The organism is Streptomyces sp. NPDC001406, assembly GCF_042895285.1.
Lineage (GTDB): Bacteria > Actinomycetota > Actinomycetes > Streptomycetales > Streptomycetaceae > Streptomyces.
In genome coordinates this window covers 222829-279947 of sequence record NZ_JBIAWG010000013.1, presented here as the reverse complement: position 1 = coordinate 279947, position 57119 = coordinate 222829, and the positions used below count along the sequence as shown (strand labels likewise).

Sequence of the window (57119 nt, the reverse complement as noted above, 5' to 3'; positions counted from 1 at the left end):
GGATATCCAGAGCTTCAACGAGATCTACGGCACCACTAACAATCCGTGGGATCACGATCGCACGCCGGGCGGATCCTCCGGCGGATCAGCGGCGGCCCTGGCGTCCGGATTCGGCGCGCTGTCCATCGGCTCCGACCTCGCCGGTTCGCTGCGCACCCCCGCGCATTTCTGCGGCATCTATGCGCACAAGCCGACACTCGGACTGGCGGCAACCCGCGGCATGGTCGCGCCGCCCGCACCGCCCTTGCCGGTCGACCTCGACCTCGCCGTCGTCGGTCCGATGGCGCGCACTGCCCGCGACCTCACGCTCCTGCTCGACGTCATGGCCGGACCGGACCCGCTGACGCTCGGTGTCGCGCACGATGTGACGCTGCCGCCCGCGCGCCACGAGCGGCTCGGCGACTTCCGGGTCTTGGTCGTCGACGAGCATCCGCTCATTGCGACCGGGTCCGCTGTGCGTGCGGGCGTGGACCGGGTGGCCGACGCGCTTATCGACGGCGGCGCCCGCGTCGAGCGGGACAGTCCGCTGCTGCCCGATCTGACCGAAGCCGCGGTGCTCTACACGCAGTTCCTGTTTTCGGGCTCCGTTGCACGTTTTCCCGTCGAAGCGTACGAGCAGCTGCAGGCCCGCGCCGCCGGACTGAGCGCAGACGACCAGAGTCTCGATGCGGCGCGCCTGCGCGGGATGGTGTTCAGCCACCGCGACTGGATCGAGGCGAACAGCTTTCGCGAGCTCCACCGTCACGGCTGGCGGCAGTTCTTCGCCGAGTTCGATGCCGTGGTGTGTCCGATCACGCCGACTCCCGCGTTCCCGCACGACCACAACCCCAATCCGCTGGAACGCCGGATCGACATCGACGGCGTCGAGTATCCGTACTTCGACCAGCTCGTCTGGGCCGGTCTGGCCACCATGCCCGGTCTGCCCGCCACCGCCGTACCAGCGGGCCGGTCGCCCGAGGGGCTGCCGGTGGGAGTGCAGCTCATAGGTCCTATGTTCGAGGACCGCACCCCGCTGCGGCTGGCCGAACTGCTCGAGCAGAAGATCGGCGGCTTCCCGGCACCGAAGTAGGGCGCACTACTACGAGTCGCCGACCGGCTTCGGCTTCCACGTCGCTGTCATCGACGCGGACGTGCCTGGACCTCACCGGAGCCGCCGGCGCCGGCGCCCCAGCAGTCCTGCCGCGGTCGTCGCATCCTGGCAGGCCACGGCCCCGGCAAGGTGCGCACCGCTCCGCCGGCCACTGCATTCCCCACTGTCCGCGTTCACCGCGTGATCCGCCGATGTGGGCGAAGCGACTCCCGATGTTATTCAATGAGGTGTGCCCGTCAGGGAGAGAGCCGCATGGACTCCACACCCTCCCCTTCGTCCTCTTCGCCGTTCGAGCTGGTCAGCAGCGCTCTGGGGCGCTACATCCCGAGCGGCGGAGCGGCAGCGGCCGCGCGTCCTGCCGACGCGCAGGGCGACCGCACCACCAGCCGACGCGTACCCGACGACGTGGCAGCCAGCCGTCAGGAGCAGATTCTCGGCGCGGTGAACCTGGACAGGGACCTGAGAATCACCCGCTGCAATCTGGACGCCCCCGTATTCGCGGGCCTGGACGCCGTGGTCGGGAGCTCTTTCGTCGATCTCCTGCCTCCCGGGGACATACCGACAGTCACAAGGCGGTTGCGGCAGGTCCTGGAAACCGGTGAGGCGCACGTCGCCCGGATCCAGCGCCTGCGGCGTGGCGACGGGTCGGAGCTGGTGGTCTCGCTGAGCATCCTGCCCGCCGCCGTGCCCCAGGAAGGCCTGACCGTCTCCGTGATCGCCATGGCCAGGCGGCTGCACCTGTACGCCGCCGAGACCGCGATCGGCACCTCGCTGGACATCGGCGAGACCGCGCAGTCGCTGGCGGAGTCCCTGCTGGCCTGGGGAGACGTGGCCGCCGTCGACCTCGACTTCGCCGTGTGGACGGGCGAGGGAGTCACTGAGCGGGCGCAGGGGCGCATCCGGCTACGGCGGGCGGCCCTGGTGCCCGACCGGGCATGGCCCGAGGGCTATGTGACTCCGGGCGACGATCTTCCCAGCGACGCGAGTCGCCTGCTGGCGCAGGCGGTCCAGCGGGACGATGCCCCGCAGGCCATCGTCATACCCGACCGGGAGGCGGTCGAGCGGGTACTCGGCAGTCCGCGAGTGATGCGTGCCCTGGTGCCCGGTGACCGCTCGGCGGGTGTGGCATGCATACCGCTGGTCCTGGACGGCCCGCCGCCCGTCGTACTGGGCGTGGCGGAGGTCTGGCGGCGGGCGGACTCTCCCTTCCGCGACAGCGAGCTGTTCGACCTGCAGGAACTGGTGGCCAGGACCGTCCATCACGTCGACCTGGCCCGTCAGCACCAGCGCGAGCACACACAGGTGCTGGCGTTGCAGCGCCGGCTGCTGCCCCGGGCGGGCGGCGACACCATCGAGATCGCCAGCGTCTACCAGCCCGCCACCCCCGACAGCGCGGGCGTCGGCGGCGACTGGGTGAACAGCTTTCCGCTGCCGGACGGCCGTACCGCGCTGGTGGTCGGTGACGTCGTCGGGCACGGCCTGGGAGCCGCGGCAACCATGGGCCAGCTGAGCATGGAGGCCCGCGCGCTGCTGTCCGCGGGACTGGCGCCCGACGAGGTGCTGCAGCACCTGGACGAGACCGTGACGCTGCTGGACGACTCGGAGTCCGGGCTGGCGGCCGGCTACAGCGCCCTCGGGTCGACCTGCTGCATCGCCCTCTACGACCCGGTCAGCCACGACGTGGCGCTGTCCAGCGCCGGCCATCTCCCCCCGGTCCTGGTGTCCCCGGACGGGCACGCGGGCCCGCTCGCGGTCCGCCCTCATCCCGGGCTGGGCGCCGAGTTCGCGCTGCGGGAGCCGTTCGACGTACACACGTTCGGTGCACCCCCGGGCTCCCTGCTCGCCCTCTACACCGATGGCCTGGTGGAGGATCCGGCCCTGTCGATCGACGAGGGCATCGGCAGGCTGGCGGACGCCGTGTCCGCGGTGCACCCGTGGGACACCCTGCAGCAGGCCGCACGGCGTGTCGTCGCCACGCTGGCGCCCGTGCGTCAACGCGACGACGTGACCCTGCTTCTCGCGCGCATGATCGGCTACCGCAAGGGGGACACCGCGACCTGGCGGCTGCCCGCCCGCTACGACGCACCCGCCCGTGCCCGCGCACAGGTATCCGCGCTGCTGCGGCAATGGCGCACCAAGGACGACACCCTGGACAACGTGCTGCTACTGATCAGCGAGCTGGTCACGAACGCGGTGCGCTTCGCCACCGGTCCGATCACCGTACGGCTGATCAGGGCCGGTCACGGCCTGCTGTGCGAGGTGGGCGACACCGGCAACGGCAGTCCGCGTCTGAACCGGGGCGGCCTCCTCGACGACGGCGGTCGTGGCCTGTACATCGTGCACAGGCTCACCACCCGGTGGGGGGTGCGGTGGACGGACACCGGCAAGGTGGTCTGGGCGGAAGTCGCCAGGTGACGCGGCCGCAGGGCGGGGCGCGGCCGGCGTATGGCACCTGAGGCGCGGCGAGGGTACGGGCGGCGTGCGCGTCCGCCGGAGCCACCGACGGTACGCACGGCGCCCTCAGCTGTACAAGTGTCGTGACCTGTGATGCGGGCGACCGTTTTGCTGGTACGGGCCGCGCGGGCTCGGGCTACATCCACTCCCCCTCCAGGGCCGTGGCGGTAAGGCCCGGTGCCGCCGCGTACAGGACGGCGCGGCTGCCCGACTTCTGCCCGGCGTCGTGCGCCCGCCGCATGATGTCGAACACGGCGGCGCCTCCGCGGTTGCCGCTGGTGTAGCTGTCCCGGCTGTAGTCCAGCAGCCCCGACGGCCATGTGTCGGGCATCGTCTGCTCCATGTACTCCAGCACCCGGGTCCCGCCGGGGTGCGCGAGCAGCACGTCGGGGTGCCAGGAGTCGGGGTTGTCCTGGTAACGGACGCGCAGCCACTCCCACATCGCGGTGACCGTCTCCTGTACGGCGCGCGGCCCACGCCGGTCCATCACGAAGTGGGTGCCGTCCGACCGCGTCTCCAGGCGGTGCAGGTCGTGGGTGCCGGGCAGGGTGTGGTGCCAGGCGGCGTCCAGCCGCAGCATCGACTCGCGCCTCGGGCGGCCCGTGACCACCGCGGCGACCGCGGTGTCCGCGAACAGCAACCGGACGATCAGGGACTCGAGGGTGTCGTCCGCGGGCTGGTAGGTCGTGCTCAGCGCCTCCGCGATCACGACGAGGACCACCCGGTCGGGGTCCGCGGCCACGAGTTCCGCCGCCAGCGCCAGGGAGCGGGTCCCCGCGATACAGGCCCACTGCGAGGCGGGCAGCAGCATCACATCGTTGCGAAGCTGAAGCTTGTTGGCCAGGGAGATGTCCAGACCCGGCAGCGCCGGGGTGGTGGAGTGACTGGTGATCAGGCAGTCGATGTCCGCGGCGTCCAGCCCGGCGATCTGCAGGGCACCGCGCGCCGCATGCTCCCCGTAGGACTGCACGGCCTCCCAGGCCGGCGCGGTGCGCTCCTGGACGGTCTGCGGCGCGGGTATCGCCTCAAGGGCGGCGATCACGCGGTCCACGTCCTGCTGGCTGAACCCGTCGCGTGCCAGCGCTTCTTGGGCCGGCCCGATGCCGACAGCCTGCAGGCCGTTGCCCTTGCCCGGCGCGACGGCGGTCTCCAGCGGCAGCATCCACCCGCGGGTCTCGATGCCCGTACTGGCCGCGATGCCGTCGATCCGCGGCGCCCACGCCGCGTGCGGGTGCCGGTCGCGCACCTCCGCCACGATCTGGCTGGTCTTCACGGCGTGCTTGCCGTGTATTACGGCAGGAGGACAGAGGTAAGCGGCCATAATGGGGCACCTTTCCGGGGGAACAAGCAGGAATGTCACGAGTGCTGTGTCATGGGTCACTTTGAGACTTCGCGCCCAAGAGGTTGCCGATGGGCTCCACTTCGGGAGTCGGTAGCCGTTTCGAGCATGGACGCTAAATGGACATTTCCGCTGTGATGCATGCAACTTGGGCAGCCTTGGAATGCGTGACACGGCACACACCGCCGCAATAGGGACCCTCGGTCCAGTTCCACAGGTGACTTCCCGTCAGCCAGGAAGAGTGCCTTGTCATTGCCGCCGTAGCCGGGCCACACGCCGACGCCCCTCACCTTCACGGCCGGCTGCCTTCGACGCGAGCATCACTAATCGCACGCTTGCTCTTCCCTCGGCTTGCACCGATGCCACAGCCGCCGGAGCCGGGCGAGCCGATGAGCACAGACTCACGGACCCGGTCGGCAGCACGAGGTGTGCGGTCCGGCTTCCATCGGGCCCATCCGGCCGATCTCATGCGCTCCGATACGACCGTGAACCGGGCCTCCGCACGTGGGCCAGTGACCTGACGGGTCGCCATCGCCCGTAACCGCGGCCCCCACTCACTCCGCACGCAGAACCCGGGCGACGGTCTGCCGTGCCGCCGCGCACGCCGGGATCACCGCGCCCGTGCGGCGATCGCCCCCCCCCCGGCCAGCACCAGCAGCGTCATCGACCCGGGGTGCCACACGTCCGGCATCAGGGTCGGGACGGCGAGTTGGGCGCCAGGCTCGGTCATCGGGATCGCCACGGTGACCCGGCATGGCGTCATGCCGATCGACGTCAGCGCTGCCGTGGGACGCGGATGACGCTCCGAAACGGCCGCCCAGAGCCCACCACAGCGATCACGACCGGTTCCCGGCCCTGGCGCCGAGCCTCGGGTTGCCCCGTTGGCAAATACCCCGTGGGGTATTTGACGCTCCTCGCCGGATGGTCGTACTCTCGCCGAATAGATACCCCCGGGGGTAATTGAGGAGGCAACCAATTGGCTCGTGAAGTGACACCCGAGGCATGCGCCGCGGCCTGGGCCGACGGTGCGCTCGTGGTCGACGTACGGGAGGCGGAGGAGTACGCGGCCGGGCACGTTCCCGGCGCGCGGCTGATGCCGCTCCGCACCGTGCCGGCCCGGTGCGACGAGCTGCCCGCCGACCGGCCGGTGTACGTGATCTGCGCCCGTGGCAACCGCAGCAGGACCGCCGCCGACCTGATGACCTTCCGCGGCATCGACGCCTACTCCGTGTCGGGCGGCACCGACGCCTGGGCCCGCGGCGGGCGCCCCCTCGCGGCCGGTTCGCACGAGCACGCCGCCTGACCCCCGTCCGACACCCGCACACCCGCACACCCGCACACCCGCACACCCGCCAGCTGGAAAGGAGAGCCGCCTTGGCCGCCACCCCCTCCCCCGCCGACGCACCGATCTCCGGCCGCCACCGCGTCGCCGTCATCGGCGGCGGCAGCGCCGGCATCAGCGTCGCCGCCCGCCTGCGCCGCGCAGGCGTCAACGACATCACCCTGATCGAACCGTCCGACACCCACTGGTACCAGCCGCTGTGGACCCTGGTCGGCGGCGGCCAGGCGACCCTGGGCACCTCCCGGCGCCCCGAGGGGTCGGTGATACCGGACGGCGTGCGCTGGATCCGCCGCCGCGCCCTGGCCGTCGACCCGGAGGCCCGCACGGTGACCCTGTCCGGTGGCGCCGAACTCGCCTACGAATACCTGGTGATGGCACCGGGACTCCAGCTCGACTGGGGTGGCGTCCCCGGCCTCGGCGAGGCCGTGGGCCACGACCGGGTGAGCAGCAACTACGCACCCGAGTACGCCCCGCGCACCTGGGAGCTGATCAAGCAGATGCGCTCGGGCACGGCAGTGTTCACCCATCCGGCAACCCCGCTGAAGTGCGGCGGCGCTCCGCAGAAGATCGCCTACCTGGCCGCCGATCACTGGCGCAGGCGGAAGGTCCTCGACGACATCCGGATCGTCCTCGTCATCCCCGATCCGGCCATGTTCAAGGTGCCCGCGTGGTCACAGGTACTGGAGAAGGTGGCCGACCGGTACGGCATCGAGGTGCGGCTGCGCTCCGAGATGACCGCCGTCGACGGTGACGCCCGCGAGCTCACCGTCACCGACCACACCGGCGGCACGAAGGAAATCCTCGGCTACGACTTCCTGCACGCCGTGCCGCCGCAGAGCGCGCCCGACTGGGTCAAGGCGAGTCCGCTCACCGATCCGGCCAGCCCCCAGGGCTTCGTCGCCGCGGACAAGCACACGCTCCAGCACCCGTCGTACGACAACGTCTTCGCGCTCGGCGACGTGGCGAACCTGCCCACCTCCAAGACCGGCGCGGCCGTACGCAAGCAGGCCCCGGTGGTCGCCGCGAATCTGCTGGACGTGATGCACGGACGCTCCCTGTCGCGCCGGTACGACGGCTACACGTCGTGCCCGCTGGTGACGGCCCGCGACCGGATGCTGCTCGCCGAGTTCGACTACGACCTGAACCCCACGCCCTCGTTCCCGCTGATCAACACGTTCAAGGAGCGGCGCGACATGTGGGTGTTCAAGCGGTATGTGCTGCCGCCGGTGTACTGGCACGGCATGCTCACCGGCCGCCTCTGACCGGTCGGCCCGGGCATCCCCCGACCCGGGCCGGCCATCGCCCCGTCCTCCGACAAGGGCGGACCAGACCCTTCTATATACCCCCCGGGGTAATTAGCCCATCCGCTATGGAGGTCACCCGACCATGTTCTTCGCCCAGTACTACCTCGACTGCCTCTCCCAGGCCTCGTACATGATCGCCGACGAGACCACGGGCAAGGCCGTCGTCGTCGACCCGCGCCGCGACGTCTCCGAGTACCTCACCGACGCCGCCGCCCACGGTTTCACCATCGAGGCGGTCGTCAACACCCACTTCCACGCCGACTTCCTCGCCGGCCACCTGGAGCTCGCCGACCGCACCGGTGCCTGGATCGGCTACGGGCAGCGCGCCGAGGCCGAGTACCCCATACACAAGCTGACCGACGGCGAACGCATCAGCCTCGGCGACGTCCAGCTCCAGATCCTCGAAACCCCGGGTCACACGCCGGAGTCGATCAGCGTCCTGGTGTACGAGCACGCGGACGACACGCTCCCCTACGGTGTACTGACGGGTGACGCGCTGTTCATCGGCGACGTCGGCCGCCCCGACCTGCTGGCCTCGATCGGGGTGACCGCCGAGGAACTCGGCAAGATGCTCTACGACACCGTCCAGCACAAGCTGATGGCCCTCCCGGATGCCGTGCGGGTCTTCCCCGCCCACGGCGCCGGCTCCGCCTGCGGCAAGAACCTCTCCACCCAGCGCCAGTCCACCATCGGCCAGCAGCGTGCCACCAACTACGCCTGCCGGCCGATGAGCGAGGAGCGGTTCGTGGAGCTGGTGACGGCGGGACAGCCGTCCGCGCCCGCCTACTTCGTCTACGACGCCATCCTCAACCGCAAGGAGCACGGCCTGTTCGACGCGGCCGCCGCGCCCCGGCCGCTGTCGGTGGAGGAGTTCATGGAGCGGCGCGCGGCGGGAGCCGTCGTGATCGACACCCGCTCGCCGCAGGACTTCGCGCCCGGGTATCTGCGGGGCTCCGTCAACGTGCCCGCGGACGGCCGCTTCGCCGAGCAGGCGGGCATGGTCGTCGCCCCCGAGCAGGAGGTCGTCGTGGTCGCGCCGCAGGATCGCGAGGAGGAGGTCGTCACCCGGCTCGCCCGGATCGGCTTCGACAAGGTCGGCGGGTATCTGCGCGAGCCCGAGGGCGCCTTCCCGGCCCTGGCCGACGAGATGGAGCAGGCCAGCCGCCTGACCACCGACGAACTGCGTCCGCTGCTGGACGGCGACGAAGCACCTCTGGTTCTGGACGTGCGCAACACCTCCGAGCGCGAAGAGGGTTTCATCGAGGGCTCGTTGCACATCCCGCTGGCCGAACTGGCCCGCCGTATCGACGAGATCCCGGCCGACCGGCCTCTGGTCGTGCACTGCGCAGGCGGCCACCGCTCCTCCATCGCCGCCAGCCTGCTGCGCCACAAGGGCCGCACCGACGTCTCCGACCTGCTCGGCGGCTACGGCGCGTGGCTCGCCCTGCCCGCGTCGGCCGACGTCTGATCCACCCGCGAACCGGGCGGCGACCGGGGCACCGGCCGCCGCCCGCCCCCATCGAAAAAACGCTTCACAGACAAAAAGAACGCTTCACGGACAACAGGGAACCCCCGATGACCCTCCATGCCGACACATCACGTCTCGATCCCGCCGCTCTGCGCGAGCTGACCCAGTCGGGCCAGGGCCCGCGTCTGCTGGACGTGCGTACGCCCGGCGAGTTCCACACCGCCCACATCCCCGGCTCCTACAACGTCCCCCTCGACACCCTGCGCGAGCACCGCGCCGAACTGCTCCACCACCTCGACGAGGACGTCGTCCTCATCTGCCGCTCCGGCGCCCGCGCCGCCCAGGCCGAACAGGCCCTCGCCGAGGCCGGGCTGCCCAACCTGCGCGTCCTGGACGGCGGCGTCATGGCATGGGAGTCCGCCGGCGGCCCGCTCAACCGAGGGCCTGAGCGCTGGGACCTGGAGCGCCAGGTCCGGCTCGTCGCCGGAAGCCTGGTGCTGGTGACGGGCGTCGCGGGCCTGTTCGTGCCCGGACTGCACCTGATCGGCACGGCCGTCGGTGCCGGACTGGCAATCGCCGCGCTCACCAACACCTGCGCGATGGGCATGCTGTTGTCGAAGCTGCCCTACAACCGTGGCCCGCGCACCGGCCTCGACACGGTCGTCGCCGCCCTGCGGGGTGCGTCATGATCGCCGTCATCATCGCCGCTTCCCTGCTCATCGGCGTCAGCCTCGGCATCCTGGGCGGCGGCGGATCCATCCTGACCGTGCCGATTCTGGTCTACCTGGCCGGCATGGAGACCAAGGAGGCCATCGCCACCTCCCTGTTCGTGGTCGGCGTCACGAGTGCCGCCGGGGTCGTCTCGCACGCCCGTGCCGGACGCGTCCGCTGGCGTACGGGGCTGCTGTTCGGTCTGGCGGGCATGACCGGCGCCTACGCGGGCGGACGTCTGGCCGAGTTCATCCCCGGCACGGTCCTGCTCATCGCGTTCGCCCTCATGATGATCGCCACCGCGGTCGCCATGATCCGCGGGCGGAGGCAGGCGCCGAAGAAGGTCCACCACGAACTCCCCGTCCTCCACGTCCTGTTGGACGGCATCGTCGTCGGCCTGGTCACCGGACTGGTCGGCGCCGGCGGAGGCTTCCTCGTCGTGCCCGCCCTCGCGCTGCTCGGCGGCCTGCCGATGACCGTCGCGGTCGGCACCTCACTGCTGGTCATCGCCATGAAGTCCTTCGCGGGCCTGGCCGGTTACCTCGCCAGCGTCCACATCGACTGGGGCTTCGCCGCACTCGTCACGGCGACCGCCGTGGTCGGCAGCGTGCTCGGCGGTCTGGTCGCCGGACGTATCCCGCAGGACGCGCTGCGCAAGTCCTTCGGCTGGTTCGTCGCCGTCATGGGTGTGTTCGTCCTCAGCCAGCAGATCAGCACCGACCTCCGCCACACCCTGCTGACCAGCCCCTGGACATGGGCCTCCGTGGCCGCGGCCGCGGGGATCGCCTTCAGCTGGTACATGCTCAGGCGCTCCGGACGAACGCCGGAGCAGACGAGCGACGCCCCGGCGATGCCGGACAACGGAAGCCCGGATCGCCTCGCCACCCGCCCGTGAACGGGAAACGCGCACCCCGCGCCGGGGAACAATGCGGCCCCGCGTGACGCTGTCGCTTATACCCCTCTGGGTATTCAGATCACAGACGACAGCCGAGGGGGACCGTCAGCAACCCGGCGGAGGAGCGTGAGGACCATGACGACGGCAGGACGTGACCGGCCCCCGACGAGCGAGGACAACTGCGTCGTGACCACCTGCGGGCGCAGGATCACCGTGCAGTATCTGCAGCTGGCGCCCGCGGACCGGCCCATCGGCCGGGTCACCCTGGACGTAGGCCGCGACCAGGGCGGCGAACCGGGCGTATGGGCGGCGCTCACCGCCGACGAGGCACGCGACCTGGCCCGCCTGCTCCTTCTGCAGGCAGGCCAGGCCGAGCGCGGCGCCCAGCCCGTCGTACCGACCCGCGAGGACCCCGGTCAGCTCAGGTGTAGATGATCTGGCTGCCGGCCGCACGCTCGTAGAACTCCCCGACCGTGATGATCCCCTGGACCTGCTCGACCAGGTCGTCCTTGTCGAGTTCGAAGAGATCGACGGACGCCTTGCAGGCATAGATGCCCGCGCCGGTGTCGGCGATCATCTCGATGAACTCGGGGATCGGCGGGATGTCGAGCTTGTCCATCTTGCGTTCCATGTACCGGGTGACCAGGTCCGGCACGCCCGGCATGCCACCCAGCAGGGTCGGCAGGTGCAGGCCCGGATTGCCCACGGTGGCCAGCTTGATGTGCTCCCACCGCTTCTTCGTGATCGCGTCCAGGCCGAAGAAGGTGAAGAACAGGTCGGCCTCGATGCCCTCGGCGCGCGCGCCGTTGGCCATGATCAGGGCCGGGTAGATCCCTTCCAGGGATCCCTTGGAGACGATGATCGAGACCTTCTCGATCGTTGCGGTGTCGGCCATGACGGGCACCCTCCTCAGATGCAGCCGCGGGGCTTGGGAATCCCGGCGATCTTCGCGGCGATCTTCGCCGGGCCCTTCGGGAAGAGCTGGTAGAGCTCCTTGACGCTCACGCCGGAGGTCTTGCCGAGCACCCGCACGGTGGGACCGGTGCCCTTGGCCGTGTACTGCTCGCGCATGAAGCGGATGACCGTCCAGTGCCGGTCGGTCAGTTCGTCGATCCCCTGCTCGCGGGCGATCTGCTCGGCCATCGACTCGGTCCACTGCGCGGGGTCGGTGAAGAAGCCTTCGTCGTCGACGGGGACGGCGGTGTCGGCGTAGGTGGCGGTGGGCATGACGGTGTGCTCCTCTCGGTCAGGCGGACACGTGGTTCTTGCCGCGCTCGGGCATGGCCGAGCCGATGCCGGGCACTTCTCGGCCGGGCAGCAGGCTGTGCCAGTACAGCCACTCGAAGGCGAGCTTGCCGAGGTGGCTCGCGTGCGACTCCTTCAGCAGCGGCAGGCCGACGGGGCCGGGGAAGTGGCCGGGCAGCGGCTCGGTGTCGTAGTTGAAGTCGATGAGCAGGGCCTTGTGGAAGCCGGTCTCCACGAAGCAGTTCGTGTGCCCGTCGAAGGCGGCGTCCAGCGGCTGTCCGGCGAGGTAGCGCGCGATGTTGTGCACCAGCACCTCGCCCTCGAAGTGGGCCACCGAGCCCGCCTTCGACGCCGACAGACCGGCCGCGTCGCCGATGGCGAACACCTCGGGGCGGTCCGGGTGTTGGAGGCTGTGCGGGTCGACGGGGATGAAGCCCAACTCGTCGCCCAGCCCCTCGGAGCGGCCCACGTACTCCGCGCCGGCGTGCAGCGGCACGACCACTGCCAGATCGAAGGGCACTTCGCGCTCGTCGTACGACACCAGCCGGCCCCCGGCACCGTCGACCTCGCCGAGCGTGAACTCGGTGACCAGCTCAACTCCCTTCTCCTTGAGCAGCCCACCCAGCGTCTTGGCCGCGACCGGCTTGGTGAAGGCCGCGTCCAGCGGGGTGACGTACGTCAGCTCGACCCGGTCCCGGATGCCTCGCCGCTGGAAGTACCAGTCGGCAAGGAACGCGAACTCCAGTGGCGCGACGGGGCACTTGACCGGCAGGTCCGCCACGTCGATCACCACGCGGCCGCCGTCGAAGCGTTCCAGCGCGTCGTGCAGGCCGGTCGCGCCGGGCAGGTCGTAGAAGGTGAAGACCTTCTCGCCCCAGCCGGGACCGGTCAGGCCCTCGGTCTCCTCCGGCAGCAGCGTCGCTCCGGTGGCGACCACGAGGATGTCGTACGACAGCCGGATGCCCTCGGCGAGGTGCACCGTGCGGCCGTCCAGGTCGACCCGCTCGATCCGCGCCTGCTTGTAGTCGACGGCCGCGTCCAGCTGCCGGGGACGCGACCGCACGAGGTGGCGCGGCTGGGCGAGCCCGAACGGCACGAACAACAGGCCGGGCTGGTAGAGGTGGTCGTCGTCCTGGTCGACGACCGTGATCCGGCACTCGCGCCGGTCGTATGTGCGACACAGGCGGTTCGCCGTCATGGTGCCGGCGGTTCCGCCGCCGAGAATCACGATGTGTTTGCCCATGCCTTCACTGTCGTACGGGAGATGCCGGCCGGGCATGGGCCTCTAGTCCCCACTCGGGTACCCACCCGGGTATGTCTTCGGCCGGGACCACCGACCCTGGGGGTCCGCCCATCCACCGCGAACCCCCTGGAAAAATACCCCGCAGGGTATACCGGCGCGAGAACGGGTGCGAGGGCCGAACGGTCCTCGGCAGACCCCGTCGGCCCCTCGCCCCGCACCCGCACTCAGTGGTCGACTGGATTCCGGAGCAGCCGACACCAGCGAGAAGGGCTCGGCCATGACCGGCAGCACACCTCACACCCTCAGCACGAACCGCCCGCAGTCCACGGCCGTGCACCGTCTTGAGGTCACCCACGTCGAGCAGGATGCCTACACGGTGGACGTCCGAGGACACCGCCTCCGGGTCGACCAGCCGCCGGAGGCGGGCGGTACGGACACCGCACCCACCCCGACGGAGCTGTTCGCGGCGTCGCTGGCCACCTGCGTCGCGTTCTACGCGGGCCGCTACCTCCACCGGCACGGACTCCCCCGCGCCGGCCTGCGCGTCCGCACGGAGTTCACCATGGCCACCGACCGCCCGGCCCGGGTCGCCTCCCTGCAGGTCGTGGTCGTCCCACCGCCGGAGCTGCCCGAAGAGCGCCGCGCGGCGCTGCTGGCCGTGGCCTCGCACTGCACGGTCCACAACACTCTCCACCAGCCGCCCGAGATCGACATCGCGCTGGAGCCCTGAGGCCGATCCCTTCAGCCACCACTGGTCTTGGTCTGCATGGAACAAACCCGACCCAGCACCGGTTGAACCCAGCAGATACCCCACCGGGTATATATGCCAGGAGGAGAGGGAGCCCCATGTCGACCGTCGAACTGACCAAGGACAACTTCGAGGAGACCGTCACCGGCTCCGACATCGTGCTGATCGACTTCTGGGCCGCCTGGTGCGGACCGTGCAGGATGTTCGGCCCCGTCTACGAGAAGGCGGCCGAACGCCACCCGGACATCGTGTTCGGCAAGGTCGACACCGAGGCACAGCCCGAACTCGCCGCGACCTTCCAGATCTCGTCCATCCCCACGCTCATGGCGGTCCGCGACCGGACCGTGCTGTACGCCCGGCCGGGCGCCCTGCCGCCGCAGGCGCTGGAGGAGCTCATCGGCAAGATCCGGGCCGTCGACATGGAGGACGTACGCCGGCAGGCCGCCGCGGGTCCGGTGGGCGGGAACTGACGGCACAGGGCACCCACGGCGGCTGCGTGGGTGCCCTGGACCGCAAGGGTTCAGCGGTTGCGGAGAGCGGCGAGCGTGGCATCCAGGTCGGCCGCGCGCGGGCGGTTGTGCGGCAGCTTGGCGAGCATGACCGCCATGCCGCAGGTGTTCGTCAGGGCGGAGAAGACCAGGCCGCCCGCGATACCGGCCGAGATCAGCAGGAGGGCGGGGTGCACGAGCAGGCCCAGGGCGAGGCCGAGGAGAACCGCGGTGCCGGCGGTGAAGCGCACCTGGCGTTCCATGCTCCAGCCGGCACGGGTGTCGCAGGCCGCCGGTGTGTGCAGGTCGTGCCCCTCGGCGGCCCAGGCGCCGGTGCCGCCGGCGAGGGTCGCCGTGGCGATGCCGTGCGCGGCCAGGAGCCGGCAGGCGTTCTCGGAACGGGCTCCGGAGGCGCACACGACGAGGACGTCACCGCGCTCGGCCGCGTCCCGGATCTCCGGCAGCGCCCGCCGGATGTGGTCCACGGGGATGTTCAGCGCGCCGGGCAGGTGGCCCGAGGCGTACTCGGCGGGCGTGCGCACATCGATGACGGTGAACTCGTGCAACCGGGTGCGGGCCTGGTCCGTGCCGAGTGTGACGGGAGCGGGGGAGTTGGTCATGGCAGCTGTGATCCTTAATGGTCGACGTCGTCCCGAACCGGGACGTACAGTACCCCTAGGGGTATCTTTCGAGGAGTGATCGTGGAACTGGAGCTTGAGGGTGCGGGCCTGAAGGCCGTGCTGAACCGGCTGCGCCGGGCACAGGGACAGATCTCCGGTGTGATCCGGATGATCGAGGAGGGGCGCGACTGCGAGGACGTCGTCACGCAGCTCGCCGCCGCCTCGCGCGCGCTGGACCGCGCCGGTTTCGCGATCATCGCGACGGGCCTGCAGCAGTGCGTGACGGACATGGAGTCCGGCCGCAAGAACGGCGAGGACCCGGAGGCGATGCGCGCCCGCCTGGAGAAGCTGTTCCTGTCTTTGGCGTGATCATGTTTTGAGGCGGCCTCACGCGACCGCGTCGATCAGCATGAAGCCGGCCACGGCCAGCAGCGCCAGGGCGAAGATCCGCTGAAGCGTGTGCCCGGAGACCTTGGCGGACAGCCGCCTGCCGTCCCAGGCGCCGAGGATCGCGGCCCCGATGAAGGGGCCCACGACCGCCCAGTCCAGCCCCTCGACCGTACCGGCCCGGGTCGCCAGCGCTGCCAGTGAGTTGACGGTGATGACCAGCAGGCTGGTGCCCACCGCGTTGCGCATCCGCATGCCGAGCACACCCACCAGCGCCGGTACGGCGAGGAAGCCACCGCCGACACCGAGGATGCCGGTGACCGCGCCGAGCCCGGCACCGGCCGCCGCGGCGCGCCCCGGCCGCACCGTCACGGTGCCCTCGGCGGCCGGCCCGGAACGCAGCATGCGGATGGCGGCCGCTCCCGCGACCACGGCGAACGCCGCCGTCAGTGCGGCCTCCGGGACGCGGGCGGCGAGCGCGCCGCCCAGCATGGCCGGACCGATCCCGGCAGCCGCGAACAGCAGCCCCGTACGCCACCGCACATTCCCGTCGCGGGCATGCGCGACCAGCGCGGTGACCGAGGTGAGCGTGACGATGACCAGACTCGCGGTCGTCGCCCCGACCGGACTGAAGCCGAGCAGGTAGATCAGCGCGGGGACGGCCAGGACGCTGCCGCCGCCCCCGAGCGCGCCGAGCGCCAGGCCGATGACGGCTCCGGCGGCCAGGGCGAGTATGACCGCGCTCACGCGACGGTGCCGTTACGGCCGTGCTCGTCCACCACCGGCAGACCCGCTTCGGCCCAGTCCCGCATCCCGCCGATCACGTCCACGGCCTGGGAGCCGCGGGCGGCGAGCAGTTCGGCCGCCTGTCGGGAGCGGTTGCCGGAGCGGCAGATCACGACCAGGGGCCGTGCCTGCGCGTGAGCGGGCAGCCCCGCCCCGGCGGCCAGTGCGGACAGCGACAGGTGCACGGCTCGCGGCGCGTGTCCCGCCTGCCATTCGTACGGTTCGCGCACGTCCAGCAGCACGGCGTCACCGCCGTCGTCGGCGGCGCCGTGCCCGGTGCGCACGGCAGCCTCTTGAACGCTCACGCGCCCCGGGCCGCGCCGGCCTCGTCGGAAGATGCTCATCTCGGTTTCTGGCTCCTGTGTCCCATGTCGGTACGGAATTTCGGCCTCTGCGCCCTGCGCCGTCAGGAGGTCCGGACGGTGAGTCCCGCCTTCTCGGCCGCGTCGAACGAGTCGTCCACGGCGACGACGTCCCGGCCCGCGGCGTCCAGCAGGGAGGCGGCGATCGCGGCGCGCATTCCGCCCGCGCAGTGCACCCACACCTCGCCCTCGGGAACCTCGTCCAGGCGGCGGTGGAGGGTGTGGATCGGCACGTGGACCGAGCCCTCGACGAACCCACTGGCCCGCTCCGACGCCCGGCGCACATCCAGGACGACGACGTCCTCGGACCGCCCGGCGAGGTCGGCGAAGGTTCCCCTCGGGAAGGAGGCCGGCGCCTCGCCCTCGCGCATCCAGTCGGCAGGCCCACCCGTGGCCGCGGCGGCCGGCCGGTCGATACCCACCCGCACCAGCTCACGCTGGGCGACAGCGAGCTGCTCGGGCGACTCGGCGAGCAGGGTGACCGGCTTGCCCCAGGGGATCAGCCAGGCCAGATACGTGGCGAGTTGCCCCTCCGCCTCGAAGTTGAACGAGCCCGCGACATGCCCATGGGCGAAGGCGACCCGATTGCGCAGGTCCACCACCCACTCCCCCGCGCCCAGCCGGGCGGCTATCTCCTCGGCGTCGGCAACGGCGGGCGGGGTCAGATCGACGGGCGCAGGTCCGGCGGCGTTGGCCGGGCCCATGTGCGCGTAGTAGGCGGGGACGTCGTCCAGGCCGGCCAGCAGGTCGGCGACGAAGGTGTCGACGTCCCGGGTGAGGGCCTCGTTGGACGCCTTCTCCTTGCCGATGGTCGTGGCAGTGCCCTCGGCCTGGGAGGACGAGCAGAAGCTGCCGAACCCGTGGGTGGGCAGCACGGCCGTCTCCTCGGGCAGCTCGGCGGCCAGCCGGTGCGCGGAGGCGTACTGGGCGCGGGCCAGCCCGTCGGTCAGCCGGGGCTCGACCAGATCGGGGCGGCCGACGGTGCCGATCAGCAGCGAGCCACCGGTGAACACCGCGGCCGCCGTGCCGTTCTCCTCCAGCACATAGGAGGTGTGGTGGGGGGTGTGCCCGGGCGTGGACAGCGCACGCAGGGTCAGGCCCGCCTCGGGGTCGACATCCGTACGGTCACCGTCGTGCACCGGTACGCGGTCGAAGGCGACGCGGGCTCCGGCGGGCACGAGGTAGTCGGCGCCCGTGACCCGGGCGAGCTCCAGTCCGCCGGTGAGGTAGTCGTTGTGCACGTGCGTCTCGACGACGTGCGAGATCCGCACCCCGCGCCGAGCGGCCGCCGCGATCACCTGGTCGAGGTCGCGCGGCGGGTCGACGGCCACGGCTGTGCGCTCACCGCCCGCGAGATAGCTGCGGTTGCCGAGTCCCGACACCTCGATCGTGTCGATGAAGAACACGAGGTACTCCCTTCCAGTGATGGATTACCCCAGGGGGTATACATAGGAAGGTAACATGATTACCCCAGGGGGTATTTTCAAGGGCCGAAAGGCCCGGGGAAACACCTCATGAGCACGTCGCACGCGGCCGGACACCCGCCCCGCGCCACGCAAGCCGATCAGAAGGGCAGACCACCGCCATGCGCTACGACCGCACCGTCCACCTCGACACCGACTTCGCCACCGCCGTCGCCCGCACCCGCGACGCCCTCGCCGCCCAGGGCTTCGGCATCCTCACCGAGATAGACGTCACCGCCACACTCAAGGCCAAGCTCGACCACGACATGGAGGACTACGTCATCCTCGGCGCCTGCAACCCTCCCCTCGCCCACCGCGCCCTGGAGACCGACCGCTCCATCGGTCTGCTGCTGCCCTGCAACGTGGTGGTCCGCCGCGACGGCGACCGCACCGCCGTACAGGTCCTCGACCCGAACACGATGGTCGCCCTCACCGAACTCGACGCCCTCCGCCCGGTCGCCGAGGAGGCCACCCGCCGCCTCGACGCCGCCCTCACGGCCCTGGCCTCGACGGACACGACCGGCTGACGGCGCTCCCCGCGAGCGCGGGTGTCCGGTACCCGTCTCCTCCCCCGCCGTCCCGGGCGGGCCGCTGTGTCACCGCACCGTCCACGTCAGTGAGGTGGTCGTCTGTGCCCGGACCGCTGGATCCCGTATTGCCGTCGTATGGTCGGTCACGGTGGCCGTGACTTTGTGGCCGCGGCCTCGGACGCCGAGTTCACGTGGTGTCACCGAAAGCTCGCCCGTCGCCCACCTCACCTGCCTGCCGTCGGCGTACCAGGTCAGTTCGAGGCCGGCGAGGCCGGTCAGCGGTACGAGGCGTACCGTGATCCGGCGCCCTGGCCCGATCGGCCGGGATCGAGGAAGGGAGGAGGTCAGCGCGTCCGCGTCGGCGTAGAAGCCGGCGATCATCGCCTCGCGGCCGACGACGTTGAACTCGGTCGAGGCCAGGGAGCGCATGAGGGACGTCTCGGTCGGACGGTAGACGCCCGCCTCGTAGTACCCCCCGCCTTCGTACGTGCCCACAACCGAACCGGACGGGTCCCACTCCCCGAGCCAGCGGTACCACTTCGTCGCTCCCGGATCGCGGTGGAGGGTGAGGTTGGCGGCGGCCGGCTCCTCGGCGGAGGGGTACGTGCCGTAGCCCGTGTACTGGTACTCGTCGGCCAAGTGACCTATGGAGTGGCCCAGTTCGTGGGCGCCTATGAGGTACGACCTGTCGTTGTCGGAGGACATCGTCGCCACCCCGTGGAAGGTCGAGCCCGACGGCAGGTCGGCAGCGGAGTAGCCCGCGCCGCCGTATTTGGTGGAGTTGGCGACGACGAAGACGATGTCGGCGTCCGGGGCCAACTCGGCGTACCGCGCGACCTCATCGGTGTCGACGCACAGCAGTCGCTCGATGCCGTCGCAGAAGAAGGAGGCGTCCAGCGCGGTGTCCTTGACGACGTCGGTCCCCGGGTCACCGGAGACGCCGGACTCGTTGGAGACGGTGTTGACCAACCAGATGTTGAACAGGCCGCGGTAGCTCCGGTACGGCTCGATACCGAAGATAGCGTCCAGCTTCTCCTCGGCGTCGACGGCGAACTCGCCCTGCTCGTCGGCCGTGTAGCCGTCGCCCATCACCACCAGGTCTAACCGCCCGGACACCGGACCGGTGCGCTGGAGTGCCTTCACCGCCGAAGTGGCGCCCGCCGGTGTCGGCGTGCGGCGGGCGATCCGGCCGGGGGTGCCCGCCGGGACGGTCACCTGGCGGGGCTCGGACAAAGGTCCCGGGAAGTACTCGACGTGCTGAGTGCGGACCGGAGGCACGGCCGCCTCCGCCCGCCCTGGATTCACTCCGCCGACCAGCGCCGTCATGGTGGCCAGGACAGCCCCGGCAGCGGCGACCCAACGCATACGCGGTCTTGCGCGGTACGGCACGGCGACCTCGCTTAAGCATTCAGTTAAGTGGATTTAATGCCGCGCTTAATGTAGGAGACCGGGCCGCAACTGGCAAGGCTGACACCACAGTTGACCGACGACTGAGAGCCGCTACTGCGTGACAGCGTGACTGCTGCGGCAGATCGAGGTACCGGTGACGGTGGACCCCGGGGACGTGCGGGTGAGCACGGAGGGCGGCCGGGTACCGGCGGCCACCGCCGACGGCCCGCCGGCCGGCATGAAGGTAAATGCCGGGCGATAATTTTGTCCGTATTTTGGAATCGGCATTTCCGTGTGTGACCAGACTCGGGATGCACTGCCGGTCTCCGGCTATTTCACTTACCGATCTATTACGTCGTAGTTACCTATGTACTTTCGCTTGGATGCCTCATCCGAGTCGGCGGACTAGCGTGGTTATTGCACGAAGCGCCCCGTACAATCATGGTCTTTGACGGGTCGTCCTTCTCTTCGACGGAGGCCGCCATGTACGTGCATGCACGGTCATTCGCTGCGGGAGCGATGTCGGCCGCGCTACTCGCCGTCGGCGCAGGTGGAGCCATGGCTGCTACGAGCCGTCGCATCCCGCCTCGATCACGGTCAAGGCAAGCCCCACGACCGTGAAGGCCGGGCACACGGTCCACTTCGCCGGGCACACTTCCGGCGTTCGGGCCGGGGCATCGGTGATGCTGCAGATGGACAAGAACGGCAAGTGGGTTCCACTTCACATCAACTCCAAGATCAAGAAGGGCAACGCGTACGCCCTCGCGACCCGAGTGAACATGAAAGGCACACAGCAATTCCGTGTCGCCTCGGGCAAGACCCACTCCCCCACTGTCAACGTGACAGTGCAATAGGCCATTTCCCCACCGAGGGACGGAGCACCCTCGGTGTACGGCCGCTCCGCGTCTGACAGTGAGCCTTTTCAGGCTGGCCACCGGTCGGGTGACGTCAGAGGCCGCGTCGAAGCCGGAAGAACGTCCGAGGCCCTTGGGGTGTTGAGAGAGGTGCTCTACGCCTCAACTCGTCACCCGAAGGGCCTCGTTGGTCGTCTATCCTGCCGCACTTGACCTCCCGCATGCGCTGGTCGAGTGGGTCACCATGCTCATCGTCACTCGCGAGGGTGACCGGCGCTGCAAGCTCCGCCCCTCCCAGCGCGCCCTGGTCGCGCTGGTGTACCTGCGCAAGCACGACACCCTGGCTCAGATCGCGGCTGGCTTCGGGATCAGCGTGGGCACCGCCCACGCCTACGTCCACCAGGTCACCGACCTACTCGCCGGCAAGGCGCCAGGACTGACCCGCGCCCTGCGGGAGGCGAAGGAGGAATACGTACTGATCGACGGCACCCTCGCCGAGTGCGACCGGGTCGGCGACGGACGAGCCGACTACAGCGGCAAGCACCGCCGCCACGGGGTGAACCTGCAGGTCATCACCGGTTCCGGCGGCAAGCTCGTGTGGATCTCCCGCTCACTGCCCGGCCGCACCCATGACCTCACCGCAGCCCGCAGACACCGCATCCTCGCCACCTGTGCCCGCCTGAAGATCCCCGCGCTGGCGGACCTGGCATATACCGGGGCCGGCCCCGGCGTCGCCGTCCCGGTCCGCCGGCGTCCCAAGCAGGAGCTCACCGCGAAGGAGAGGTCGTTGAACAAAGCGCACGCTCGACTGCGAGTCCCAGTCGAACGCGGCGTGGCCACCGTCAAGCGCTGGCGCATCTTCCGCCATGCCCGCTGCAGCCCCAGCCAACTCGTGTCAGCCGCCAAGGCTGTCCTCACCCTGGAGCGGCAGTGCTGAAAAGACTCAGTGACCCTCAGGCCGGAGCGGCCGCCATTGCGTCCGCGCCACCGCGCTTCGATCCGTCCCGCGGGTGCATCCAGCCCCGCGCGTCAATCCTGGTCATCGGGCGACCTTCGCAGACCGCCTTTCGATCATTGTGTGTCACCTGTGGAGAGACACCCCTCGGGCTGGATCCGCCCCCCTACGGTGCGGCCACGAGGGCGGGTCCCAAGCCGGCGGCCCGCCGCAGCCGACAACCAAAGGGGAGGCTTCGATGACGAGTGTGGAAGTGTCACTGAAGGAGATGATGGCGGGGGTCGACGGGGCGCTGGGGGCGGCGGTTGTCGACTACACCAGCGGCATGGCCCTGGGCACCTTGGGCGGGGGCAAGGGCCTGGACCTGACCGTCGCCGCGGCCGGGAACACGGATGTCATCCGCGCCGAGGTGCGCACCATGGAGCATCTGGGTCTCAAGGGCCAGATCGAGGACATCCTGATCACCCTGGAGAAGCAGTACCACCTCATCCGGCTGGTCGCCGGCCGTAACGGCAACGGGCTGTTCCTGTACCTCGTACTCGACAAGACCCGCTCCAACCTGGCGATGGCTCGCCATCAACTCAAGAAGGTGGAGGAGCAGATCGAGGTATAAGCCGCCCCAGAGCCGGGCTGACGTGTGCTCATGACTTGAAGAGTTCTTCAAGTCATCACATGCACATGATCCCAATTCGTGTATGCGGGCAGCGCGGCCCCGGCCGGGAAAGGCCTGCGGGGTGGGCGCTCCGAACGGAGCTTGCACCGCCCCGCACCCTCGGCGAACCGGCGTCGGTGAGCAGCGCGGCCGCATCCGATCTCCGGCTAAGGGAAGGACAGTTCGGCCCAGATGGTCTTCCCGGATGCGGTGTACCGCGTGCCCCAGCGCTGGGACAGCTGGGCGACGAGGAACAGGCCCCGGCCTCCCTCGTCGTCCCGACGCGCTCGCCGCAGGTGTGGTGCGGTGTGCGCGTTGTCGGACACCTCGCACAGCAGGCAGCGATCCTTGATCAGCCTCAGCATGACGGGTCCGGTGGCGTACCGCATGCCGTTGGTGACCAGCTCGCTCACCACGAGTTCGGCGTTGAACGAAAGTTCGGACAGACCCCAGGTCTCCAATTGGCGCTCGGTCAGTGTGCGGGCGTGAGCCACCATGGCCGGGTCGGGCGGCAGCTCCAGGTCCGCCACATGCTCGGCGTCGAGCCGCCGGGTGCGGATGAGCAGCAGCGTGGCATCGTCCACCTGTGGTCCGGGCGGCAAGGCCGACAGCGCCCGGTCGCACAGCTCCTCCAGCGGGCATCGTTGCCAGGTGAGCACCTGGGCCAGGCGGTCGATCCCGCTGTCGATGTCGGTGCGCCGGTCCTCCACGACGCCGTCGGTGAAGAACGCCACCAAGCTGCCGCTGGACAAGCTCAGGTCGACGTTCTCGTAGGGCAGGCCGCCCAGCCCCAGGGGCGGTCCCGGCGTCAGCGAGGACAAGGCCACCGAGCCGCTCGCATCGGCCACGATCGGCGGGGGATGGCCCGCGCTCGCCCAGGTGCACCGGCCGTTGACCGGGTTGTAGATCGCGTACAGGCAGGTCACCCCGAGCGCCTCGTCGCTCAGCCAGTCATTCGCGTGGGGTTCCGAGTCCTGCGCGACCAGGCCGTCCAGCCGGGTGAGCAACTCGGCCGGGTCCAGGTCCAGCAGGGCGAGGGTTCGTACGGTGGCGCGCAGCCGGCCCATGGTCGCGGCCGCGTGCACGCCGTGGCCCACCACGTCGCCGACGGTCAGGCCCACTCTGGCACCGGACAGCGGGATCAGGTCGAACCAGTCGCCGCCCACGCCCACGCGGTTGTCGGCAGGCAGATAGCGGTACGCCACGTCGACCGCGCTCTGCTCGGGCAGGTGCTGTGGCAGCAGGCTTCGCTGCAGTACCAGGGCCGCCGCGTGCTGGCTGGTGTAACGGCGAGCGTTGTCGATGCCGACGGCGGCTCGCTCGGCCAGTTCCACGGCGAGCGTCTGCTCCTCGGGCCCGAAGGGGTCGGGGTTGCTGCTGCGCCGGAAGGTGGCAAGGCCCAGGACGGTATCGCGGGTGAGGAGCGGGACGAACAGGCAGGAGGCCGAGGCGGCCGATCCCCTCTCGCCCGGTGCCTCGGGCGGTGAGTCGTCGACGACGGGGCGGCTGGTGGCCAGACTCAGAGCCTGCGGTGACGACGGTGCGTAGGAGATGGGACTGGTCCGGAACTCCTCCGGGGTCCGGCCGTGCAGCCGCAGCAGACTGTGACCCGGTGCCGAGCCCGTCGGCGGCTGCCGTCCCTCGATGACCGCCGGCGGCAGATCCACCAGCACTTCGTCGGCCAGCTGCGGTACCGCCACGTCAGCGAGTTCCGCGGCCGTACGGCGCACGTCCAGCGAGGCACCGATGCGCTTTCCTGCCCGGACCAGCAGCGACAGTCGTTCCTGGGCGCGGTAGCGGTCGGTGATGTCCAGGGACTCCTCGAACAGTCCCAGCAGCTCGCCGCGGGCGTCCACCAGCCGGTGGTACGAGCAGGACCAGACGTGCTCGCGCACCGGGTCGGCGGGGGCGCGGCCGCGATAGTGCATCCCCATGATCGGTTCGCCCGTCGTCATGACGTGCTCCATGATCTGGTCCTCGTCCGGGGGGTGGTGCCGGGAGATGAACTCGCCTTCGGGAAAGAGATCCGCGGCCGGCCGGCCGACGTACTGGGCGATCCCCGCGAGCTCCAGATCGGTGGAGACGTTCCCCCAGACGACGCGCATGTCGGTGTCGAAGATGGTCAGGCCCACGGTCGACTCGGTCGCCATTCCCTGGAGCATGGCCAGCTGCGCCTCCCAGCCGCGCAGCGCCTCCAGCTCGGCCGCGACCACGACGGTCGCGGCGACACCCAGGTGTTCGAGGGGGCTGAACGTCACGGCCGCGCGCAGGGTGCGTCCGTCCCGGCAGCACAGGTCCAGGACGGTGCTGCGGGGCTTGTGCGTCTTGCAGAGGGCCGACAGCCGTTGCCCGGGGGTGGACGCCAGCAGTCGACCGGCCGGCTTTCCGAGCACGTCCTGCGGTGAATGTCCGAGGAGGCGCTGGGCCGAGGCTCCCCATCCGGAGATGCGGCCTTCGGCGTCCAGTACTGCGGCGGCGGCCTTGGAGAGGTCCAAAGGGCTGTGGAAATCGACGTTGGCCGTATTCGGAAAACGATCCATGACACCGCTTCCCTCCGTGCTCCCTCAGCATCCCGTGCCACAGGAGGGACGACAACCGCACGCACGATCAGCGCGTGCTCACGCAGGGCGACCACGGATGGTCTGCACGCGGTACGTGGCTGCTCGACAGGAAATCGCATGCCGGTTGGCGGATCACGGTGATGGACAACCGGAGTGGAAGAGACTCTGCACTTCCCTGACCTGCTGCGTCTGATCGACGAACGGTCGACCGCCTTCTGCGCCGCGGTCGCCTCCGCGCCCAGCCTCGACGTGCAGGTGCCGACCTGCCCCGACTGGACGCTGTTCGATCTGGTGCGGCACCTGGGCGAGGGGCGCCGCCGCTGGGCCGCCATCGTCGCCGCAGGGCCTGCCTCCGCTCCCCCGGCCAAGTCCGCATCGGAGGGCGCCCCGGCCGCGCCTCGGGAGCGCGAGGACCTGGTGGCCTGGTTGGCCGCGTCGACGCGGCAGCTACTGGACGCACTGCGGGAGGCCGGCCCGGATCGCGGCTGCTGGACGTGGTGGGGTACGTCGCAGTCGCCGCAGACCTGCGGTGCCGTGGCCCGGCACCAGCTCCAGGAGGTCGCGCTGCACACCTACGACGCCCAGATCACCGTGGGTGCCCCGCAGCCGCTGCCGGACGAGGTGGCCCTCGACGGTGTCGACGAGTTCCTGTCCACCTGCTGCGCAACGACGAGCGCCTGGCCGCACGAGCCCGCTGTCGTCGATTACCACACCACCGAGGGCCGCTTCTGGCGCCTCTCGGTCTCCGCCGACGGCGCACGGACCACTCGTCTCCCCGCGCCCGGCGCAATGCCCGCCACCGCCGCCGGCGAGGGCCCGGACGCGGCCGACGCCTCCGCCCTGGGCTCGGCCTGTGAGCTGGTCCTGGCCCTGTACGGCCGTGTTCCGGTGGACTCCTTGAAGCTCGACGGCGACCGACGTCTCTTCGACCTGCTCCAGGCCTGGGAGCCGGAGGAGTAGGCGGTTCAGGTTCAGGAGTGTTTCTCGAATCGGCTCGGCACGGGGAAGTAGGCGTCGAGGAAAGACCTCAGGAGCCGGTTGCACCGGTCGAAGTCTGCTTCCGTCGAGCAGGTGTCGTTGAGGCAGAACACCTTCTTGTCGCGCTTCAGCAGCAACTGGTCGAGTCGATTCGCCGAGTTGGGCAACGACACGTCGACGTAGACATAGGAGAGTTCCGAAGGCAGAGCCCGCTGTGTGTGGAACGCGTAGTAGTGGTACAGCGACGATGGCACAGCCAGGTCGTCCGGCCCTCGGAAGCGCGTGCCGGCCGTCAGCTGATGCTGTTCGGGGAAGTCCTTTTCGATCTCGTCGAGAATGGTGCGCCGCAGGGGGTGCGGGACGTGGCGCATCTTCTGTACGAGCAGCCTGCCGAACCGGTCCTGGACGATGGCCCTGTTGTTCTTGCCCGCGAGGGAAACCGGAGGGTCCTCGGTGAGGCGGGGCCCGAGGGGCACCAGGGCGGGTGAAGGGAAGAACTTGCTCAGGCCGTTGGCGAGGAAGAAGTCTTCGGGAAGGACCTCGTTCCCCAGGAAGACATCGTCGTTGAAGTAGAGGAACTGCTCGGACAGGCCCTCGATGTGGTGGAGTTGGCTTTCGATGGCGTGCGAGTTGAACGTGGGAAGGTACTCCTGCCGACTGAATATCTCGCGGTGGCTGACCACGGTGATGCCGGGCTGGGCAGTGTCCAGCCACCCTGGCGTCTGATCATCGGTGACGAGGTAGATGTTGCGGATCCACGGGGCGTGCATGGACAGCGAACGAAGCGAGTATCGCAGTTCGTCGTGGTCCGCATAGCGGCCCGCGTTGGCCGCCTCCACATGAAGTCCCTCGCTCGACACCGCCGCCCGGCGGCGCAGCCACGCCGGATCGTTGCCGTCGACCCAGGTGTAGACCGCATCCACGGGAAAGTCGACGTCTCCTGGGAGCAGGGCTGTGAAGGCCTTGTGGGTGCGCACCATTGCAGTGGAAGTGGCATGCAGCCCGGCCGGAGCCGTGAAGTCCGAAAGGGGAGACCGCACTTCGGGCTCGTCAAGAGGTACGGACTCGGTGACCGCGTTGCGTCGCGGTGCGCGGAGCATGCCGTCTTCCGGCGCCCAGAACTCGATCTCGCAGGCATGTTCGGGCCCCAGTACCAGTTGTTCACTGGGCTCGGTGTGGAACCAGAACAGGCTCAGCGTCGACGCACCCGAACCCGCCCGCCACGCGCGCGCCCGGTGAGCGGGAACGACACGGGGGCCGCGGGCGCCTCGGCGCACGAGATACCCCGGAACCTCATGACACAGCTTGCGCAGTGAGCTCACGGCCCGCTGCCGGTCGCCGACAGGCACCGCAACGATGGTGGAGTGCCTCTCCTGGCCGCGTATGCAGAAGTAGTGGATGCCGGACCGCTCCAGGGCGGCTGTCACTCTGGACAGGTTGCCTGCCCGGGCCACATGCGGCGCAAGGTTCACCTCACTGAATGCGATACGCGCACGGCCATGGGCCCACGTGACGACGGCACCGGTGGCCGCGATCCGTGAACGACACAGCACGGCAAGCACCGACAGCATCGCGCGACGCACCGCGGCCGTCACGAACGCACCACTCACCAATGCCTTGAGTTTTCTTCGTGACTCGGGAGAGTAACGGCGGGCGATGGTTCGGCGCAGCCGGTGAGGCATCAACGCGCGGTAGGCCCTGACGAGAGCGGCACCTTCGGCATTGACCGAGCGGCTGTTGGTGGATCGGGGTTCAGCTGGGGAAGTCGGGGACCGCGTCGGTGACTGCGGCAGTTCTTGTTCGGCGGCGGTTGGGTCCATGGTGAGCCTTACCTTTCCCGGCCTCTCCAGGGCTGCCGGGCATGGCGCCGGCAGAGCAAGAGACCTTCGCCTCGGTGAGGATGCCGCCGAAAACTGACAGGTTCACTGTCACGGCCGTAACACGGATCACAGACTCAGACGGGAACGAATGGTGGCCGGGAGCGGTCCTGTTGGCCAACAAGTGTGTGTCCACTCTTGTGTTCCACCGTCAAGCGCAAGCAGAGGTAATCGGGTGTCATGAACCAAGCTCTGTTGTCCCATGCCGTGACCCTTGCGGCGCGGGCCCGCCGTACGGTGAGACGGGCCCGTGGCAGCATGGGGCAGATCAGAACTGTGCCCGCCTTCGGTGGTCCGGGGCGTGGCCAGTCGGTACTGCGCCCGGTTCACCTCTCGGTGCTCGGTGGTGGGACGCTCAACGTGGCTGTGCCCGCTCCCGTTGGTCATGACGAACTCGCGTCCGCGTTCCTGCACATGGAGCGGCGCACGGAGTCACGTCGCATTGCCTTGGATCCGGAGGACCAGCAGGACGGATCCACTCTGCTGACGGCCACCACCGCGTTGTGTCATCCACACCATGACGATCCGCAGCAGCCAGGGCTCAGCCTCGGGGACGGGCTGTGGCGGCTGACTGTCGTCGTCGCATACCGCTCGGGTTCCACGGCACGGTTCGCTGTGACGGCGCCGCCCACGCCCGCTGGGGACGGTCCCACTCGCCCGTCCTGCCCAAGTGCTGCTTCCGGCACGGTATTTCGGCTGGTGCGCTCCATCGAGGGGCACGTGATGCTCAAAGTCGTCGCCCCACGCCGGCAGGCCGAACTCACCGGCTACTCCGTGCGCTGGGACCGCATCACCGTCCACGGCCGGCTGATCGCGCCAGGCCTCCCGCCCTCACACTTCACTGCGGAAGCGGTGCCGCGCACCATGGGCAGCATCGTCCCGATCCGCCCCGAGTGGCAGGGCGACCGGTTCACGTTCGATGTACCGCTCGCCGCCATGTCCGCGGGAGCAAAGACAGGGCATCTGTGGGACCTGCGTCTGCGGTGCGGCCGTACGAAGGTCAAGATCGGTCGACGACTGACCGACGTCCGATACCCCGGCAAGGTCTTCCGTACTCCGTTCCGCACCGTCGCGCTGCCCAACGGCACGCTGCTGCGGGTGCACGCCCATGTCTCCGGAGCCGGAAGGGCCGCGGTGAGCTGCACCATCATTCCCACACCCGAGGACCGCACCCGATGAAGATCACTTTCCTGCTCACCTGGGCCGACGGCATGGGCGGCACAGAGATGGCTGTCTACACCCAAGCCGCACACCTCGCACAACGCCATGAAGTAGAGGTGCTCAGCGTCTTCAAGACCCTTGAGGAACCCTTCTTCGAGGCGGGCCGCGGGGTGGCACGACGCTATCTCGTCGACCGCACCGGACACATCGGCCGGCTGGTGCGCGCCAGCACGCTCGACGAGGGGACGTGCCGTTTCCTCACCTCGCTCCCCAGCGAGATCATCAAGCCTGACTGGGAACCCACGTTCGACCGGCTCTCGGACATCGAGCTGACGGCAGCGCTCTCCGCCCTGGACACCGACGTGCTGATCACCACGACTCCGGCTCTGCTGGCAGCCGCAGCGGAGTTGGTGCCCTGGAACGTCATCACCATCCACCAGGAACACCGCGCCTCCCAGCTGCGCGGGGTCACCGGCGAACCACTGCTGATGTACGCACCCGCGGTCGACGCGCTCGTCTCACTCACCGAACGCACCAGCGAGTGGTTCGCCGACTCCCTCGGCGCGGCCGCACCGGTCCTGGCTGCCATACCCAATGCCGTGCCGGACGGTTTTCGGCCCCGTTCGGACCTCACGAACAAGACGATTGTCCTGGCCGCCCGGATGACGCCCGAGAAGCAGCTCGACCATGCCATTGAAGCGTTCGGATCCCTCGCCGACGAGCACCCCGAATGGACCATGCGTATCTTCGGGGACGGCCCGCAGGAAGTTCGTCTCCGACGGATGATCGACGGGTTGAACCTCCACGACCGCGTCCAACTCCTCGGCCAGTCCCCCCAGATGGAAAGCGAGTGGGCCAAGGCGGGCATGGCTCTGCTGCCTTCCCGCAACGAGGCGTTCCCGCTGGTCCTGCTGGAGATGATGGCTGCCGGCCTGCCCGTCATCGCCTACGACATCGTCACCGGCCCCGCCGAGATCATCCGCCATGGAATCGACGGCCTGCTCGTCCCCGCGGCGGACAAGGAAGCCCTGGCCGAAGCGATGTCCACGCTGATGGCCGATGACGCGCTGCGCCGGTCGTACGGCGCAGCCGGACGCGCCGGTGTGCGGGAGCGATTCTCGGCGCAGCGCATCACTTCTGAGTGGGAAGAACTCTTCACCCGCCTGGCAGCCCGCCGGGCCACGACTTCCCGTACCGCCGACCGCGCGGACCGCATGGCCCGCCGGGTCGCCGCCGGTGGAAGCCGCCACTTCAACATCGCTGCCCCCGTCAGCACGCTGGCGGCTTCCACGGACGAACAAAAGGCCAGAGAGGTCATGCTCCAGGCCAAGGACCGTACGGGGAATCTCGTCAGAAGTGCCGGCCGTCTCGCCGAGGTACGAGACGACATCTCCGCGGCACGCATGGCCGAGTGGAACCTCGAGCTCGTGGCCGAGGCGCTCACCACACACCATGTCCCCTACCTCATGGTGCGCGACGGCACTCCTACCCATCGCCTCGCCGTCGAGATCGAACACCGCGAGCAGGTTCTCCACGCTCTCGCCACCGCGCTCCACGCCCAACCCGTCTACGCGGAGCTGATCACTCCCAAGGGAGTGGCGCCCGGTGCGGTTCTGGCCGAGCGGCTGCGAGCGGTCGGGGACGTCATGGGCCTGCGCGTCTTCAAACCGGTGACCACCGAGAGCCGCACACTGCGCTATGGCCCGGCGTACGGCTGCCAGGTCGAATTCTGGGCCGAGAACGACGAGGGCGAGGAGCTGCCCGGCTGGCGCAAGGCTCCCCGTGGATCCACCCTGGTCGGGCCCTGCCTGCCCGATCTGAAGCCCACCGCGCGGCTGCGCATCGGCGAGCGTGACTATCCCACCACGACGGCGTTCACCGACCGCCTCATCGGGGACATCGACTTCCCCATCGACGCCGTCTACACCTGGGTCGACGACACGGACCCCGAGTGGCGCGAACGGCGCGACACGGCAAGGAAGGCCGCAGGTATCGCCGACGAAGAAGCGGACAGCGGGGATGTGCGGTTCCGCAACCGCGACGAACTACGCTACTCCCTGCGGTCGTTGGCCATGTACGCCCCCTGGATCCGCAACATCTACCTCGTCACCGGCGACCAGGTCCCGCACTGGCTGGACACGTCCCAGCCCGGCATCACGATCGTCAGCCACCGGGAGATCTTCACCAAGGCGGACTGGCTGCCCACCTTCAACTCGCACGCCATCGAGAGCCAACTCCACCACATCAGCGGCCTGTCGGAGCACTTCCTCTACTTCAACGACGACGTCTTCCTGGGCCGCCCCCTCACCCCTCAGTCGTTCTTCACCAGCAACGGCCACACGCGCCTCTTCTGGTCACCCACCGCGGTTCCTCCCGTGCCGCTGTCCCATGAGGACGAGGGCTACTTCGCCGCTGCCAAGAACAACCGGGCCCTGCTCCAGCGGGACTTCCAACGGACCACGACACAGGGCTTTCTGCACACCCCCCACCCGCTGCGACGCAGCGTACTCACGGAGATCGAGGAGACGTACCCGAGCGAGATCGCCGCCACCGCGTCCAGCGCCTTCCGGGCGAGGACGGACCTGTCCGTCCCCTCCTCACTGCACCACCACTACAGCTATCTGACCGGCCGGTCACACCCGTCCACCCTTTCCAGCTCATTCATCAACGCCGGCCGCTACGACCACCACACCCGTCTGAGCCGTCTGCTCGCCACACGCAGCCACAGCGTGTTCTGCATCGGCGAATCTCCGAACGCAGAAGTCCCGGTCGACGAACAGGACCGCGTCCTACGTGCCTTCCTCACCGCCTACTTTCCCGTGCCGTCGCGGTTCGAAAGGAGCTGACCGCACACGCGCTTCGGCGACGCACTTCACATTCCCCACAGGAGAGACAAGGCCGTGTTCGATCAAGTCAGCCGCGCGCGCAGTTCACCACCGCGGGAGAGCAGGGACGCCACGGAAGCCGGTGACCGCCCCCAGCGACTCCATGTGTTGGACGCGCTGCGGCTCATGGCCGCGCTCGCCGTGATGGCCTATCACTACCTGGCCCGGGGCGGCGGCTGGCACACAGACGTGAAGGCGATATTCCCCTCAGCCTTCCCGGTTGCCGCATACGGCTGGCTCGGCGTCCAACTCTTCTTCCTGATCAGCGGCTTTGTCATCTGCATGAGCTGCTGGGACAAGTCGCTGCGGGAGTTCTTCGCCTCGCGTGTGGTGAGGCTCTACCCGGCCTACTGGTTCGCGGTCGTCGCCACCACGGTGACCGTCGCGGCCATCCCCGGTGGTGCGCGCCCACTGCCGTGGAGCGATGTGCTGACCAATCTGACGATGCTTCAAGAGGCCCTCGGTGTCCCCCATGTGGACGGCGCGTACTGGACGCTCTTCGTGGAGCTGCGGTTCTATCTGCTGTTCGCGATCGTCGCGTGGTGGGGACTGACGTACCGCCGTGTTCTGCTCTTCTGCTGCGTCTGGGCCGCGGCCGGCGCACTCTACGCGCGGGCACCGGTGAACGACCCGGTACGGCTCCTGCTCATGCCGGACAGCAGTTGGTACTTCATCGCCGGCATGGCGCTCTATCTCATGCACCGGTACCGCCCGAATCTGATGCTGTCCGGCATTGTCCTGCTGTGCTTTTGCGCGTCACTCCCCTTCGCGCTGAACACATGGAAGAACACGGGCACATACATGGGGCACACGGTGCCGTCATGGCCAGTGATCGTCATCATTGCGGCGAGCTTCGGCATCATGACGCTCGTCGCCACGACAGAACTCTCCTGGATGTCATGGCGATGGCTCACCGGCGCGGGCTCCCTCACATACCCGGTGTACCTGCTCCATCAGGACATCGGCCGGGAGCTGTTCAGCCTGCTGTCTCCCCGCGCACCGTCCGGCGCCCTGCTGTGCCTGGTGGTCGCAGCCATGCTGATTCTTGCCTGGCTGGTGCACCGATACGTCGAGCGCCCTCTCGGACGCCGCCTGAAGCGAGGCCTTGCCCAACTCTGATCACCAGGAAGGTTCTCCACACCATGCGTCTGCTGAATCCCTTCTCCGCCGTCGCGTCGTCAGGCAAGCGCACGTCCACAGTCGTGGCACCCCACGTACAGATCTGCGCCCACACGGACGACGATCTGTACTTCATGACGCCAGACCTGTGGCAGTCCGTGCGTTCCGGAGTACCCCAGGTCAACGTCTACCTGACGACGGGCGAAGCCGACGGCATCAACCTCGCCATGGACGACGCCGCCCGCAAGACCGCCACGCCTGATTTCCCTGCCTACACGGCCGCCCGCCAGCATGGCATCCGGGCCGCCTACGCATTCATGGTCACCGGCAGCCGCCGAGCCCCCTGGCAGCGCTCCGCCATGAAGATCCGGGGAGTCACAGCAGAGATCAACCACCTTGACGAGGGCGGCATCACACTCGTCTTCCTCAACCTGCGCACCGGGCGGGGCGCGCAGAACGCGAACCTTCTCGATCTGTGGCAGCAGACCGGTAAGAAGCTCGCGACGCTGCGCCCGACCTCCAGCCCCATCCCTTCCAGATGCGACGGGCAGTCGCTGACCCGAGATGCCCTCATCGGCACACTCACCGAGATTCTGCAGGGTTACTCCCCCGCTGTCGTTCGCATCATGAACCCTGATCCTCAATGGACCGTGATCGACAAGAAGACAGGCGCCATCACCTATTGCGACAACTCCGACCACACGGCGGCGGCCCTCTTCGCCATGGCAGCGCTCGAGAAGTACGAGCGAACCGGCCGACAACGGCCCGCCGCCGTCGAAAGCTACGTCGGGTACTGCAACAAGCTGCGCCCCCGCAACCTCAGCCCCCAGCAGGCCGCCCGTAAGTTCTCCTACCTGGAGGTCTACGGCGGCGAGGACGGCCATGACTGCGAGCAACCCCCGGGCCTGTGCGGTGACAGGCCCCTCGGCAACCGTGCCTACAACCGCTTCTACGGGCAGAGCACGAACCATCGATGGCATTCCAGCACCAACTGGCTCCAACTGCGGTCCGACGGAAGACTCGCCGCCTTCGCCGTGCTCGGCGGCCGACCGGTCATGTGGACCCAGGACCAACCCGGCGGTGACTCGTGGTCGGGACCGGCACCACTGGGCCACTTGCCGGCCGGCAGCGGTCGCGTCGTCGCACGTCTCGACGCTACACGCGACGCCGGCGGCCGCGTCCACGTCATCGCGGTCAGGGCTGCGGTGGGCCCCTCCCCCGAACAGCAGCAGCGCAACCTCCTGCACATCGCCGAAGACCCCGTGACCGGCGAGTTCGATGCCTGGAACGACCTGGGCAGCCCGTACGGCACGTCGGCCGAACATGAGCCGCACCGTCGGGCCCTGGGCATGCCGGTAGTCGTTGCGTCCGGTGACGGCGTTCAGGTCGCGGTGCGCAATTTCGGCACCGGTCTCAGCTCCCGTCTCCTGACCGAGAAGGGATGGGAGCCCTGGAGCGACCTGAAAGGCAGTGTTCTGGAAGGCATAACTGCCGTCGCCAGGAGCGAAGGCACCGTCGAGTTCTATGCCACCAGCGGCACAAGCGGCATGGGCGTCCTACGTTGGTACCAAACCACCCCTGGCGGTGCCTTCACCCGCGACTACGGCACCCAACTCGCCCAGCCCGCCGCCCCCATGACCCTCATCGAGCAGCCGGACGGCAGCCTCCTGATGTACTCCAGGCAGCCCGGGACCGGGTGGCTCGTCGCCAACCGTCAACACCGTCCGAACGGCACATGGAACACGCAGCCCGACATCGCCACCACCACTCCTGGCTTCGGTCCCCTCGCCCACACCGTGCTGGCCGCGGGGAAAGCCGCGGCCCTGGTTCAACGCACCGACGAACACGGACTCAGCCTCTGCGTTCAACCCCTCGACGGCAGCCCGATACAGCAGGAGTGGACGCCGCTCGGCGGCGGCCCGTTCATCCACACCCCGGCCACTTCCCTGGATGGCCGGGACCGACTGGTCATCGCCTACATCGACGCCCAGGCCTGCCTCAACACACTCACACTCGACCTGTCCAACGACCGAGAACTCAGCAGCCTCCCGTCATGGAGCACCCATCACATACCGGGTTGCCGGCCGACGAGTCGCCGACAGCGGTGAACGAGAGCCATCAGCGCTGGTTCTGTGGGACGTCCTTGACGAACACGATCGCATCGCTGTCCGCCAGGTGTGCCGGGTCGAGCGGAGCGTAGCCGAACCAGGGCGAGACGCGGGGCGCGGGGAGCGTATCGCCCAGGGCGGTGGCCAGCCGCGGGGCGTCGATGACACAGCGGTCCTCCGGGAGCGCGTACAGGAGTCCTTCGACGGTGTCCGGCGGCGGCGTGTCCACTCCCTGGTGCCGGATGGTGCCGAGGGCCGTGGCCACGAAGGCGTACCCCTCGCCGAGCCGGGCACTCACCAGCGCACCGGCGCTCCACCACTCCACCGGCCCCTCCCACAACCGCATCGAGCTCTTCACCCGCTGGAGGTGGGAGTTGTGGGCGTGGATGAGCGCCGGACCCCGTTCGGCGAGGGCGAGGAGGTTGTGGGCCATCATCTGGTCCCGCACGCCCACCAGCCGGGTCATGCGGGCCGGTGAGGTGTCGGCCATCCAGTAGTGGTAGCGCAGCAGACCGGTGGCGGTGCGTCCGTACAGGCGTGCCCGGTCCCAGTCGTCCCGCGAGGTTGCCGTGATCAGGTGTGGCGTCTGCTCGTCGAACAGGGCCACCAGGTCGTCCGCGAGCAGCCGCAGCTGACTGGCCTCGGCCGACTGCCCCACGGACCGGTCCGGGTCCATCATCGCGGCGGGATCCGTCCACCGGTCGTCGGTGCCGAGCAGGCGGTCGAGTGTTTCCGCCGTGCAGGAGAGCAGGTTCGCCTTCACCCGGGCCGAGAGGTAGCGGTGGAGCGCGGTGAGGGCCTGCCGGGGGCTCGCGGCGCCGGTGATCTCCAGCGGGCCGTCGAAACCGGCGAAGCGAAGCTGTTCGGACGCGGGCCGGCCGTCGTTGTAGGCACGCATCCAGCGCACGAGTTCGCGGTTGGCCGCGGAGGCGCCCCAGCCATGACTGAATCCGTGCTCCATGACCTCGTCGAGGGTGCCCGTGCCCGACGTGACGTAACCGTCCACGACCAGGCCCCTCATGCAGTCGCTCTCGATCGCGATCGTCCGATAGCCCTCCTGCTCGACGAGCTGCCGGACGAGGTCGTTGCGCAGCTCCAGCAGCGTGTCCTCGCCGTGGGTGGGCTCACCCAGGGCGAGCAGCCGGGGCCGGACCGGGAGCAGCCTCATGAGGGCGGCAGCCTCGACGGCCTGGACAGTGTCCTTGATGTCGGTAGCCATGCCTTAAACGGTATCGCTGAACCTCCGGTTGAAACTTTGCCGCGATATCGTCGGCCCCATGGGGCAAAACCTTCAAAACGAGGTACGGCTCAGGCCGATTGATCTGGCACGCGGGCACGGTCTGTCCACGCAGGCGGTCAGGAACTACGAGGAGGCCGGCATCCTTCCGGCTGCCGGTCGCACACCCCACGGCTACCGCACCTATACGCCGCTGCACGCGCGCGCCCTGCGCACGTTCCTCGCCCTGGTGCCCGGCCACGGTCACCCGACGGCGACATCGATCATGCGGGCGGTGAACGAGGGCGCGGTCGACGAGGCGTTCCGTCTCATCGACGAGAGCCACGCCCAGCTCCTCGACGACCGCCGGACCCTCCAGGCCGTCGAGCGCGCCCTGCGCGATCTGGAGCCCACCACGGCGTCCCACCCCGACACCGCGTCCGGGCCCGACGGCACGTTCATCGGGCCGCTGGCGGAGAAGCTCGGAATCCGTCCCGCGACGCTGCGCAAATGGGAGCGTGCCGGACTGGTGCGCCCGCGCCGCGACCCGTTGACCGGGTACCGCGTCTACGACGAGTCCGACGTGCGGGACGCCCGGCTGGCCCACCAGCTGAGGCGCGGCGGCTACCTGCTGGAGCAGATCGCCCCGCTGATCACCCAGGTACGCGCGGCCGGCGGGCTGGAACCGCTGGAGGCCGCACTGGGCGACTGGCGCGGCCGGCTGTCCGCCCGGGGGCGCGCACTCCTGGCCGGGGCCGCCGAACTGGAGGCGTACCTCCGCGAGCGCGGATGAGACTTCGACGGTCGCCCGAAACCCACTACGCCCGCCATCCGACGCTCAGCCCCGGCCGTCAGACCGTCTGACCACCCGACACGTCTTCACGGGAGATGGCCAGGTAACCCACGAAGGACACGATCGCCACCGTCCAGGCGAGCGTGACCGGACCCAGCCCCAGTCCGAGCCCGCCCCGGGCATGACCGAGCGCCATCCAGTCGGCCAGGGAGGCGCCGAGGGGACGAGTAATCACGTAGGCCGTCCAGAAAGCGGTCACGGCGTTCAGGCCGGCGAAGCGATGGGCAACCGCGGGCACGCAGATCGCGGCGGCGAAGAGGGCGACAGAGCCGAGGTATCCGAAGCCGACGGTGGCGGTCAGGTCGCCGGCCGCCGTGCCGAGGGCGAACGTGGCAAGAACGGCCGCCCAGTAGAAGATCTCGCGGCGGCGGGTGCGGATGCTGAGGATCGACAGGGTCCGCTCGCCGGCGTACCAAAGGGCGAACACGGCGACCAGTGCGGTGAGGAAGAGCGGTGTCGACACCGTGTAGGAGATGCCGAGGCCGACGTGCAGGACGTCGGCCGCCATCGTGCCGAACACGCTGACCATGACGACGGCGGTCCAGTAGACCCATGCGACGTACCGGCGGACGGCGAGCTGAACGGCCAGGGAAGCCACGAGGGCCAGACCACCGAGCGCGACTGCTGGTACCGGGCCGAGCAAACGGGCCAGCAAGTCCGACGCCGTCTCGCCCATCCCCGTGGTCAGCACTTTGATGATCCAGAAGTAGACAGTCACTTCCGGCACCTTGTTGGCCATGGCACGGAGGGGGACGAGGGGGCGGTCATCGAGAAGGTGCTCTGTGGTCATGAAGCGCACGATGACACGGTGAAGTCCCGGTGCTACAGGTGCCTTTGCCATTGTTTTGGGGCTTCTAATGCATGAGTTTCAAAACCGTACGGCCAGCCTGACCGCAACCTGAACACCTTGACGAAATCCCTGTTCAGGCTGGTTGAGTCAGTGATAGATCGCCCCGCATCGCGTAGTACCGCGGTACCACCGCAGCGCCCGGGTTCAGCCTTCGGTACCACCGATCCGGGCGATTCCGAACTTAGGTTGTGGGTGTGGCGTCAGACCCGACGGACGCCGAGCCCGAGAGAAAGAGCGCCAATGATCGACGCACGGCAGCTGACCAAGAGGTACGGGGAGAAGACAGCCGTCGACGGCCTGGAGTTTGTCGTGAAGCCGGGTACGGTGACCGGCTTTCTGGGCCCCAATGGAGCGGGTAAGTCCACGACGATGCGCATGATCGTCGGGCTGGACGCCCCCACGAGTGGCTCCGTCACGGTGAACGGCCACCACTACGCCCGGCACCGTGCGCCGTTGCAGGAGGTCGGCGCACTCCTGGAGGCCAAGTCGATTCACCCGGGCCGCTCGGCCTACAACCACCTCAGGGCATTGGCGCTGACCCACGGCATCCCACGCCGCCGAGTGGACGAAGTCATCGACCTTGCGGGCCTGGGCAGCGTGGCCAAAAAGCGCGCCGGCGCCTTCTCCCTGGGAATGGGCCAGCGGCTCGGCATCGCTGCGGCACTCCTGGGCGACCCGCAGACGGTGATGCTCGACGAACCCGTCAACGGACTGGATCCCGAAGGAGTGCTCTGGATCCGCAACCTGCTGACCTCGCTCGCCGAGGACGGACGCACGGTGTTCGTGTCGTCGCATCTGATGAGCGAAGTTGCGCTGGTGGCGGACCACCTGATCATCGTCGGGCGCGGTCGGCTGCTGGCCGACACGACCGTGCGGGATTTGGTCCGCGAGGCGGGTGGCGACACCGTGCGGGTGGCCACGCAGGACCCGGCGCGGTTGAGGGACGTCCTGGCGGGGCCGGGCGTCGACATCACCGGGCACATCGGTTCGGAGGAGTTGCAGGTGACCGGGCTGACCTCGCGCGAGATCGGCCTGAAGGCCGCCGAGCACGGGATCGCACTGTTCGAACTGAGCACGCGCCAGGTGCCGCTCGAGGAGGCGTTCATGAACCTGACCCGGGATGCCGTGGAGTATCACGGCTCCACGACCGGCACCGAGACCGTCGAGGCCCTCGGGAGGACGGCATGAGCACCCTCACTGCGACCACGGAAGCACCTCCGACCGAGACCGCTCGCCCTGCCTACCGGGTGACCGGTCGGCGTGTGCTTGCCTCGGAATGGGCCAAGCTCTGGTCACTGCGGTCGACCTGGATCACGCTGGGACTCGGGCTGCTGTTCCTCGTCGCGTTCGGGCTGATCGCCGCGAGCCGCTACAAGTCCGGGATCGGCTCCGGCCGCATGGACCGGGACTTCGCTCGTTCGACCGCCGTGAGCCTGTCGCTCTTCGGTACGAACTTCGCCCAGCTGGCCCTGGGTGTCCTCGGCGTGCTGATCACAGCGGGTGAGTATTCGACCGGCATGATCCGATCCACCCTGGCGGCGGTGCCGCGCCGGCTCCCGGTGCTGTGGTCGAAGGCGGCCGTATTCGGCGTGGTGGCGCTGGTCACCGGAACGCTCGGCGTGTTCACCGCCTTCCTGTTCGGCAGCCGGATCGTCTCCGGCACGCCCGCGGCCATGGGCTTCTCGCATGCCGGAGTCGTACGGAGCCTGCTGGGAGCCGGACTCTACCTCGCCCTGGTCGGCGTGATCGGCACGGCCTTGGGCGCTCTGTTGCGCTCGGTGGCCGGCGGCATTTCGGTCCTGGTCGCCATGCTGATGCTGATTCCCGGGCTGGTCTCCCTGTTGCCCAGCTCATGGCAGGACGACATCAGCCCCTATCTGCCGAGCAACGCGGGCGAATCGATGTTCGCGCTGACCCACGACACCACCAGCCTGTCCCCTGGGTCCGGGCTGCTGGTCTTCCTCGGCTGGACGGCGCTCGCGCTGTCCGGGGCGGCATACAGGCTGCTGCGCAGCGACGCCTGACACCCTGCATGATGATCAGATGACCACCGTGACCTCCGTGCCCTCCGAGGCCACCGCGTCCACCGCGTCCACCGAAGATCTCGACGGGATGGGACCGCTGGTCGCCCGCCTCTCCCGGGCCGGCCAGCGGCTGCGGCAGGCCGACCAGGCACATCCATGGGTACTGGACACCACGGTGGTGGCACTGGCCTTCGTGATGTTCTGCCTGCCGGACCTGCTGCACACCGGGAGCGGCGACGGCGACGGGCCGCGGCGCTTCCGCCTCGCGTTCACCCGGCTTCCCGTCGTGGGGATGCTGGCGCTGCAGACCGGGCTCGTAGTGCCCCTGCTGTGGCGCCGCCGCGCGCCGGCGGTCGCCTTCGGCGCCACCACGGCCGTGTTCGTCCTCCAGTGGTCGCTGGGTGCCGCGCTGCGCGCGGACATCGCCCTGTTCATCGCCTTGTACAGTCTCGCCCTGCACGGACGGATACGGCAGCTGCCCTGGGCCTGCGGGGTCATGGCAGCGGCCATGATGCTGGTCGCGGTGCGGGTGTCGGTGGCCGTCTCCGTCTGGGACGCGCTGTTCTTCCTGCTGAGCACGGCAACCGCAGCCCTCGCGCTCGGCCTCGTGGTGCGCATTCGCCGGGCCCAGCTCGCGGGGCTGCGGGACCGGGCGGCCCGCCTGGAGATCGAACGCGACCAGCGCAGCCGGCTCGCCACCGCGGCCGAACGAGCCCGAGTGGCCCGCGAGATGCACGACATCGTGGGCCACAACCTGTCCGTCATCATCACCCTGGCCGACGCGGGGGCCTACGCCACCGCCGTCGCTCCGGAGCGGGGCAGGGAAGCCCTTCTCCTCGTCGGCGACACGGGTCGCCAGGCTCTCGGCGAACTGAGACGCGTACTCAGCGTCCTGCGGGAGGCGTCGGACGGCCCGCAGGACGGGCCCGAGCTCAGCCCGCAACCCGGCCTCACGGACATCGACGCACTCTGCGAAGGGGTGCGCGCCGCGGGTCTGGCGGTCGTCTACCGGACCGCCGGTGACGTGGACGCTCTCGACAGCGGGGTACAACTGACGGTCTACCGCATCGTTCAGGAAGCCCTGACGAACACGCTCAAGCACTCCGGAGCCGGCAACCGGGTGAACCTGTCGATCGTCGTGAAGGACACTCGGCTGACCGTCACGGTGCAGGACACCGGTCCGGCCGATGCCACGTCCGGCCGTCCGGGCCCGGCGAAGGAGGAAGGACACGGTCTGGTGGGCATGCGAGAACGTACGGCTCTCTACAGCGGGACCCTGAGCGCGGGTCCAACCGGCCGCGGATGGACAGTACAGGCCACCCTCAACCTCGTATCCCCTGGTGGTACTCAGTGACCACCGTACTCATCGTGGACGACCAACCGCTGCAACGTTACGGCTTCCGCATGCTGCTCGACTCCGTCCCCGAGACAGAGGTCGTCGGTGAGGCCGCCCATGGCGCGGAAGCGGTCCGCATGGCGGCCGAGCTCCGCCCCGACGTCGTTCTCATGGATGTCCGCATGCCCGGCATGGACGGTATCGAGGCCACCCGCCGCATCACCGCCGCGGGCGACCGATCCCGCGTCCTCGTGCTCACCACGTTCGACCTCGACGAATACGTGCACGCCGCCCTGCGCGCCGGAGCGAGCGGCTTCCTCCTCAAGGACGTCCGCCCGGAAGAGCTTCTCTCCGGCATCCGTGCCGTTTCCGTCGGCGACGCTGTGATCGCTCCCGCGCTCACCCGCCGCCTGCTGCACGAGTTCGCCCAGCTTGTGCCCCGTTCGGGTGACCTCACCGAAGATCCGAGACTGGGCAGCCTCACCGACCGGGAACGCGAGATCCTCGTCGCCATCGGGAGGGGCTGGACCAACAGCGAGATCGCCTCGAACTTCGTCCTTTCCGAGTCCACTGTGAAGACTCACGTCGGCCGGGTCCTGGCCAAGATCGGCGCACGCGACCGCATCCAGGCCGTGATCTTCGCCTACGACCACGGCCTGGCCCGGCCTCATGCCGGGAGTACCGACTGAGACTTCACGATGTGACGAGGAGTGCGCTGGTGTCGCAACGCCCCCGTCACGAGCTTCAACGGATGCCAGAGTCGAAGGGGATGACGATCGTGGTGAACCGCCCGTCGGCGACGGTGACCGACACCGGTGGGGCGATCGGAGCGACGGCGCCGGTGAGGTTGGCGGGGCGGACGGTGTAGGTGCCCGGCGGCAGCGAAATGCGGAAGTGGCCCCCGGCATCGCTGGTGGCTTGGGTGATCGTCCGTGCCGGATCGCCGCTGGTGATGGTCAGCCGGGCGCGCAGGGGCCGGTCGGGGCACGGGCTGTGCTCACGGATCACCGGGCAGCCGCCGTCGACCATGGTGCGGCCCTTGATCCCGGAGTCGGACGCGTCCGGCGATCCGGCTCCATGAGAGTCCCCGCATCCGGCGGCCGAGACCGCGGCGGCGAGCGCCAGGACAGCGAGCGCAGTCCGAAGGTGGCTCTTCATAAGGGTTGGACTTTCCACGCTGCCGGTCGGTTCCTGTGCGGGCATGGCCCGAGGCCGGGCGGAGGCGGTACGCCGCCCGAGCCCCGGATTGCTTGCACCTTGAGTGGGCAGTGGAGAGATCAGCGCCGCAGGGGCAGGGGCCCCGAGCCGGCGGACCTGTGCGGCGCGGCAACGGCCGCCGCGCCGTGGGTCGTGGAGGGTGTGCTGCCGCCGGTGACGGTGAGCGGGCCTGCGGTGTAGAGAGCCTCGTCGAAGGCTTGCCCGTTGGTCGGGGTCTTGCCCACGGCGAATACGGATACCGCCCTGCCGCCGATGACGGAAGTGGACAGGTAGTCGCCGACCATACGGCCCTGGGTGGAGTCGGCGATCTGGGAGAGGGACATGGGTCCGGCGACGGTGGTCGGCGTGCTCCAGGTACTGCCGCCGTTGGCGGAGGAGATGTAGCCGACCTCCAGTCGGCAGGTGGAGGCGGTGCAGTTGGCCGTCGGGTAGAAGTAGTAGTAGAGGCCGATCTTCGCGGTGCTGGCGGAGGTGGCGGGATCGATGCCGATGCCGGGGATGAAGTGGTCGACGCCGCTGGTGGTGGCGTCGATCGGGACGCGGGTCACCGACGACCAGCTGGTGCCGTTGGTCGATGTGGCGTAGACGATGTCGTTGGCCGGGCAGCCGGAGCGGAAGCGGCAGTCCTGCCAGGCGACGTAGATCTTCCCGGATCCGTCGGTCTCGGCGGACGGCAGTCCCTCACCGTCGCGCAGGTTCCCGGCCACGCCGTGGCTGGAGACGTTGGCGATCAGCGTGCTGGAGGACCAGCTGGAGCCGCCGTTGGTCGAGTTGAAGGCTCGGACGGAGGAGCCGTTGGCGGAGTAGGGCACCACGACGGTGCCGTTCGGCTGGACCAGCGGCTGGCCGCCGAGCCCGCTGGGATTCCCGGACGGAGACACTGGAGCCGACCAGGTGGCGCCGCCGTCGGTGGAACGGCTCATGACGACGCGGTTGCCCGAGGAGGTGAGGTCGACCTCGATGTAGCAGGTGCCGTAGTACGGGCTGGAGATCGTGTCGTCGCAGACGATCCATTCCTTGTCGTAGCCCTGGCCGTCGTTGCCGACCGCCATGACGGGGTTCTGCCAGGTCGTGCCGTTGGTGGAGCGGCTGACGGTCACGCCCGCGCCGTTGACGTTGGAGTCGATGACCAGCCCCGCGACCATCCAGGTGCCGTGCTTGGCGTCGTAGGCGACTGCGGGGTCGGACACGCGGGCCCAACTGCCGCCCTGGTAGGTGGTGATGCCGGGGAGCATGCCGTGCTGCCAGGTGGTGCCGCCGTCGGTGGAGGTGTTCCAGCCGATGTCGGAGCCACCGCCGTCGGTGAACCGGCCGACCTGGGAGGAGGCGACGACCGTGTTGCCGTACGCGAAGGTGTCGGGTTCGAGTTCGGTGGCGTGCTGGCTGGAGGTGTTGGTGAAGGGGTCGGTGCTGACCTGGGTCAGGCCGGGCGGCGGGGTGGCGGTGGTGAAGGCGATGTCGTCGTAGAGCGTGTAGGTGGCGTCGCCGGTGTAGTTGTCGTCGTGGCTGACGAGTTTGAGGGTGTAGCTGTGCCCGGCGATCACGGACGGCGTGGCCTGCTTCCAGCCCTGGCCGCTGGTGCACGTCTTGGCCAGCACGGTCGTCGTCGTGCCGGTGGTGGTGTCGGTGAGGGTGGCCGTGGCCCAGTCGTAGGTGACCGTGTCCGGGCAGGTGACGCTGTACCAGAACGACAGGTGGGTGGCGCCGCTCGGCGCGGTGAAGGTCTGGGCGATGGATGAGTCACCGTTGGTCGGTGACGTCCCGCCGGCGCGGGCGGCGTAGGTGCCGCTGTGTGCGCCGGAGTTGACCACGGAGGCTGTGCCTGTGCTCGTCCAGCCGGTCAGGCTGCCGGACTCGAAGCCACCGTTGCCGACGTCGGCGAGTGCCGGATGCGAGGCGAGCAGAAGGCCGCCCAACGAGATCAGGACGGTGGTGGCGGTGGCGACGGATCTGCGGAATACGGTGCGCGACATGAGGAGACCCCTTGTCGTCGAGGGGGGTGCGCCCCGGGCGGGGCGCCTGAGAGGGGGTGGACCGCCGGAGGACACCCGGCGATCCACCCCGAGGACGACGCTCGGGAACCGACCTGTGTCCTGATGCGGGTCAGGACACGGTCACGTCGTCGTAGCGGGTGTACGTGGCGTCACCCGTGTAGTTGTCGTCGTGGCTGATGAGCGTGAGCGTGTAGCTGTGCCCGGCGGTGACCGAGGCGGTCTTGTTGACCCAGCCGGAGGACGACACACAGGTCTTGGCGAGCACCGTGGTGGTCGTGCCCGTGGTGTTGTCCTTGAGCGTGGCCCTGGCCCAGTCGTAGGTGACCGTGTCCGGGCAGGTCACGTTGTAGTAGAAGCCGAGCGTGCTGGTCCCGGTCGGCGCGGTGAAGGTCTGGGCGATCAACGAGTCGCCGTTGGTCGGTGAGGTGCCGCCGACCCGGGCCGCGTAGGTGCCGCTGTGCGCCCCGGAGTTCACCACCGTCGTGGTGCCCGCCGAGGTCCAGCCCGTCAGACTGCCCGCTTCGAAGCCGCCGTTGGTGATCCCGCCGCCGCTGCCGGAGCTGACCGTCAGGGTGTAGGTGGCGGTGTGCGTGGCCGAGGAGCCCGTGCCGGTGACGGTGATGTTGTACGTGCCCGCCGGTGTCGAGGACGACGTGGCCACGGTCAGCGTGGATGAGTTGCCTGCGGTGACCGAGGTCGGGTTGAAGGTGGCGGTCGCCCCGCTGGGCAGGCCGGACGCCGACAGACTCACCGACTGCGCCGAACCGGACGTCACTGCCGTCGACACCGTCGTGGTCGCCGACGACCCGGCGGTCACGCTGGAGGAAGCCGGGCTGACGGAGACCGAGAAGTCGTTCGTCGCCGTGGAGCCGCAGTTGGGAAGGGTGAACGAGGCCAGCCTGGTGTGCCAGTTGAAGTTGCCGTTGGACGGGATGTACTCGTTCGTGTACCAGAACGTGCAGTCGTCGGCCGGGTCCACAACCATCGAGGTGTAGTCGCCCCAGCGGCTGTAACTGGTCTGCGACCCACCGCCGGTGATCGCGGTGACCTCACCCTGCGTCATCGTGCCGAGGGTGTCGCCGGCCAGCCGCCCGGTGTAGCGGATCGACGGATGCACCGAGGAGGAGGACTGGGAGTATCCGAGTGCGATGTTGCCGACCTTGTCCTCGGCGATCGAGCCCATCCAGCGGTAGGTGGAGTCCGGGGCGTAGGTGCCCTGCTGGTACACGGTCGGATTGCCGCCCGACAGCCGCAGCTCGTACCACCGGACGCCCACCGAACTGCCCGCCGTGACCGCGTGGTTGACCACCAGTGACTCATGGTCGCCGAAGTTGCGGTAGGCCAGCCGGAACATCAAGCGGTCCGAGAGCGAGTCGAGTTGCGTACTGGTCCCGCTCTGCGGGACGCAGGTGCCCGAGCTGCCGCAGGCGGTGGTGTACGACGCGACGGTCAGCGTCGACGGACCGGTGAAGGTCGAGTTGGACGTGGTGGTCCAGTCGACGTGGAACTTCCAGTACGCCAGGGTGGTACTGGTCGTACCCAGGCCCACCATCAACTCCGGCTCGCCGGCCGGTGGCGCGGTCGAGCCGTCCAGGTCCGCGCCCAGCAGACCGCCGTAGGAGGACGAGGTGGTGAAGCACTGCTGGGTGGCGCTCGCGCCGGTCAGCATGGCGGACCGGTTGAGCGCGCATGCCTCGGCGTTCAGGAAGCTGCCGGAGGCGGTGAACATGTTGTAGGTGATGTAGTACGCATCCGGCCACACCGAAAGCTTCGGGTAGTCCGGGAAGTTGGCGTACTGGAACGAGTAACGGTAGTAGCTGCCCGTCGCGTCAGCACCGGTGGAGACGGCCACGCACTCGTAGTACGGACCCGAGGACGAGGAGACGTTCGCGAACTGGGTCACCACCCAGCGGCCGGCCAGGGTGTCCCAGCGGACCACCGCGTCACCGTCGTTGGTGCTCTGACAGGAGCCGCCGAAGCCGGACCACAGGATGCTGGTGTCGGTCGGGGCGAGGACGGTGGTCCCGGACTTGGAGTACACCGCGTAGGCGGTGTTCACGGTCTCGACGATCTGGCTGGAGCCGACGGCGGCGTTCGGGTCCGGCGGGACGCCGGTGATCGAGTAGTTGCCGGCGCCGATGCCCTCGAAGTTGGTGCCCGTCGAGGGGGCGGAGGGTCCGCCGGGGCTGGACTGGACGACCGGGTCGGGGATGGGAGAGGCGGGCGGGTGCGGCAGCCGCTCCTCGCCGGGATCGTCGTCCTGCTCCTTCTTGCCGTGGTGGCCGTGATGCCGGGCATGGGCGGCCATGGAGCGCAGGGTGGGGGAGGTGTCGTGCCGCACGGCGGGGCCGGTGTCGGCCGAACGGTGCGCGGCGGGAGCGGCGGTGGGCTCGGGGGCCGCATGGGCCGCCGGAGCGGAGAGCCAGAGCGCGGGAACGGCGGTGAGGATCGCGGTGAGCGCGGCTGTGCGGCCGCGTCTGGGTCTGGTTCGCAACACTGAACATCCTTTCGTGCAGCCGGGATTGCCCCGGCATGTGGGGAGAGAAGGACGTTCACGCCGATAGAGCGCGTGTTCGCAGTCCGGGATGCTTGCACCGGACATGTCACGCAACAAGAGGAGTGGCGGCTGTATCGCGCCAAGCAACCGAGAATTTACGGAGTACAGTCAACTCACAGTAAAAACACGGGGTTTTCCCTGTACCGGCCCGGCAGTTGACACTCACTGTCGTTCCGTGGCCCGCACCCGACGCCCGCTACGGATCAACGTGCACGTGCAGTCGCCACAGCCGGGTCTGCGGCCCGAACCGATCCCCGCGGAATGACGACGCCGAACGCAACTCCGCCTCCCCAGGAGCGGTGGCTCGCGCGGCGGCCCGGGCGGTTCCCGCGACCGCTGCCGTCTCGATCAGCGTCAGGGGGCCGCCGACGGCCTCGACGGGGGTCCAGCCGTAGGCCGGCGAACCGTGCAGAGTGACCGAGACCTCGTCCCCTACTCGCAGTCGCAGTTGCGAGTTCTGCGGATCCCCTGGGCGGTAAGTGATCTCCACGCGTCCCGGACCGTTGTCGGACATGGCGTGAGCCTAGCGGGGCGCCCCAGTCGCAAGTGCGGCAACGTCCCCGGTCACACTCCCCCGCACACGGGTGCGCCCCGACCGGAAGCCGGTCGGGGCGCACATGTACCTCTGCGGTTGACGCTATGGGTTCGACCTCACAGGGCCGAGCACTGGCCGGCTCGGCTTCCCAACACCGTGTTGGGGGTACCGCGGTTCGTCGGCGGTGGGGTGTTGCCGACGCAGGAGAGCGAGCCTTGAACGGTGTTGCCCACGATGGCGGCACGATCGTCCACCGGGAACGGCCCGGTTCCCGTCGTACCGTTCACCTGCACCGAGCCGCCGATGTCATTGCCGACGAGTTCGGCGCCCGAATGATTGTCGGTGAGCTGAACGCCGCGGAGGTGGTTGCCCGGGCAGTGGTCGTCCCCCGGGTCGCCGATGACGACGAAGCCCGAGGCACGGCTGACCTGAACCGATCCGACGACCGTGCTGCCGCACATCCCGAACAGGGTGCCGCCCGAGGACTGAACGCCGCCCCCGATGGTCGAGTTGCTGATGAACAGCGCGGCGTTCGCCCCGCCGACGACCGCGCCACGCACGGTGGCGTCGATGATGCAGGTGCTGTCACCGGTCGCGATGACCGCGTTGTTGACCTGGCCGGTGATGGTCCGGGTGCAGCTGACCGTCTGCGCGAGTGTCTCGGTACCGGCCGCCAGATAGTCGGCGTCGCCGCCGTAGTCGGCGGTGATGGTGTGCGGGCCGGGCAGCAGGTTGGACGTGGTGACCTGGACCTGGCTGCAGTGGGGTCCGCCGCCCGGGGTGAGGGTCGGTGTGCCGAGCACGGTGGTGCCGTCCTTGACCGTGACGGTTCCGGTCGGTGGCGCGGCCGGGTCTGTGCTCGCACCGCTCGGGCAGACCGTGTCGGTGAAGGTCACCGGGGTGCCGAAGCCGGACGGGTTCGCGCTGGAGGAGAGCGTCGTGGCGACCGGCGCCTTGCTCACCGTCTGGATCAGAGGGGGAGCCGCGCTCGGCCGGAAGTTGTCGTTGCCGCTGTAGGCGGCGTTCACGGTGTGAGTTCCTGGGCTCAGCGTCGAGATCGCCGCCGAAGTCGCCTCACCGGTCGTCGTGTTGACCGGGACCGGCCCGCCCAGGGCGCTTCCGTCGGTCTCGAAGCTCACCGTGCCGCCGTCCGGGACCGGGGCGACGGTGGCGGTGAACGTCACCGGCTGGCCGTACACCGACGGGTTGGCCGACGAGGCCAGTGATGTCTGCGACTTTTGCGGCACGGTGAAGAACATCGCGTGCATCGGCGGGGTCGTCGTCGGGTTGGCACCGTTGGTGTTTCCGATGAATGTGCCGTAGAAGGTGTGGCCGACCGCCTTGAGCTGCTGATAGTCGCCAAGCACACGCTGCCGCGCACAGTCGAGGTCGGGCGGGTTGGGGTTGGGCGGCTGCGTCGTGGCGTTGCAGCCGGTGCGGTCCTGCTCCGGCGAGGCGAAGGTCTGCAGCACCGTGTCGGTGAAGGTGGCGCCGTGGTCCTTGCTGCGGGCGAGGTGCGCGGTGAAGGTGGGGAAGCCCGCGGTGTTGTTGCCGTCGAAGGTGTCGTAGAGGACCCCGATGGTTCCGTCGCTGAGCACCGCCACCGAGGGAAGCGCCGCATTCGTCGCCCCGGAGACATTCACCGCGGCACCGACATTGAGACCGCCGGAGCCGTTGTCGGTAAGTCGGCGGATCCTGAGCTGGTTGTTCCCCGACACATCCGCCCCGTAGACGACGTAGACATCGCCGTTGCCGGGGTCGACGGCCGCGTGGTCCACGCCACCGAGCAGGGCGTTCACACCGCCGAACTTGTACCCGAGCCCCTGGTCGCTGTCTTCGGTGGCCACGACGATGCCGTCGTTGTCGTTGTTCAGCCGCCAGTGCGCCCCGCCGTCGTCCGACCGGTTGAGCCGGTAGGTGACTCTGACCGGCTGATTCCGCAGGACACTGTTGGGCTGGAACGTGCCCGTCGACTGCTGGTAGAGCGCGTACATCGTGCCATTGCGCGGGTCCTTGGCCAGCCGCAGGCCGCCGTTGGTGGTGAGCGGGCTCATCGTGCCCGCGACATTGTCCGCGGTGATGTTGACGGGATTGGCGCCGTAGGAGACGCCCACCCGGGCGTCCGGGGTGCCGGCCAAGTCCTGGTAGGCGGCGTAGACGTTGTCCTGGGCCGCCGTCGTCGTGTCCCGATTGACCAGGACCCATGGCTGATCGACGCCGGTGCGGGTGCCGCTGGTGACTTGGGCCGGGTTGCCGTTCCAACTCCAGGACGCGGCATTGGTGGGGTCGGTCGTCGAACCGGTCACCACGCGCGTGGTGTTGCACTCCGGGACTGCAGGGGGCCCTGCGGTCGGGGCGTTGCACGCGAGGAACGAGCCGTAGAGCCTGCCGTCACGGCCGTAGTCGATGGTCTGGTCGTACGGGCCGTTCGGTGCGTCGGTCAGGCCCGGCGTCGGGATGGTGTGGTTCTCCGTCCAGTGGGCCCCGCCGTCGTCGGAGTAGAGCAGATCCGCGTTGCCGTTCTGCCAGAACTGAAAGTTGAACCGGGTGATCGCGATCTCGTCGGGGTTGGCCGGGTTGATCGCAATGGACGGTTCGCCGCGGCCACCGCCCGTGCTCGTGCTGGCGGAGGCGTCCGCGTCGATGACGAACGCCTCGGCCGCCCCGGGCAGTTGCCGCGGACGCACCGACCGCGGGCGTGCGATTCCCGCGGGCACGGTGAGATCCGGCGGGCTGCTGCTGAGGTATTGCTGTTCGTACGCCGAAGGCGCCGGCGGCTGAGTGGCGGCCCGGGCCTGGACGGGCAGGCTCACCGAAGCGACGGTGAGCCCCATCGTGCAGGCAGCGATGAGTACATTTTTGAACACGGATGGTGACCGCCCGGTCGCGGGCGAAGGTGGAACGGCGTCCACGTGCGAATCCCCTCGTCGAGAGATACGAGCGATCAGCAGCGTGGCCGTGAGCCCGCGGGTCCGCGGCAGGAGCAACACGGGCAGGGCGGGTACCACTCATTTGCCGAAGGAACTCCATCCCCCCGGCCGAACAGGCACGCCGTCCGGGCGTTCGGATTCAGTGTGCGCTGGGGATGGTCAGCGTCACCGAGACCGTCGAGCCGCCGCGCAGCTCGACCTGCCGGCCGATGCCGAAGATGTCCTCGGTGATCCGGTACGACCCGGGCGACAGGGTGAAGGAGAACGACCCGTCCGGCGGCGCGGTGACCGTGCTCGCCACCACGTGTCCGCGTTCGTCATGCGCCCGCACCGGATCACCGTTCACCGGCACGTACGTGCCGCTCCCGCCGCCGGCGCCGGACCGCGGGTCCTGCCCCGGCGGCCGTACGACCACACCTCGCACCACGCCGTGCAGCCCCTCAGGCCCGTACAGCGGCGATGCCGCCACGACCACCACCAGCCCGGCCAGTGCCAGCCCGCACAGCGCCACCGCGGGGGCCCTGCTCGTCCATCCGACCATCGAACACCTCCGACTCCAACGTGGTCCCTGAACTTCGGAAAGTCGGAGCCGCGGCCTGTCCGGCCTGCCCCGCCGACGTCAGCAAGCCGGGCGCGTGTCTGTCACCGTGTCGAACTGTCCGAGGGGGTGCGCAGGGCGAGCACGGCCACATCGTCGTCGAACACCTGCGGGCTTCGGCTGATCAGAGCGTCGCACAGTTCCTCCAGCGGGGAGGTGGCCAGGCGGGCGGCCTGTTCGGCCAGGTCGCTCAGTGCGGTGTCGATGTCCTGGTCGCGGCGCTCGACCAGCCCGTCGGTGAACAGCAGCAGGGTGCTGCCGGGCGGGAAGGGGTGTTCGTGGCTGAACCGGGGGACAGATGCATCCATGCCCACCGGGATCCCGTGCCGGGTGGGTGCCAGGTAGCGCGTGCCGCCGTCCGCGTCGACCAGTAGCGGCGGCAGATGCCCGGCATTGCTCCAGCCGAAGGTGTACTCCCCGCCCTCTCCGCGCTCGATGCGGCCGAACACCAGCGTGGCCGTGGGCGGGTCCTCGAACATCGTCAGGGCGTGGTCCAGTCGGGAAACGACCTGGCCGGGCGGCCCGCAGCGGTCGAGGGCGATCGCCCGCAGCATGCTGCGGATCTGCCCCATCAGCGGGGCGGCCTCCACGTCGTGACCGGTCACGTCGCCCACCACCACACAGGTGGCGCCATCGGGCAGGACCATGGCGTCGTACCAGTCCCCGCCCAGTCTGAGCAGTTCGGAGGCGGGCTCGTAACGGGCGGCGGCCTCAAGGGGAGTGAGGTCGGGAAGAACGGGGAGCATACGGCGCTGAAAGTGCTCGGCGGCGCGTTTGAGGCGCTCGTACAGGCGGGCATTTTCGAGGCTGACGCCCGCGGCACTCGCCAACGCCGTCAGCAGGCCCTCGTCGTCGTCATCGAAGGGCGTGCCGTCCATCTTGTCGGCGACGTAGAGGTCGCCGTAGAGCGTGCCGCGCACCATGAGGGGAACGCCCAGCAGAGTCCGCATGACCGGATGTCCGGGCGGAAAGCCGGCCGAACGAGGGTGCCCGTCCACGTCCGCCACCCGCAACGGCGCCCGGTCGTCCAGCATGGTGTGCAGCAGTCCATGGCCTTGCGGCAGGCCCAAGGCAGCGCACAGTTGCGGGTCGTCGATGCCCACGGTGATCAGGTCGATGACCTTGCCGTCTTCCGCGAGCACACCCAGTGCCCCGTAGTGCGCGGCGAGGAGGTCGGTGGCCGCTTCCACGATGCGTTGCAGCACGGTGCGGGTGTCCAAATTGACGCTGACGGCCACTACACCGTCCAGCAGGTGCCGCAGTTGGTGCCTGTCCAGAGCACGCTGCGGCGGTCGCGCGGCCACGCCGTCCCGGGCCTGGCCCTGTCCCCGCTGGAGCCACGGATCGTGCGCCATGGTGCTTCCTCCTGGCGCCGTCGGGCACCGTCATCATGTCGCCCTGCCTTGTCACACTACGCGCTCTCCCGGTCGGAAACAGGCCACGGCGGCGCGCCGCCCCTGGGAGAGGGGCGGGCTACTGCGCCAGCAGGCTGATCCCCAGCACCGTCAGGGTGATGACCTTGGTGATCTCGAAGGCCACGTAGTACACGTGCCCGCGCGAGCGGGGCAGGTCCTCCCCGGCAAGAACCCGGTCCGACCTACGGTTCAACCGTGGGCGGACCACCCCCAACTGCATGGTGAGCACCACCGCCACGACGGCGGTGAGCACCACGATGACCACGGACGGGCCGCCGACGGCCACCGCCACGATGACGACGGCGGCCAGGGCGGCCTCGACGAGGTTCAGCGCACGGAAGACCAGGCGGCCGATACCCAGCCCGATGGGGATGGTCACCCCGGGGGCGCGGAACTTCAGCGGCGCCTCCAGGAAGGAGATCGCCAGCACCATTCCGAGCCAGAGGAAGGTGACCGCGCCCGCGGTCGCGGCCGACACGGTGTTCATCGATGCGTTGCCTTTCTGTCGTGTCGAAGGACGGCTGTGGGGGTGTGGTGGATCAGGCCTGTGGCCAGGAGGCCAGCCGGTCCGCGAACTCCGGTGGCGAGACCACGACCATGAGGGAGGCGGGCTCCGCACCGGGGTTGGCCAGGCTGACGCGCTCGCCGACGCCGATGTGGGCGGCGGCCGTACCGGCCGTCAGCGTCCGGGCCCGGCCGTCGTGGTGCACCTCGACGGCGCCGGCCAGGGGGATCAGCACGACCTGCGAGGCGCCGTGCTCGTGTTCGGGCATGGTGGTGCCCGGGGCCAGTTCCACATGGAGGACGGCGACCTGGTCGGAGGTCTCCGCGGTGGTGAGCACGGCTGCCGTCGGGCCGCCGGGCACGGGCGCGCGGCGGCGGGGGAAGGTGGCGATCTCGGCGACGAACATGACGTTCCTTCTTCGGTATGCGGGTAGTGCGGCCTTCGGTCTGCGGGGCGGCTCCTGGCCCTCTTACTCTCCCTGGGGCGGCAGCGCGGCGATCAGCGGATGGTCACGCTCGATCAACCCCAGCTTGGCCGCACCGCCGGGCGACCCGAGAGGGTCGAAGAACTCGGCGTTCGCCCGGGTGTACTCACTCCACTCGGCCGGCACGTCCTCCTCGTAGAAGATCGCCTCGACCGGGCAGACCGGCTCGCACGCCCCGCAGTCCACGCATTCGTCCGGGTGGATGTACAGCGACCGTTCACCCTCGTAGATGCAGTCCACAGGGCACTCCTCGACGCACGCCTTGTCCTTCACATCCACACAAGGCTGCGCGATCACATAGGTCATCGGCGCACCTCCTCTCTTCGGCAGAGGTTTCCAGCACGAGGTTTCTACAAATAATACATGTAATAATTGGCTACGTCCGTTCGGGGCGAGGCAGGAGAAGGGTCAGAGCCATGACGCTGACGTCCGAGGTCTTCATGCAGGCAACCGCGGCCGACCCGGCCATCCGGGCCCGGGCCGTGATCCGCAGCGGCCAGCGGCGGCTGCTCGCCGCGCTGCGGCCGAAGGTCGCGCTGCTGACCGAACTGGAACTGGGCACCGACGCCCGGGAGGCCGCCCTGGCGACCCTGACCGACTTCTGCACCGGCCCGGTGCGCCGCTACCTGAACGCCACCGACCGGGCCCTGTACACCCCCGCAGCGGGTTCCCCGGAAACCCGCCTGCTCATCCGAGCCCTGCGCACCGCCGCGACCGCACTCGACCGGGACATCGACACCCTCGCCCGCACCGACGACACGCACCGCGCGAAGGGCGTCGCCCAGAGCATCGAGGCGCACCTGACCACCCACCTCGCGGTTGAGCAGACCGTACTCCTACCCGCCCTCGCCGATCTGTCCGGCGGTGAACTCGCCGTCCTGGCCGCACATTTCACGACCCTCGTCGACGGCGGAAGCCTCGACCAGCACCGCATCGGACGGGTCACCCCTGATGACTGACGCACCCACCACCACGGACGACCTCAACAGTCGCCCTTCCGACAGTACTTGGGGTGCCCCCGAACCGAGTCTGCTGTGCGACACGCGGGCCCTCACTGTCCTCGCCGCGGCACCGGCCGGGGAACTGTGGAGACTGTCCACGCCCGGACGCGAACTCGACGCCGGCATCACCCACCTGCTGCCTGGGCAACACGTGAATACCCACACCGAGGAGGACCCGGACGTTCTCCTGCTGATCCTGGCCGGAGACGCCACCGTTCCCACCCCGGACGGACCCCAACATCTGACCGAGGGAACGCTGCTCTGGCTACCCCGAGGCTCCGCCGCAGGCCTCACAGCAGGCGAGAACGGCCTGTCCTGTCTGAGGGTCCACCGAAGCTCTTGCGGCACACCGACTCACACACAGCAGAGCACTCCACGATCACTTCCCGGCACGTCCCCAGCCCCATTGGACGGTACGACGCACCCCGACTGGCTCAAGTGGCTCTGCTAGCAGAGCGTTTGACCACCCCCTGAGGGTGAGGAGGGACAGAACACGACTCTCTTTCGATGACGCCCACCACCCGCCGTTTTCACGAAGAAGCACGTAATAATTGCGGCGACTCCAGGGGCAACTCGCCCCAGCCAGAAGAAGGAGGACCACGCATGCCACGCGCTGCAGAGGTGTACGCCCCGGCAATCGACGCCCGCCCAGCCGTGCAGGCACAGGCCGTCGTCGAACGGGTGGTCGACAATGCCTGAGACACCGACCGCCGGACAGCCGGAAGAGGCGGCCGTGGCACGCCTGCTGTGCGACGTACAAGCCCTCACCGGCCAACTCCCCGAATCCGCCGGCGTCCTGTGGAAACTGGCCGAGTCCGGCCGCCAGCTCGACGCCAACCTGGTCCGGCTGCCCGCCGGCGGGCACATCGGCACCCACTCCGAGCCCGACCTGGACGTCCTGGTCCTCATCGTCACCGGCGACGGCGTGATGGACTCCCCCGAAGGTGCGCTGCCACTGACCGAAGGAGGGCTCCTGTGGCTGCCGCACGGCTCGACCCGCAGCATCACCGCGGGACCCAACGGCCTGGCCTACGTGACCGTCCACCGCCGCCGCCCCGGTATGCAGATCCGCCGGCGGTGAGTACAGGTGACAGATTTCTCTCGTTTCTACGACACACATTGGGTAAAATTGGCGAGATGAGCGAGCAGACGTTGCATGATCCGACCGATCCTCCCGCCGTGGGCGAGAGCCGGGCCCATGTGCTCGACGTACTGCGCGCCGCGCCTGAAGCAGTGGGCGTACGGGAGATCGCCGAGCAGACGGGCCTGCACTCCAACACGGCCCGGTTCCATCTCGACACGCTGGTCAAGGAAGGGCTTGCCGAGCGCAGTACCGAGGGGCGCGGCCGGCCGGGCAGGCCCCGCACCGTCTACCGCGCCGCGGCCTCCTCCCAGGTTCCGGCAGGCCGCCGCAGCTACCAGCTGCTGGCCCAGATGCTCACCGGCCTCGTCACCGAGGCACTGCCGCAACCGGCGCAGGCCGCGGTCAACGCCGGTGAGGCATGGGGCCGCTACCTCGCCGACACCCCCTCCCCCACCCAGCGCGTCGACACCGAGGAGGCCATCCGGCGACTGACCCAAGTGCTCGCGGACGTCGGCTTCGCCCCCGGTCCCGTCCAGGACCGGCCGGGCCCGGTCGTCCCGCTGCGCCACTGCCCGTTCCGGGAAATCGCGGAGGAACACCGCGACGTGGTGTGCTCCCTGCACCTGGGCCTCATGCGCGGCGCCCTGAAGGAAGTACGCGCCCCGCTGGGCGTCGACCGGCTGGAGCCGTTCGTCGAGCCCTCGCTGTGCCTGGCCCACCTCACGCCCCCGGAACAGCACCGGGCAGACGGCGCGGCCTGAGGCCGCACTGTCCCATCCGGCACTGCCTCCGAAGGCCGCGGTCGAGAACCTCGGCCGCCAGACGAACAGCGATAAAATAAGCCAAATCGGTGGCCTGGCTTCCGGGCCCGGGCTGCCGCTCGACCTGTGTGACCTTGGGGCGCAGCATGGAGGCGAGGTCTCCTGAGGTACGCGGAGTCCCGCGCAGCACTGGTGCGCGGGGCAGGTTGTTGACCGTCCTGCCTGCTCTTCTGCTGGTCATCGGCCTGCTCGTCGGCCTCTTGACACCCCGCGCGATCAGGCCGGATGCCTTCCTCGCCACGGCCATGGTCGCTGCCGCCGCGCTGCTGTCCCTGTGGGGGACCGTGCTCACCGCAGTGGCCGCGTGCGCCATCTTTGTCGGCCTGATGGCGGACTTCGACGCGCTCCAGGATGCGACCGCCTACTCCGAGCTGGTCACCCTCGTGGCGATCGGGGCATTTGCCGTCATCTTCAATCGTCTGCTGGGCCGGCGTGCCCATCAGCTGGTTCAGGTCCGCTCAGTGGCCGAGACCGCTCAGATGGCAGTGCTGCATCCGATACCGCGACACCTCGGGCACGTCACGCTCGAGAGCCTCTACGTGGCCGCCGCAGCGGAAGCCCGGATCGGCGGCGACCTGTACGAGGCGATACACACCCCGTACGGCGTACGACTGCTCATCGGTGACGTACGCGGCAAGGGCCTGCTCGCGATGCAGACGGCCGCGATGCTGCTCAGCGCCTTCC

The 57119-nt window shown here is 69.3% G+C and carries 52 protein-coding genes (2 of these 52 only partly in view); 29 read left to right on the top strand and 23 right to left on the bottom strand.

Translation table 11 applies throughout. From position 1 onward, the window contains the following. Both ACFY1J_RS30830 and ACFY1J_RS30825 read left to right on the top strand, forming a co-directional pair. Nucleotides 1–1069 carry the 3' portion of an amidase gene (locus ACFY1J_RS30830; protein ID WP_390732340.1) on the top strand. Its footprint begins 383 nt before the window's first position, so the window shows 1069 of its 1452 coding nt (coding positions 384–1452); its start codon lies beyond the left edge, outside the window; it ends in the stop codon at nucleotides 1067–1069. Nucleotides 1070–1342: 273 nt separating this feature from the next. Further along, the gene (locus tag ACFY1J_RS30825; RefSeq protein WP_390711798.1) at nucleotides 1343–3505 is read left to right on the top strand and encodes a SpoIIE family protein phosphatase; all 2163 of its coding nucleotides are present in this window, start codon (nucleotides 1343–1345) and stop codon (nucleotides 3503–3505) included. Nucleotides 3506–3680: 175 nt separating this feature from the next. On the opposite strand, the gene ACFY1J_RS30820 is transcribed toward ACFY1J_RS30825, so the two are convergent. Next, a complete protein-coding gene (locus tag ACFY1J_RS30820; RefSeq protein WP_390711797.1) occupies nucleotides 3681–4865 on the bottom strand; it encodes a type III polyketide synthase in 1185 nt (394 codons plus the stop codon). Nucleotides 4866–5859: 994 nt separating this feature from the next. Between ACFY1J_RS30820 and ACFY1J_RS30815 the strand changes: the two genes are divergently transcribed. From ACFY1J_RS30815 to ACFY1J_RS30790, 6 genes are all read left to right on the top strand, one after another. Next, nucleotides 5860–6186, top strand: a complete 327-nt coding sequence (locus tag ACFY1J_RS30815) for a rhodanese-like domain-containing protein (protein WP_390711796.1) — start codon at nucleotides 5860–5862, stop codon at nucleotides 6184–6186. 71 nt (nucleotides 6187–6257) lie between these two features. Continuing rightward, the gene (locus tag ACFY1J_RS30810) at nucleotides 6258–7487 is read left to right on the top strand and encodes an FAD-dependent oxidoreductase (protein ID WP_390711795.1); all 1230 of its coding nucleotides are present in this window, start codon (nucleotides 6258–6260) and stop codon (nucleotides 7485–7487) included. A 124-nt stretch (nucleotides 7488–7611) separates the two neighbouring features. Continuing rightward, a complete protein-coding gene (locus ACFY1J_RS30805; RefSeq protein WP_390711794.1) occupies nucleotides 7612–8997 on the top strand; it encodes a rhodanese-like domain-containing protein in 1386 nt (461 codons plus the stop codon). Nucleotides 8998–9104: 107 nt separating this feature from the next. Then, nucleotides 9105–9686, top strand: coding sequence for a rhodanese-like domain-containing protein (locus ACFY1J_RS30800; protein WP_390711793.1), 582 nt, complete (start codon nucleotides 9105–9107; stop codon nucleotides 9684–9686). Beyond that, complete coding sequence (locus ACFY1J_RS30795) at nucleotides 9683–10603, top strand: sulfite exporter TauE/SafE family protein (protein WP_390732339.1); 921 nt, start codon at nucleotides 9683–9685, stop codon at nucleotides 10601–10603. Before ACFY1J_RS30800 ends, ACFY1J_RS30795 begins: the two co-directional genes overlap by 4 nt. A gap of 135 nt (nucleotides 10604–10738) precedes the next feature. Then, the gene (locus ACFY1J_RS30790; protein ID WP_390711791.1) at nucleotides 10739–11038 is read left to right on the top strand and encodes a hypothetical protein; all 300 of its coding nucleotides are present in this window, start codon (nucleotides 10739–10741) and stop codon (nucleotides 11036–11038) included. Here the strand turns inward: ACFY1J_RS30790 and ACFY1J_RS30785 are convergent. Genes ACFY1J_RS30785 through ACFY1J_RS30775 form a run of 3 tightly spaced genes read right to left on the bottom strand, consistent with a single transcriptional unit; the run spans nucleotide 11025 to nucleotide 13091 of the window. Then, nucleotides 11025–11498, bottom strand: coding sequence for a DsrE/DsrF/DrsH-like family protein (locus tag ACFY1J_RS30785; protein ID WP_390711790.1), 474 nt, complete (start codon nucleotides 11496–11498; stop codon nucleotides 11025–11027). The genes ACFY1J_RS30790 and ACFY1J_RS30785 overlap by 14 nt on opposite strands. Nucleotides 11499–11512: 14 nt before the next feature. Then, on the bottom strand, nucleotides 11513–11830 hold the full coding sequence (locus ACFY1J_RS30780; protein ID WP_390711789.1) for a TusE/DsrC/DsvC family sulfur relay protein: 318 nt from the start codon (nucleotides 11828–11830) through the stop codon (nucleotides 11513–11515). Between the two features lie 19 nt (nucleotides 11831–11849). Further along, the gene (locus tag ACFY1J_RS30775; protein ID WP_390711788.1) at nucleotides 11850–13091 is read right to left on the bottom strand and encodes an NAD(P)/FAD-dependent oxidoreductase; all 1242 of its coding nucleotides are present in this window, start codon (nucleotides 13089–13091) and stop codon (nucleotides 11850–11852) included. Nucleotides 13092–13368: 277 nt separating this feature from the next. Here ACFY1J_RS30775 and ACFY1J_RS30770 point away from each other — a divergent pair, with 277 nt between their 5' ends. Continuing rightward, on the top strand, nucleotides 13369–13821 hold the full coding sequence (locus ACFY1J_RS30770; protein WP_390711787.1) for an OsmC family protein: 453 nt from the start codon (nucleotides 13369–13371) through the stop codon (nucleotides 13819–13821). Between the two features lie 116 nt (nucleotides 13822–13937). Next, entirely contained in the window at nucleotides 13938–14309 is a 372-nt protein-coding gene (gene trxA, locus ACFY1J_RS30765) for a thioredoxin (RefSeq protein WP_390711786.1), read from the top strand. A 50-nt stretch (nucleotides 14310–14359) separates the two neighbouring features. Here trxA and ACFY1J_RS30760 read toward each other — a convergent pair whose 3' ends face one another. Continuing rightward, entirely contained in the window at nucleotides 14360–14947 is a 588-nt protein-coding gene (locus ACFY1J_RS30760; RefSeq protein WP_390711785.1) for a rhodanese-like domain-containing protein, read from the bottom strand. Nucleotides 14948–15028: 81 nt separating this feature from the next. On the opposite strand from ACFY1J_RS30760, the gene ACFY1J_RS30755 reads away from it, so the two are divergent. Further along, a complete protein-coding gene (locus tag ACFY1J_RS30755) occupies nucleotides 15029–15316 on the top strand; it encodes a metal-sensitive transcriptional regulator (RefSeq protein ID WP_263215692.1) in 288 nt (95 codons plus the stop codon). An 18-nt stretch (nucleotides 15317–15334) separates the two neighbouring features. Here ACFY1J_RS30755 and ACFY1J_RS30750 read toward each other — a convergent pair whose 3' ends face one another. The 3 genes from ACFY1J_RS30750 to ACFY1J_RS30740 all read right to left on the bottom strand — a co-directional run bounded on the left by ACFY1J_RS30750 (nucleotide 15335) and on the right by ACFY1J_RS30740 (nucleotide 17888). Then, the gene (locus ACFY1J_RS30750) at nucleotides 15335–16081 is read right to left on the bottom strand and encodes a sulfite exporter TauE/SafE family protein (protein ID WP_390711784.1); all 747 of its coding nucleotides are present in this window, start codon (nucleotides 16079–16081) and stop codon (nucleotides 15335–15337) included. Then, a complete protein-coding gene (locus ACFY1J_RS30745; RefSeq protein WP_390711783.1) occupies nucleotides 16078–16464 on the bottom strand; it encodes a rhodanese-like domain-containing protein in 387 nt (128 codons plus the stop codon). Before ACFY1J_RS30745 ends, ACFY1J_RS30750 begins: the two co-directional genes overlap by 4 nt. Before the next feature lie 62 nt (nucleotides 16465–16526). Continuing rightward, complete coding sequence (locus ACFY1J_RS30740) at nucleotides 16527–17888, bottom strand: rhodanese-like domain-containing protein (protein WP_390732338.1); 1362 nt, start codon at nucleotides 17886–17888, stop codon at nucleotides 16527–16529. A 179-nt stretch (nucleotides 17889–18067) separates the two neighbouring features. On the opposite strand from ACFY1J_RS30740, the gene ACFY1J_RS30735 reads away from it, so the two are divergent. After that, nucleotides 18068–18472 (top strand): DUF302 domain-containing protein, encoded by a 405-nt coding sequence (locus ACFY1J_RS30735; RefSeq protein WP_390711781.1) that lies wholly within the window; start codon nucleotides 18068–18070, stop codon nucleotides 18470–18472. Nucleotides 18473–18541: 69 nt separating this feature from the next. Here ACFY1J_RS30735 and ACFY1J_RS30730 read toward each other — a convergent pair whose 3' ends face one another. Beyond that, entirely contained in the window at nucleotides 18542–19801 is a 1260-nt protein-coding gene (locus ACFY1J_RS30730; RefSeq protein WP_390711780.1) for a M64 family metallopeptidase, read from the bottom strand. Between the two features lie 680 nt (nucleotides 19802–20481). On the opposite strand from ACFY1J_RS30730, the gene ACFY1J_RS30725 reads away from it, so the two are divergent. From ACFY1J_RS30725 to ACFY1J_RS30715, 3 genes are all read left to right on the top strand, one after another. Beyond that, nucleotides 20482–20718: a hypothetical protein gene (locus ACFY1J_RS30725; RefSeq protein WP_390711779.1), complete on the top strand. Its 237-nt coding sequence runs from the start codon at nucleotides 20482–20484 to the stop codon at nucleotides 20716–20718. A gap of 187 nt (nucleotides 20719–20905) precedes the next feature. Further along, the gene (locus tag ACFY1J_RS30720; RefSeq protein ID WP_390732337.1) at nucleotides 20906–21655 is read left to right on the top strand and encodes a transposase family protein; all 750 of its coding nucleotides are present in this window, start codon (nucleotides 20906–20908) and stop codon (nucleotides 21653–21655) included. Between the two features lie 256 nt (nucleotides 21656–21911). Beyond that, entirely contained in the window at nucleotides 21912–22286 is a 375-nt protein-coding gene (locus ACFY1J_RS30715) for a hypothetical protein (RefSeq protein WP_363301840.1), read from the top strand. 206 nt (nucleotides 22287–22492) lie between these two features. Here ACFY1J_RS30715 and ACFY1J_RS30710 read toward each other — a convergent pair whose 3' ends face one another. After that, complete coding sequence (locus ACFY1J_RS30710) at nucleotides 22493–24865, bottom strand: SpoIIE family protein phosphatase (protein WP_390732336.1); 2373 nt, start codon at nucleotides 24863–24865, stop codon at nucleotides 22493–22495. A 174-nt stretch (nucleotides 24866–25039) separates the two neighbouring features. Between ACFY1J_RS30710 and ACFY1J_RS30705 the strand changes: the two genes are divergently transcribed. Continuing rightward, entirely contained in the window at nucleotides 25040–25846 is an 807-nt protein-coding gene (locus ACFY1J_RS30705; protein WP_390711776.1) for a maleylpyruvate isomerase N-terminal domain-containing protein, read from the top strand. An 11-nt stretch (nucleotides 25847–25857) separates the two neighbouring features. Here the strand turns inward: ACFY1J_RS30705 and ACFY1J_RS30700 are convergent, their stop codons facing one another. Further along, a complete protein-coding gene (locus ACFY1J_RS30700; RefSeq protein WP_390711775.1) occupies nucleotides 25858–27684 on the bottom strand; it encodes a stealth family protein in 1827 nt (608 codons plus the stop codon). Nucleotides 27685–28440: 756 nt separating this feature from the next. Here ACFY1J_RS30700 and ACFY1J_RS30695 point away from each other — a divergent pair. From ACFY1J_RS30695 to ACFY1J_RS30680, 4 genes are read left to right on the top strand one after another with little or no spacing between them, the layout of a single operon-like run. Further along, entirely contained in the window at nucleotides 28441–28920 is a 480-nt protein-coding gene (locus tag ACFY1J_RS30695; protein WP_390732335.1) for a hypothetical protein, read from the top strand. After that, nucleotides 28917–31748 carry a stealth conserved region 3 domain-containing protein gene (locus ACFY1J_RS30690; protein ID WP_390732334.1) on the top strand — a complete coding sequence of 944 codons (2832 nt, stop codon included), beginning with the start codon at nucleotides 28917–28919 and terminating at the stop codon, nucleotides 31746–31748. Before ACFY1J_RS30695 ends, ACFY1J_RS30690 begins: the two co-directional genes overlap by 4 nt. Nucleotides 31749–31802: 54 nt before the next feature. Further along, nucleotides 31803–32906 (top strand): acyltransferase family protein, encoded by a 1104-nt coding sequence (locus tag ACFY1J_RS30685; RefSeq protein WP_390711772.1) that lies wholly within the window; start codon nucleotides 31803–31805, stop codon nucleotides 32904–32906. A gap of 23 nt (nucleotides 32907–32929) precedes the next feature. Further along, entirely contained in the window at nucleotides 32930–35014 is a 2085-nt protein-coding gene (locus ACFY1J_RS30680) for a hypothetical protein (RefSeq protein WP_390711771.1), read from the top strand. Nucleotides 35015–35024: 10 nt separating this feature from the next. On the opposite strand, the gene ACFY1J_RS30675 is transcribed toward ACFY1J_RS30680, so the two are convergent. Next, complete coding sequence (locus tag ACFY1J_RS30675) at nucleotides 35025–36233, bottom strand: erythromycin esterase family protein (protein ID WP_390711770.1); 1209 nt, start codon at nucleotides 36231–36233, stop codon at nucleotides 35025–35027. 58 nt (nucleotides 36234–36291) lie between these two features. Between ACFY1J_RS30675 and ACFY1J_RS30670 the strand changes: the two genes are divergently transcribed. Then, nucleotides 36292–37023 (top strand): TioE family transcriptional regulator, encoded by a 732-nt coding sequence (locus tag ACFY1J_RS30670; protein ID WP_390711769.1) that lies wholly within the window; start codon nucleotides 36292–36294, stop codon nucleotides 37021–37023. 58 nt (nucleotides 37024–37081) lie between these two features. On the opposite strand, the gene ACFY1J_RS30665 is transcribed toward ACFY1J_RS30670, so the two are convergent. Further along, the gene (locus ACFY1J_RS30665) at nucleotides 37082–37873 is read right to left on the bottom strand and encodes a hypothetical protein (RefSeq protein ID WP_390711768.1); all 792 of its coding nucleotides are present in this window, start codon (nucleotides 37871–37873) and stop codon (nucleotides 37082–37084) included. 300 nt (nucleotides 37874–38173) lie between these two features. On the opposite strand from ACFY1J_RS30665, the gene ACFY1J_RS30660 reads away from it, so the two are divergent. Genes ACFY1J_RS30660 through ACFY1J_RS30645 form a run of 4 tightly spaced genes read left to right on the top strand, consistent with a single transcriptional unit; the run spans nucleotide 38174 to nucleotide 41982 of the window. Further along, entirely contained in the window at nucleotides 38174–39121 is a 948-nt protein-coding gene (locus ACFY1J_RS30660) for an ABC transporter ATP-binding protein (RefSeq protein WP_390711767.1), read from the top strand. Beyond that, nucleotides 39118–39957: an ABC transporter permease gene (locus tag ACFY1J_RS30655; protein WP_390711766.1), complete on the top strand. Its 840-nt coding sequence runs from the start codon at nucleotides 39118–39120 to the stop codon at nucleotides 39955–39957. Before ACFY1J_RS30660 ends, ACFY1J_RS30655 begins: the two co-directional genes overlap by 4 nt. Nucleotides 39958–39976: 19 nt before the next feature. Further along, nucleotides 39977–41311 carry a sensor histidine kinase gene (locus ACFY1J_RS30650; RefSeq protein ID WP_390732333.1) on the top strand — a complete coding sequence of 445 codons (1335 nt, stop codon included), beginning with the start codon at nucleotides 39977–39979 and terminating at the stop codon, nucleotides 41309–41311. After that, nucleotides 41308–41982: a response regulator gene (locus ACFY1J_RS30645; RefSeq protein ID WP_390711764.1), complete on the top strand. Its 675-nt coding sequence runs from the start codon at nucleotides 41308–41310 to the stop codon at nucleotides 41980–41982. The genes ACFY1J_RS30650 and ACFY1J_RS30645 overlap by 4 nt, the downstream gene beginning before the upstream one ends. A 55-nt stretch (nucleotides 41983–42037) precedes the next feature. Here ACFY1J_RS30645 and ACFY1J_RS30640 read toward each other — a convergent pair whose 3' ends face one another. From ACFY1J_RS30640 to fdxA, 10 genes are all read right to left on the bottom strand, one after another. After that, nucleotides 42038–42451, bottom strand: a complete 414-nt coding sequence (locus ACFY1J_RS30640) for a hypothetical protein (protein ID WP_390711763.1) — start codon at nucleotides 42449–42451, stop codon at nucleotides 42038–42040. A gap of 119 nt (nucleotides 42452–42570) precedes the next feature. Continuing rightward, nucleotides 42571–44484: a hypothetical protein gene (locus tag ACFY1J_RS30635; protein WP_390732332.1), complete on the bottom strand. Its 1914-nt coding sequence runs from the start codon at nucleotides 44482–44484 to the stop codon at nucleotides 42571–42573. A gap of 130 nt (nucleotides 44485–44614) precedes the next feature. Then, nucleotides 44615–46999, bottom strand: coding sequence for a hypothetical protein (locus tag ACFY1J_RS30630; protein ID WP_390711036.1), 2385 nt, complete (start codon nucleotides 46997–46999; stop codon nucleotides 44615–44617). Nucleotides 47000–47258: 259 nt separating this feature from the next. Next, the gene (locus ACFY1J_RS30625; RefSeq protein WP_390711037.1) at nucleotides 47259–47576 is read right to left on the bottom strand and encodes a hypothetical protein; all 318 of its coding nucleotides are present in this window, start codon (nucleotides 47574–47576) and stop codon (nucleotides 47259–47261) included. A 137-nt stretch (nucleotides 47577–47713) separates the two neighbouring features. Then, nucleotides 47714–50410 carry an Ig-like domain repeat protein gene (locus ACFY1J_RS30620; protein WP_390732331.1) on the bottom strand — a complete coding sequence of 899 codons (2697 nt, stop codon included), beginning with the start codon at nucleotides 50408–50410 and terminating at the stop codon, nucleotides 47714–47716. Between the two features lie 256 nt (nucleotides 50411–50666). Beyond that, nucleotides 50667–51068 (bottom strand): hypothetical protein, encoded by a 402-nt coding sequence (locus ACFY1J_RS30615; RefSeq protein WP_390711039.1) that lies wholly within the window; start codon nucleotides 51066–51068, stop codon nucleotides 50667–50669. A gap of 101 nt (nucleotides 51069–51169) precedes the next feature. Beyond that, nucleotides 51170–52480, bottom strand: a complete 1311-nt coding sequence (locus tag ACFY1J_RS30610; protein WP_390711040.1) for a PP2C family protein-serine/threonine phosphatase — start codon at nucleotides 52478–52480, stop codon at nucleotides 51170–51172. A 118-nt stretch (nucleotides 52481–52598) separates the two neighbouring features. Next, on the bottom strand, nucleotides 52599–53027 hold the full coding sequence (locus ACFY1J_RS30605) for a hypothetical protein (RefSeq protein WP_390711041.1): 429 nt from the start codon (nucleotides 53025–53027) through the stop codon (nucleotides 52599–52601). Between the two features lie 52 nt (nucleotides 53028–53079). Beyond that, a complete protein-coding gene (locus tag ACFY1J_RS30600) occupies nucleotides 53080–53451 on the bottom strand; it encodes a cupin domain-containing protein (RefSeq protein WP_390711042.1) in 372 nt (123 codons plus the stop codon). 63 nt (nucleotides 53452–53514) lie between these two features. After that, nucleotides 53515–53835: a ferredoxin gene (gene fdxA, locus ACFY1J_RS30595; RefSeq protein WP_363302464.1), complete on the bottom strand. Its 321-nt coding sequence runs from the start codon at nucleotides 53833–53835 to the stop codon at nucleotides 53515–53517. Nucleotides 53836–53945: 110 nt separating this feature from the next. Between fdxA and ACFY1J_RS30590 the strand changes: the two genes are divergently transcribed. From ACFY1J_RS30590 to ACFY1J_RS30575, 4 genes are all read left to right on the top strand, one after another. Then, on the top strand, nucleotides 53946–54488 hold the full coding sequence (locus tag ACFY1J_RS30590; protein WP_390732330.1) for a hypothetical protein: 543 nt from the start codon (nucleotides 53946–53948) through the stop codon (nucleotides 54486–54488). Between the two features lie 733 nt (nucleotides 54489–55221). Then, nucleotides 55222–55611, top strand: a complete 390-nt coding sequence (locus tag ACFY1J_RS30585; protein ID WP_390711045.1) for a hypothetical protein — start codon at nucleotides 55222–55224, stop codon at nucleotides 55609–55611. 56 nt (nucleotides 55612–55667) lie between these two features. Beyond that, entirely contained in the window at nucleotides 55668–56375 is a 708-nt protein-coding gene (locus tag ACFY1J_RS30580) for a helix-turn-helix transcriptional regulator (RefSeq protein WP_390711046.1), read from the top strand. 209 nt (nucleotides 56376–56584) lie between these two features. After that, nucleotides 56585–57119: the 5' portion of a PP2C family protein-serine/threonine phosphatase gene (locus ACFY1J_RS30575; protein WP_390711047.1), read on the top strand. It continues 530 nt past the right edge of the window; the window shows 535 of its 1065 coding nt (coding positions 1–535); the start codon lies at nucleotides 56585–56587; the stop codon falls past the right edge of the window.

Coding starts and splice junctions, on each gene's coding strand:
- ACFY1J_RS30825 (WP_390711798.1), top strand. CDS start 1,343: ATGGACTCCACACCCTCCCCTTCGTCCTCTTCGCCGTTCGAGCTGGTC.
- ACFY1J_RS30820 (WP_390711797.1), bottom strand. CDS start 4,865: ATGGCCGCTTACCTCTGTCCTCCTGCCGTAATACACGGCAAGCACGCC.
- ACFY1J_RS30805 (WP_390711794.1), top strand. CDS start 7,612: ATGTTCTTCGCCCAGTACTACCTCGACTGCCTCTCCCAGGCCTCGTAC.
- ACFY1J_RS30800 (WP_390711793.1), top strand. CDS start 9,105: ATGACCCTCCATGCCGACACATCACGTCTCGATCCCGCCGCTCTGCGC.
- ACFY1J_RS30795 (WP_390732339.1), top strand. CDS start 9,683: ATGATCGCCGTCATCATCGCCGCTTCCCTGCTCATCGGCGTCAGCCTC.
- ACFY1J_RS30790 (WP_390711791.1), top strand. CDS start 10,739: ATGACGACGGCAGGACGTGACCGGCCCCCGACGAGCGAGGACAACTGC.
- ACFY1J_RS30785 (WP_390711790.1), bottom strand. CDS start 11,498: ATGGCCGACACCGCAACGATCGAGAAGGTCTCGATCATCGTCTCCAAG.
- ACFY1J_RS30780 (WP_390711789.1), bottom strand. CDS start 11,830: ATGCCCACCGCCACCTACGCCGACACCGCCGTCCCCGTCGACGACGAA.
- ACFY1J_RS30775 (WP_390711788.1), bottom strand. CDS start 13,091: ATGGGCAAACACATCGTGATTCTCGGCGGCGGAACCGCCGGCACCATG.
- ACFY1J_RS30770 (WP_390711787.1), top strand. CDS start 13,369: ATGACCGGCAGCACACCTCACACCCTCAGCACGAACCGCCCGCAGTCC.
- trxA (WP_390711786.1), top strand. CDS start 13,938: ATGTCGACCGTCGAACTGACCAAGGACAACTTCGAGGAGACCGTCACC.
- ACFY1J_RS30760 (WP_390711785.1), bottom strand. CDS start 14,947: ATGACCAACTCCCCCGCTCCCGTCACACTCGGCACGGACCAGGCCCGC.
- ACFY1J_RS30745 (WP_390711783.1), bottom strand. CDS start 16,464: ATGAGCATCTTCCGACGAGGCCGGCGCGGCCCGGGGCGCGTGAGCGTT.
- ACFY1J_RS30735 (WP_390711781.1), top strand. CDS start 18,068: ATGCGCTACGACCGCACCGTCCACCTCGACACCGACTTCGCCACCGCC.
- ACFY1J_RS30730 (WP_390711780.1), bottom strand. CDS start 19,801: ATGACGGCGCTGGTCGGCGGAGTGAATCCAGGGCGGGCGGAGGCGGCC.
- ACFY1J_RS30715 (WP_363301840.1), top strand. CDS start 21,912: ATGACGAGTGTGGAAGTGTCACTGAAGGAGATGATGGCGGGGGTCGAC.
- ACFY1J_RS30710 (WP_390732336.1), bottom strand. CDS start 24,865: ATGGATCGTTTTCCGAATACGGCCAACGTCGATTTCCACAGCCCTTTG.
- ACFY1J_RS30700 (WP_390711775.1), bottom strand. CDS start 27,684: ATGGACCCAACCGCCGCCGAACAAGAACTGCCGCAGTCACCGACGCGG.
- ACFY1J_RS30690 (WP_390732334.1), top strand. CDS start 28,917: ATGAAGATCACTTTCCTGCTCACCTGGGCCGACGGCATGGGCGGCACA.
- ACFY1J_RS30680 (WP_390711771.1), top strand. CDS start 32,930: ATGCGTCTGCTGAATCCCTTCTCCGCCGTCGCGTCGTCAGGCAAGCGC.
- ACFY1J_RS30675 (WP_390711770.1), bottom strand. CDS start 36,233: ATGGCTACCGACATCAAGGACACTGTCCAGGCCGTCGAGGCTGCCGCC.
- ACFY1J_RS30670 (WP_390711769.1), top strand. CDS start 36,292: ATGGGGCAAAACCTTCAAAACGAGGTACGGCTCAGGCCGATTGATCTG.
- ACFY1J_RS30665 (WP_390711768.1), bottom strand. CDS start 37,873: ATGACCACAGAGCACCTTCTCGATGACCGCCCCCTCGTCCCCCTCCGT.
- ACFY1J_RS30660 (WP_390711767.1), top strand. CDS start 38,174: ATGATCGACGCACGGCAGCTGACCAAGAGGTACGGGGAGAAGACAGCC.
- ACFY1J_RS30655 (WP_390711766.1), top strand. CDS start 39,118: ATGAGCACCCTCACTGCGACCACGGAAGCACCTCCGACCGAGACCGCT.
- ACFY1J_RS30650 (WP_390732333.1), top strand. CDS start 39,977: ATGACCACCGTGACCTCCGTGCCCTCCGAGGCCACCGCGTCCACCGCG.
- ACFY1J_RS30640 (WP_390711763.1), bottom strand. CDS start 42,451: ATGAAGAGCCACCTTCGGACTGCGCTCGCTGTCCTGGCGCTCGCCGCC.
- ACFY1J_RS30635 (WP_390732332.1), bottom strand. CDS start 44,484: ATGTCGCGCACCGTATTCCGCAGATCCGTCGCCACCGCCACCACCGTC.
- ACFY1J_RS30625 (WP_390711037.1), bottom strand. CDS start 47,576: ATGTCCGACAACGGTCCGGGACGCGTGGAGATCACTTACCGCCCAGGG.
- ACFY1J_RS30615 (WP_390711039.1), bottom strand. CDS start 51,068: ATGGTCGGATGGACGAGCAGGGCCCCCGCGGTGGCGCTGTGCGGGCTG.
- ACFY1J_RS30610 (WP_390711040.1), bottom strand. CDS start 52,480: ATGGCGCACGATCCGTGGCTCCAGCGGGGACAGGGCCAGGCCCGGGAC.
- ACFY1J_RS30605 (WP_390711041.1), bottom strand. CDS start 53,027: ATGAACACCGTGTCGGCCGCGACCGCGGGCGCGGTCACCTTCCTCTGG.
- ACFY1J_RS30600 (WP_390711042.1), bottom strand. CDS start 53,451: ATGTTCGTCGCCGAGATCGCCACCTTCCCCCGCCGCCGCGCGCCCGTG.
- fdxA (WP_363302464.1), bottom strand. CDS start 53,835: ATGACCTATGTGATCGCGCAGCCTTGTGTGGATGTGAAGGACAAGGCG.
- ACFY1J_RS30590 (WP_390732330.1), top strand. CDS start 53,946: ATGACGCTGACGTCCGAGGTCTTCATGCAGGCAACCGCGGCCGACCCG.
- ACFY1J_RS30585 (WP_390711045.1), top strand. CDS start 55,222: ATGCCTGAGACACCGACCGCCGGACAGCCGGAAGAGGCGGCCGTGGCA.
- ACFY1J_RS30580 (WP_390711046.1), top strand. CDS start 55,668: ATGAGCGAGCAGACGTTGCATGATCCGACCGATCCTCCCGCCGTGGGC.